The sequence below is a fragment of the Gordonia insulae genome (assembly GCF_003855095.1).
Lineage (GTDB): Bacteria > Actinomycetota > Actinomycetes > Mycobacteriales > Mycobacteriaceae > Gordonia > Gordonia insulae.
In genome coordinates, this window is sequence record NZ_CP033972.1 from 3,617,267 (window position 1) to 3,673,878 (window position 56,612).

Here is a 56,612-nt window from a genome sequence, read left to right on the forward strand (position 1 = left end):
GAACAGCGCGAGCGGGTTGCCGATGAACGAGTGGGTGTCGGCGATCTGGGAGATGGCGATCGCGAACAGGGAGAGCGCTGCGGCGTCGTTGACCAGACTCTCACCGGTGAGGATGGTCATCAGCCGCTTCGGCAGGCCGAGTTTACGGCCGATGGCGACCGCGGTCACCGCGTCCGGCGGCGCGACGATCGCCCCGAGCAGCAGCGCGAGGATGAACGTGAACTCCGGGATGACCAGTGACGCCACCCAGCCGACGGCGACGGCGGTGATCACCACCATCGCGACACCGAGGCCGAGGATCGGCTTCAGGTTCCGCAGAAAGTTCGGGAACGAGAAGCCCAGGGCCGCCGAGTACAGCAGTGGCGGCAGGACAACGGTCAGCAGGATGTGCGAATCGAGTTCGACTCGCGGCATACCGGGGATGAACGACACCGCGAGCGCGATCACGACGATGATCAGCGCGGGTTGCATCCCCCGGCGGTCGGCGACGGCGGTCACGATGATGGCACCGACGAGTACCAGGATGAGCAGTTCCATGCCGGGATTGTCCCAGGCAGTGGCGATTTCCGCTGACCGCCACAGCGGTCAGCGGAAACGGATCGACGTCATGCCTCCACAGAATCCGAGCGGGAGGCGGGCGTTGCCGGGGCCGACTTGGCGCCCAGGACGAACTTCCCGTTCTCGAACAGCAACGGGTAGAGCACCCCGCCGATGAGACCGCCGAGAAGTGGTGCGACCCAGAACACCCACAGCTGTCCCGGCGCACCGTTCCCGTTGAAGAAGGCGACAGCGGTCGACCGTGCAGGGTTCACCGACGTGTTGCTGATCGGGATCGAGATGAGGTGGATCAAGGTCAGCGTGAGGCCGATGGCCAACGGCCCGAAACCCTTGTTGGATCGCTCCTCGGTGGCGCCGAGGATCACGATCAGGAAGAACGCGGTGAGCAGGACCTCGGCGATGATCACCGCGGCCAGCGAGTAGTTGCCGGGCGAGTGTTCGCCGTAGCCGTTCGCGGCCATGTTTCCCTCGGCGACGAAACCTGGTTTGCCCTTGGCGATCACGAGAAGGATCAGGCCCGCCAGGAGCCCACCGACGACCTGGGAGATCCAGTAACCGGGCAGTTCCTTCCATGACAGACGGCCGCCGACGGCAGCGCCCAGGGTGATCGCCGGATTGAAGTGCGCCCCCGAGATGTGGCCGACAGCGTAGGCCATGGTGACCACGGTGAGGCCGAATGCGAGTGCCACACCGAGGAATCCGATACCTACCTGGAACGTGTTCTGCCCGTCGTCGGACTGGGCGATCTGCTTGGCCGCGAAAATCGCACTGCCGCAACCTCCGAACACCAGCCAGAAGGTGCCGAAGAACTCGGCGGCGAGTTTCGCCGCGGTGGATGGAGATGCCATGGAAGTTCCTTTCGTTCGATGCACAAAGGAATCCCCCGCGACACTACGGTAACCAAAATTATCTGAAGTGCGGTGAATTCTGTGAAAAATCCGCACAGCGATCAGAATGTCCTGACACGCGATTCACGCGGCGACGAAAGGGCCCCGATGGAATCCTCGTTCGTCAGCGTCGGTCTACCGGTCGCGCTGGCCGTGGTCATGTTCGGCCTCGGGCTCTCGCTCTCGGTCGCCGACTTCCGGCGTGTGGTGGCGACGCCGCGCGCAACGGTGATCATCCTCGGATGCCAGATGCTGCTGCTCCCCGCGGTCGCATTCGGACTGGCGATCGTGTTCGACCTGGAACCATTGCTCGCCGTCGGCCTGATGACCCTCGCGGCGTCCCCGGGTGGGTCGATGGCCAGCCTGATGAGTCATCTCTTCCGCGGCGACGTCGCGCTCAACATCACCCTGACCGCGGTTAACTCTGTGCTCGCTCTGATCACCCTGCCGATCGTGGTGAATCTGTCGCTGGCGTACTTCACCGACGCGTCGGACAACATCGGTGCGCAACCGGGGAAGCTGTTGCAGGTGTTCGCGGTGGTCCTCATCCCGGTCGCACTGGGCATGCTGGTCCGGGCACGTGCCGAGGGGGTCGCGACGCGCGCCGACCGGCCGGTTCGGATCGCATCGGTGGTGCTGGTCGTCGTCGTACTGCTCGGCACGCTGCTCAGCGAGGACCGCGTGATGGATTTCCTCGTGAAGGCCGGCGCGGTGACGTCGGTGTTCTGCGTGGTGTCCCTGGGTCTGGGCTATCTCATCCCGCGGCTCGCGGGTCTGGGACAGGCCCAGTCGATCGCCGGCGGCTTCGAGATCGGGCTGCACAATGCGACGTTGGCGCTCGCGGTCACCCTGACGGTGCTCGACAGCACTGAGATGTCGGTGGCGCCCGCGGTGTACGGCATCGCGATGTTCCCGTTGGCGGGGGCGTTCGGTGTGGTGGTCTCGCGGCTCGGGCGGGTGGGTGCCCGGTGAATCATCCCGGTTCTGGCCGCAGCTTCGGATTCCGGCACGGAGCAGGAACTGCGGCCAGACACCGGAACTGAAGCCAGAACGAGAAACCCCCGCCATCCGACGTGGTCGGTTGGCGGGGGTCTCGTGCGGTGCGCCCGTAGGGATTCGAACCCCAAACCTTCTGATCCGTAGTCAGATGCTCTATCCGTTGAGCTACGGGCGCGTGCTATTCAGTTGTGCCCCGCTGTGGGCGGGTCGGCGGAGGCGAGAGGATTTGAACCTCCGGTCCCGTTTTAGCGAGACAACTCATTAGCAGTGAGTCCCATTCGGCCGCTCTGGCACGCCTCCTAGCGGAGTCCTTTCGAACTGCCGAAGCGAAAGATTACACACGTCTGCGCACGCGAAGCAAACCAGCACCGTTTTGGCCGTTGGCCGGGCCCGGACCTACATTTGTCGGGTGACCCTGCGCATCCGCCCAGACCTCGACGACCTGCCCGTCTACGTGCCCGGCAAGACGTTTCCGGGCGCGGTGAAGCTGGCGAGCAACGAGGTGACCGAGGGCCCGTTGCCGAGCGTTCTGGAGGCGATCACCGCCGCGGCCGGGTCGGCCAACCGCTATCCCGACAACGGCATGGTGGAGCTCACCGCGGCGCTGTCGAAGAAGCTGGGCGTCACCGAGGACGAGATCCAGGTCGGCTGCGGTTCGGTGATCCTCTGCCAGAACCTGATCACCATCACCAGCGGCCCCGGCGACGAGGTGCTGTTCGGCTGGCGGTCGTTCGAGACGTATCCGCTCGCGACCCGGGTGACCGGCGCGACGCCGGTACAGATCCCACTGACCCCCGACCTCACCTACGACCTTCCGGCGATGGCCGCGGCGATCACCGAGCGCACGCGCCTGATCTTCGTCTGCAACCCGAACAACCCGACCGGCACGGTCGTCGAGGCCGACGCGCTTCGCGAGTTCCTCCGGGCGGTGCCGTCCGACGTCATCGTGGCCCTCGACGAGGCCTACTTCGAGTACCTGCGCCTGGGCCCGACGCAGGCCTACGACGCGGTCGAGCTGCACCGCGAGTTCCGCAACCTCGTCGTCCTGCGGACCTTCTCCAAGGCCTACGGCCTCGCCGGGCTGCGGGTGGGCTACGCGCTCGGCGATCCCGAGGTCATCACCGCCCTCGGCAAGGTGCATGTGCCGTTCTCGGTGAACAGCCTCGCCCAGCACGCCGCGGTGGCATGCCTCGACGCCGAGGACGAGCTGCTGGCCCGGACCGAGGCCGTCGTCGCCGAACGCATCCGGGTGACGCATCGGCTCCGCGAGCTCGGCTATCGCGTGCCGGATTCGCAGGCCAACTTCGTCTGGCTCGACCTGGGCGACGCGACCGTCGACTTCGCGCGGGACTGCGTGGCGGCCGGTGTGGTGGTCCGGCCGTTCGCCGGTGACGGCGCGCGGGTCACGGTCACCAACCCGGCCGAGGACGACGCGTTCCTCCGCTTCGCCGAGCAGTGGAGTGGGCGCGCCTGACGAGCGCCGCGCCCGTCTACAGGTCGCGTGAGATGGTCGGCCAGGCCGCCGGGAGATCCTGTTCCCAGTAGACCCAGTTGTGGGTCCCGATGAGGCGGAAGCCCTCGGTGAACGGGACGTTGTTGGCCCGCAGGGTCGCGGCGAACTCCAGCGAACAACGCCAGGCCCCGACCTCCAATGCCGACGCTGCCGCGGTCACGGCCGGACGCGGACCGTCCTTGGGGTCGTAGGGTGCGGTGAGGTCGAGGGGACCGACCGCCCCGGAGCCGGCGGCGAGGTAGATGTTCTTGCCGCGCAGCCTGTCGAGGTACCGGCTCGGATCGTGGGCATTCCAGTTGGCGGACCCGAACGGGCCCCACATGTTGGTGGCGTCGCCGCCGCTCTTGGCGACCGTGGTGCGCACGTAGCTCTCGTTGACCGGGCCGGACACCGGCGGGCACCCGCTCAGCGACGCGATCCCGGAGTACAGGTCGGGGTGCCGTGCCGCGAGCGCGAACGCCGACTGGCCACCCATCGAGAGGCCCACCACCGCATTGCGGCCGGTTCCGTCGAACCGGTCATCGACCAGCGGCGGCAGCTCCCTCGTGAGGAACGTCTCCCACTGCGGCTTGCCGATCTTCGGATCGCGCCGGGTCCAGTTCGTGTAGAAGCTGCCCGCGCCACCGGTCGGCAACACCACGTTGACGTTCTTGTCGGCGAAGAACTTTCCCGCCTTGCCTTTGGTGATCCAGTCGCTGACGTCTTCACCGGCGTCGGCGCCGTCGAGGAGATACACCGTCGATCGAGGTCCGCTGCTGTTGCGCGGGGTGAGGACGGAGACCTTGACCTTGCCACCCATCGACGGCGAGTTGACCCAGACGTCGGTTCGTTCCGGGCTCAGCCGAGCGGTCTTCGAGATCTTGGCGACCTTGGTGTCGGCGTGCGCCACCGTGGGCGCTCCCATCAGCGCGATCATCAGCGCGGCGACCACCGCCGCCCATCGACTCGAGTTCCGCATGTTCTCCCTCACTGCGCACGCCCGCGACTGCACCCGAACGCCGGTCTCGGCGTCGGTATCGGCATCGGACACGCGGCATCCCCCCGGCGCCGCCTCCCCTGACAGGATACTGATCGGTAATCGCCTTGCGGAACCCCGACGAGGCCATTCGTGCGTACATCCGGCAACAGTTCGGCGACATTCTCGAGAGGCGGATGCAGATGACACCGGTGGAGACAACCCGCGACACACCCGAAGACGCAGGTCACGGCGGTCTCGGCCCGGGCGGCTTCGCGTACGTCGCGCATGTCCCGGTCCGCTGGTCGGACATGGACGCCTTCGGCCACATCAATCATGCGCGCATGGTCACGTTGATGGAGGAGGCTCGGGTGGCGTGGCTGCTCTCGACCGGCGCCGGGAGCGAAGCGAGCGGGCCGAATGTCACTGGCGCCGGGAGCGAAGCGAGCGGGCCGAATCAGACCGGCGCCGGGAGCGAAGCGAGCGGGCCGAATTCGCCCGGCGCCGGGTATGCGCCGTTGATCAAGAGCGCGATGATCGTGCACGTCGAGATCCGCTACCAGCGACAGCTGCGCCACGACGACTCGCCGCTGCAGGTGGGCATGTGGATCAAGGGCAACCGGTCGGTCGACTTCACCATCGGCTACGAGGTCCGCGCCCGCGACGACGCGCCCGGCACGAAACCGGCGTGCGTCGCGAGCACACAGATGGCCGTCGTGGACATCGAGGCGCACACGCTGCGTCGGCTCACCGCGACGGAGAAGGAGTACCTCCGGGCGTGGTCGCGATGAGATATGCGGGGTCAGGACGGCTCGTACCGCGCCGGCAGCTCCCGCGGCACGGCCGGTGAGATGCGGGCGATGTTGCCCTGCAATACATCCCGATAGATTCGTAGCTGATCCTCGCCGCTGCGCACCTGTTCGGTGAGTCGCTTCGCATTGTCGACGGAGATCTCCCGATCTCCCGATCGGGCAATGAGCGCATCGATGCGGTCGTCGATGGTGGTGGCGCGGTTGTACTCGGCCAAGACCCGCAACTCGATGGCGGCCGACTCGACGACCGCGGCGACCTCACCGAGCGCCTGTACCCGATCGAGCAACTCCGTCCACACGGGTCGCAGCGTGGTCTCGCGGCGGTCGATGTGCTCGGCGAAGGACTGATCGAATCCGCCGTTGCGTTTCGCCCGGTCGAGATCGATACGCACCGCCCGCAGCGCGATCACGTCGGCCGCGATCTCCGCGAGCTCGGCGTGCAGGTTGACCTGGGTGCGCTGGATCTCGAAGTGATCCGACAACCACGCCGGGTTACGCACGATCCGGTCGTAGAAATGAGCGGCGACGAACAGCAACGTCTCGTATCCGTCGACGAAGGCAGCCGTTCCGGGCGTACCGACCGGCGCGGTGGGCGCGTCGCCACGCTCGGGCACCAGGATCTGGCTCGCCCACTCACCCGCCTGCGCGTGACCCGACTTCGCGGCGACCTGGCCGACCACCCCGGCCAGACGATCGAAGGCCGCGGTGCCTGCGCGGCGCATGTACCCAGTGGTGTTCACGTTCGGTGTCGGGGTGCACATGAGCCCCGCGAACAGGCGCTCACGTTCCTCGATCTCGAGATAGACGTTCTCGCGGCGCTCGCGCCGGATGGCGCGGGTCCCGCCCGCGAACACACCCTTCGCCGTGACGAGGGTCTTGCGGGCGTCGTCGCGGCGCCGGTACAGCCCGTTCAGCCGGTTGCGCATCACCGCGGCGACCACACTCGGCATCATCGGATTGCCCAGCTGATGTTCGGTCTGCCCGATGGCGCGATGCAGACGCCGGAGGTCGCCGAATCCGCCGGGCAACACCGGCACCGGCAGGCCCGTCGAGATGCGACGCACCAGGATCGAGCGACCGCCGGGCGTCAGGAAGCCGGCCGCGACGAGCACGGCCGCAGTGTCGGAGAGTTCGGGTCGTTCACCCGGCAGGCGCGACTGATCGCACCACGACCGGATCTCGTCACTGGTGGTGACGCCGGTCGGAAGCCCTGGACGCCGGATATCGGCCATCGGATAACCCTCGATTCCCCTGCCCGGACCTGCGGGAGGACACCTTCGATGCTACCTGCGCCCGCCGACCGCCCCGGGGTTCCGAGGACGCCGCTGCTTCATCTTCATCAGGCCCGCTCGCTCCGCTCCCGGCGCCAGCACATCAGGCCCGCTCGCTCCGCTCCCGGCGCCAGCACATCAGGCCCGCTCGCTCCGCTCCCGGCGCCAGAGCGGCCTGGTGACCCGGTGCAGCGCCCACGCCACCGGCACACTCACCGCCGTCGTGACGACGAAGGCGACCGGCGTCGATCCACCGAACACCCCGAAACCCAGTACGTCCATCACCACCTCGAGCACCACGACGTGTACGAGGAAGAACTCGTAGGAGATGTCACCGAGCCACACCATCGGTCGGCTACCGCACAGCCGCGCCCACCAGTCCGACTGCTCACGCATCGCCAGCGGCCCGATCAGCGCGACGGCGATCACCGCATAGAGCAGATGCTTGACGATGGTCGCGGACGCCGTCGTCGGCGTGATGGTCGGTTCACCTGCGATCGCCGCCCCGGACAGCAGGAAGGCTCCGGCCGCGACGGCTACCGAGATGGTCGCGTCCCAACGTCGGATCAACCGGGTACACACCGCGAGGAGCATGCCCGCGACGAACCAACCGAGGAAGGCCGGCGCCCACAGCCGTGCGGTCGGACTGATCCCGGTACTGCCCGCGACGATCACGGACCAGATCGGGGACACCGTCATCAGGGCGAGCAGTCCGACGACGAGCAGGTCGGGACGCCATCGCCGGCGACAGATCACCACCAGGACCCACGCGATCACCGGCAACAGGAGATAGAAGACCACCTCGGCGGCCAGACTCCACATCTGCGTCAGTCCCGAGTGCAGATGCCCGAACCCGTAGACCTGGGTGAGGGTCATGTTTCGGATGAACCCCGACCACCCGGCACCGGTCGGCGATGCATCGGGCGGTTCATAGACCAGATAGAGGGCGTACACCGCGATCACGGTGAGCCAGTAGGCCGGCAGGATGCGGCGCGCCCGGTGCCCGAGATAGCGGCTCACCGAGGGCATCGAGCGCTGCTCGGCGAGCGCGGCGATCCACGGCGAGAACAGCAGGTAACCGGAGAGGACGAAGAAGATCGCGACGCCGACCTCGAAGCGACTGAGCAGCCGCCCGACGTAATCATCCGTGTAGTGGCCGGTCCAGAATGCGGCGTGGGTGAGGCACACCGACAGCGCTGCGATGGTCCGGATTCCGGTGAGAGACGGGATCCGCGCGGCCATGCTGTGATCCTGCCATCGGCCCGCCGGTGGCAGGATGTGGGTATGTCCGAACGCATCCGGGGTCAGATCTGGCGCGACGGCCAGAAGATCGACGGGTTCGAGCTGGGTAAGGTCTCGGACTGCATCGAGGATGACCGTCTGCTGGTCTGGGCGGATCTGGAATGCCCCACCCACGAGACCATGACCCGCCTCGCCGACGAACTCGACCTCGATCCGTTCGCGGTGGAGGACACCACCGCGACGGCGGAGCGCGTGAAAACCATCAGCTACGCCCACCACACCTTTCTCATGGTGTACGCCGTCACGATGACGGACGACGGCGGGGCCCGCGACAGCGACCGCGCCGAACGCGGCGCACCTGCCCGACCAGCCGATCGAGCCAAAGCATTTGATCTGCATCGTATTTCGGTGTTCATCAAGAAGAACGCGCTGATCACGGTCCGGCTGTCCGAAGGTTTCGACATCGACCAGGTCACCGACCGGTGGGATGAGATCGGCGGCGAACAGTACGGAATCGGCGCATTGCTGCACGGACTGCTCGACGTCGTCGTCGACGGCCACTTCGACGCCGTCCAACGCCTCGACGATGCGATCGAGGACCTCGAGGGATCGCTGTTCGACGAGAAGGTGGCGTCGCGGACGCTGCAGCGCGAGACCTACGATCTGCGTAAGGATCTCGTGCTCCTACGCCGGGTCGTGCTGCCCATGCGGGAGGTCATCGGGAGCATCCAGCGACGCCGATTCGACAACGAGGCGCCGCCCGAACTCGACCCGCACTTCTCCGACCTCTACGACCACGCGATACGAGCCGCCGAGTGGACGGAGTCTCTGCGCGACATGATCACCACCGTGTTCGAGACGAACCTGTCGCTGGCCGACGCCCGACTCAACACGGTGATGAAGAAACTCACCGCCTGGGCGGCGATCATCGCGGTGCCGACCGCGATCACCGGCTTCTACGGTCAGAACGTGCCCTACCCCGGGTATGACCGCCTGCTCGGATTCATCACCAGCACCGTACTCATCGTCGCCCTGGTGATAGGTCTCTACGTCAGCTTCCGGCGCCGTGACTGGCTGTGAGACAACCGATTCACGGTGACTGTCGCGATCACGCGGGACGCGGGATCGCCGCCGCGTTGCTCTGACCGATCCAGTCCGGCACATCGCGCCGGACCTCGGATGAGGCGAGCACGGTGATCCGATTGTCGGCCAACGCCGTTCGCCAGGAGACGTCGCCGCGCCACACTTCGGTCAGGGTACGCAGGTCGGTGACCACGGTGGCGTCGACGTCGTAGCCGGGATGGAAGTCGCAGACCTCGGCATCACCGTCGCTGACCACCAGCCACCACGAGCCGGCCTTCCCGATGACGTCGCGGAAGGTGAACTCCACTAGGGTGCGCCGTCGGGGCCACCGGTCGATCGGGATGGTCCGGTGCATGTCCCACATCAGCAGATGCGGATCCAGATCGGCGTCGCCGAGCTCGCCGATCCATCGGGTACCCCACGCGCTCAACGCTGTCACGACCTCGGTGAGCTCCTCCCCCTTCTCGGTCAGCGTGTACACCGATCGCCCACCGACCTCGGCTCGCCGGATCACCCCGGCCCGCTCCAGCCCACGCAGTCGCTTGGTCAGCAGTGCCGGCGACATCTTCGGCACGCCGCGCCTCAACTCGTTGAAATGCCTACTGCCCAAGAGGAGTTCACGTACAACGAGTATCGTCCATCGTTCGTCGAGCAGCTCCATTGCCTTCGCCACCGGGCAGAACTGTCCATATGAGGTCATTGCGACCACCTCCGTCGACCGTGTTCAAGTACACACCCCGACGGCGACGATGACCAGTACAGATTCTGAACCGGGGGTGGTTCAGATCTTGATCTGGAGGACCGCGGCTCCCCGGCGGGATGCTGACCACGGCAGAAACCCCGACGGCGTCCTCCGATTCGACGTCGTATGAATGAATGAAGGAGTCCTCCATGTCGATCGACGACATCACCACCGACACCGCGGTGAAGGCGAAGCACCGCGCACTCTGGGCATCCGGCGACTACCCGGCGGTGGCCGACGTGATCGCCGCCCTGGGCCCTCGCCTCGTCGAGGCCACCGGTATCGACCGCGGCGACCGCGTCGTCGACATCGCCGCCGGCGCCGGCAATGTCGCCATCCCGGCGGCCCGGGCCGGCGCACATGTTGTCGCCACGGATCTCACCCCTGAGCTCCTGGAGATCGGCGAGCAGCGCGCAGGCGATCTCGGGATCGTCTGGCGCACCGCGGATGCCGAGGATCTGCCGTTCGACACCGGAACCTTTGACGTCGCGGTGTCGTGCGTGGGCGTCATGTTCGCGCCGCACCATCAGAGCTGCGCCGACGAACTCGTCCGCGTCTGCCGGCCGGGCGGCCGGATCGGTCTGATCAACTGGACGCCAACCGGATTCATCGGCGAACTGTTCGCCGCGATGAAGCCGTACGCACCCCCGCCACCGCCGCGTGAAGTGGGCCCGCTCGCTACGCTCCCGGCGCCCGGTACGCAACCCGGTGTGCGGTGGGGCGACGCCGACCATGTGCGGGCCCTGCTCGGGGATCGCGTCCGCGATCTCACCGCGACCACCGACTCCGTCCCGATCACCCGGTTCGCCGACGGCGCCGCGTTCCGCGACTTCTTCAAGGCCAGCTACGGGCCGACCATCGCGACGTTCAGGGCGATCGCCGACGAACCGGACAAGGTCGCCGCGCTCGACGGCGCGATGGCCGCGCTCGCCGACCGTCACCTCGACGCCGGCCGGATGAGCTGGGAATACCTACTGGTGACCGCCACCGTGGCCGACTGAGGGACCGCCCGTCGGGCATCGGCCCGGTCACCGCGCCGTTGCGGAACGGTCTCGCGATTGGCTTACCGAGAGGCAATTCGGACATACTTCTTCTGATACGGATGGGACAGAAGTGACGAATGTTTCTCGGGTAGGAGGTCAGTCGGTGGCTCGACGGGCACGTTTCCTCGGTGGGCTGACCGCGGCCGCCGTGGCCATCGGTGTCGCGGCGACCGGTTCACTGACCGCACCGCGCGCGGCGGCCGCACCCGACCCGACCAAGCCGTACGTGATGTCGACGGTGCCGTTCGACGGGCGGGAGCGGCTGAAGGTGTGGTCGCCTGCGATGGCTCGCGCGGTCACCGTCGATGTACAGCGGCCCGCCGGCACCGGGACGGGCTCCGACACCGCCGGTGCCCGTCCGACGCTCTACATGCTCGACGGCGCCGAGGCACACGACGAGGAGTCCGGCTGGTACGCCCTCACCGACCTCGCGACACTGGCCGCCGGCGAGAAACTCAACGTGGTGACGCCGGTCGGCGATGCACACAGTTACTACACCGACTGGCGTGCGGTCGATCCGGGCGTCGGCAAGAAGTACATGTACGAGACGTTCTTGACCAAGGAACTGCCCCCGCTGATCGACGACGAGTTGGGCGGCAACGGCCGCAACGCGATCGCCGGGGCGTCGATGGGTGGCGTGGCGGCGCTGACGCTCGCCGCCCGCGCGCCCGAACTCTATCGCGGGGTGGCCGGCTACAGCGACTGCGCCAACATCTCCAGCATCCCGAATCAGCTGCTCACCCAATGGGATGTCAGTCGCGGGGGCGGCGACGTCGCCAACATGTGGGGTCCGGTCGGCGATCCCGAGTGGGCCCGCCACGATCCGTACCTGATGGCGGACAAGCTGCGCGGCACAACGATCTACCTGTCGTCGGGCAACGGCGTGCCGGGTAAGTACAACAACCTGCTGGCCGACCCGATCGACGAGACCTTCCGGGGCATCATCGGCGAGATCGGCACGAGTTTCTGCACCGGCCAGATGACGACCCGACTCTCCGCGCTGGGGATTCCCTATACCGCGAACCTGCGCACCACCGGCACGCACAAGTGGGGGTACTGGAAGGACGAACTCGCGGTGTCCTGGCCGGTGCTCATGCGCTCACTCGGACTGCGCTGAGCGGCAAGAACTTTCACACCATCGGTACAATTCGGGGGATGAGCGCGATGATCGACACCCTCCCCGACCTGCTGACACAAGCCCGGCGGCTGATCGACCTCGGCGTCGGCCGGCTCGCGGGGGTTTCCGATGCAGAGCTTCTCGACGCGGCCGGACGAAGTGACGCCGTCGGAGGCGGGCTCCTCGTTCCGGGCCCCGAACTGATCGCGCCGTCGACGCTGGCGCCGTTGCTATCCCGGGCCGGCAAGCCGGGATTCGTCGTCGTGGACATGACCGACCTCGACGAGTTCGCGCCGATCACCGGAATCGACATGCCGGACAGCCCGTTCTACCTGCTCTCCGACATCGATCGCGGCGACGCGATGTCGAACTGGAGTCCCGACGAAGCACTGCCGGCGATCACCGGGGCCGGACGGACCCCGCTGACCATCGGCGAGGGCGTCGCGTGGCTACTTCAGCAACCGGACCGGCTCGAGCCGAACAAGTGCTTCATGACGATCGGTTCCCGGCTCACCAAGGCGAACGGGAAGCTCGACGCCCGCACGCCGGCGATCTGGATCTCCGGCGGCACCGGCCGGGACGGTCGGGAACGCAAGGGCGCACCGAAGGTCGGCTGGTGTTGGGCCGGCAACCGGCACACCTGGCTCGGATTCGCGTCCGCGGCCGGTCGGCACGCGCTGTAGACGTCTGCGGCGCTCAGGCGGCGAACGCCGCCTCACCGTCCGGATGCCGGGCGACGTGACGTCGCGCCATCACGAAACAACCCAGCGCCATCACCGCCGAGCACACCATGACGCACGCCATCGGGACCGCGGTGTCGTCACCCGCCAGGCCGCCGAGCGGTGAGACTGCGCCGCCGACGAGGAACATGAGCCCGCCGAGCACCGCGCTGCCGGCGCCTGCCGCGTCTCGGCTGTGCTCCATCGCGAGGGCGGCGCTGTTGCCCATGACGAAGCCGACCGCGGTCACACCGATGAAGAGCGGGATCACCAACAGCCACGGCACCGGTGACAATGCTGCACCGAGGACACCGACCGAGGCGGCGAGCAGTACCGGCAGGGCCACCCGGATCGTGGTCGCGGGGTGCACGCGCCTGCGGGACAGACGCGCCGCGATCAACCCTGCCACGGTCATGCCGAGAGCGTTCACCGCGAAACACAGGCCGTAGACGACCTCGGATGTGCCCAACACCCGCTGATAGACGAAGGAGGAGCTGGAGATGTAGGACATCAGGGCGCCGAAGGCGAAGGCCTGGGTGAACACGTAGGCGAGGAAGGCCGGGTGCCGGAAGCGGGTCAGCAGCTCGTGATGCCGCAGACGTGGCGCCCGCCGGTCCGTCGGCAACGTCTCCGGCACCGACGTCACGGCCAGGATCAACTGCAGGACAGTCGCGCCCAGGATGACAGCCAGCACCCAGCGCCAGGAGATGTGCCCGGCGAGCACGCCACCGATGACGGGTGCGATCACCGGCGCGAGGCTCTGGATGGTCATCATCAGCGTCATCGAGCGGGCCCCGGCGAACCCGCGGAGCAGGTCGGCGATGATGGCGCGCGCGATCACCATGCCCGCCGCTGCCGCCACCGCCTGCACGAACCGGGCCGCGATCAGGACCTCGATGTTCGGCGCAAGCACCACCACGACGCCGGCCAGTACGGCGGCCGCCGAGCCGATCAACAGCGGGTTACGGCGACCGAACCGATCCGACACCGGACCCCACAGCACCTGGCCGCCCGCGACGCCGACGAGGAACGCGGTGAGCGTCAACTGCACGTGCGTGGCGTCGGTGCGCAGGGACTGCTGCACCTCGAGGAACGACGGGAGGTAGAGATCGGTCGCGATCGGCGCCGTCGCCGACAGCAGCGCGAGCGCCAACAGCAGCCGCGGACCGAGACCTTCGCTGGTCGTGGTCGTCGTGGTCACCCGGGAAACGATAGTCAGGTGATCATGCGGGCGAACTATCGGACGTCCGTCGTCGGATCACACTCATCTGCCGAAACGTTGATCGTCGGCGGTGGGAATCGCGGGACACGCCCTGGAGTGTCCCGCGCTCACTGGTGTGCCCCGCTCCGCACGCCCACAGCCCGGGAGCGTTCGGCGTCGGCGGGGGCCGCGTCCGCGTAGCGCCGCCGTGCGATCCGCTTGCTCCCGTTCAACGCGTCGTTGAACCGGTCGATCGCCCACGCCGCCCGGACTCCGACGCGCCCCATGACCAGCCCAACGGCGCGACCGAACCGCGGCTCATCGGCCCACACGGCCCGCAGGTCGTCCGGCGTGGTGCCGGTCGCTATCCGGTCGGCGATGAGGGAGCCGATGTACGTGGCCTGCGCAAGTCCGTGACCGTTGCAGGCAAGCGAGTAGTAGACGTTCTCGCCAACCGTCCCGGCCACGGGCAGCCACGTCGAGGAGATGCCGATCCATCCGCCCCACGCCCGGTCGACGGCCACATCGGCCAGAGGCGGGAACCGGCGGTGGAACGCCTCGGCCAGCTCGGCCACCACGGACGGGTCCGGGCTGCGCTCTGGGAGCGGATAGTCGACGGCGCGCTCGATCCGGCGCACCCCGAACACGATGGTGTTGCGCGCGGTCACGCGGTAGTTCTCCATGATGTTGTGTTGGGTGACCAGGCCGGATCGACTGGTCCAGCCGAGTGCGGCGAGCCGTTCCGGGGCGATCGGCTCCGTCTCGACCTCGGTGACCCACATGGGCGAGGACAGTCGCTTCGGGGTGATGTCCCACTCGCCCGCGTGGGCGTTCGTGGCGAGTACGACGGTGCCGGCATGGACGACGCCGCGCGGGGTCGTGACGAGCACCCCGTCGTCGTCGCGGACGATGTCGGTCACCTTCGACTGCTCAAAGACCCGAACCGGCGAACCGAGCACCGCAGTACGGAGGCCGCGGAGGAATTTCCCCGGGTTCATGATGCCGCCGTGGACCTCCCGCATACCGCCGAGGAAGCCGTGGGGGATCCCCAGCTCACGGGCGTTCCCCTCCTGGACCTCGGCGCCGGCCCTGCGGAGGATCTTCGCGATCCGCCGTGTCCGGCCCAGCTGGCCGCGGGACACCGCTGCGAAGACGTTGCCGGTGGCCTCGTAGTCGCAGTCGATCCCCCGCCTCTCCATGAGGTCCTCCACGTGCGCCGCCGCGTTCTCGGTGAGGCGGATGATCGCCGGCATCCGTTTGCGGTACAACAGATTCAGGAGTTGGATGTCGCCGCCCGGCGCGCTGGCCAGCTGGCCCGCGTTGCGCGAGCCGGCGCCGTGCCCACAGAACGCGGCTTCGAGCAGGATCGTGTCCACGCCGTGCTCGGCGAGCCGCAGCGCCGTCGCCATCCCGGCGAGCCCACCGCCGATCACGGCGACGGAGCAGGTCAGGTTCTCCGTCAGCGGAGGACGTATGTCGACGGGCGGATCGATCCAGCCCGAGAATTCGGTGTAAACCGTGTTCGTCGTGGCGCTCATGCCTTCTCAGCCCCCTGGGCGACCGCTGCGCGAGCGCTACCCGCGCCGTCTGCGGCGCGGTTGTGCGCGTCGAAAACGACGTACGAGCGGTAGATCACGAGCATCGCCAGGCCCCAGGTGAACAGCGCGAGGATGTAGAACAGCGTGTGGTCGGCGTCATCACCGGGGATGTGCGCGAAGTCGTAGATCGACGCGACGACCACATTGAGCGCCGTCGCGAACCACACCCATCCGGCGTGTGCGTGCTCGCCGAGCGCCCACAGCCGCTGCCCGTAGTACACGAGGAAGGCACTCACGCCGAGCGCCATCACGAGGAAGAAGACCTTACCGGGCGTGCCGATCTCGGTGGCGAACTGCGACAGGAGGAACCCGAGCACCGCTGCCAGGGCGAAGGCGCCGACCTCGACGGCCTTCGTGGGCTTGTACCTGTGCGTGACCATGAGCAGGCCGAGCACGAGGATCACGGTGAAACCGATCGACCGGGAGAACGCGTCGAGGAAGAAAGCGACGTGGTACATCGGCGAGTCGGTACCGGCCTTCGTGATGCCGTAGATCAGGAAGTTCGAGCCCGACGTCGCCATGATGATCCACTCGAGGCCGATCAGCCAGTTCGAGTACTTCCTGATGAATGTGATGCCGCAGGTGAATCCGATGGCGATCATCCAGATGTCCGCTGCGGCGAAGAGCAAGTCGCGCATGGTGCCGTTCCTCCATGAGATGTGATCCGTGTCTCGTGACGCTTCTCACGGTGTCGCGACGAGCCCTCCGCGCGCTACCGCGAGGTGCACCATCCTCGGCTGACATTCGCGACACCTTGCACCAGTCGGTGCGATCGCAAGTGACCGAGCACGAGGTCGGTGTGCACAGTGCACTACCCCGTCGAAGAACTGGGAGCAGTGCGTTGTGGATCACACGACGGCTGAACCGGCAACGTCGTAGGCACACCAAGTGACCACCGACACATCGTCACCACCGAAAGGGCCCACGATGAAGACTCTCCCGCAGACCGACGACTTCGACATCGTCATCGTGGGTGCCGGCATCTCCGGCATCGGCGCCGCAAAGTACATCACCGAGGCGTTCCCCGGAAAGCGCGTGGTGATCCTCGAGGGCCGCACGAACATCGGCGGCACCTGGGACCTGTTCAAGTACCCGGGCATCCGGTCAGACAACGGCCTGCACACCTTCGGCTACGAGTTCAAGCCGTGGACCGACCCGGACGCCATCGCTGAGGCGCCGAAGATCGTCGACTACCTGCAGGAGACGCTCGACGAGTTCGACCTGAATCGGCTGGTGCGCTTCGAGCACAGCGTCGAGCACGCCTCGTGGTCGTCCGCCGAGGCCCGCTGGACCCTCGACGTCCACACCCCCGACGGCGACCGGCGCATCACCACGAACTGGATCTTCGCCGGCACCGGCTACTACCGCTACGACGAGGGATACACCCCGCCTTTCGAGGGCCGCGAGGACTTCAGGGGCGACATCATCCACCCCCAGCACTGGCCCGAGGACTACGACTACGCCGGAAAGAAGGTCGTCGTCATCGGCAGCGGCGCCACCGCGGTCACGCTGATCCCGTCGATGCTGAACCACGCGGGCGCCGCCGAGCACGTCACCATGCTGCAGCGCACGCCGACCTACGTCGTGCCGTGGCCCAAGGTCGACAGCTTCGCCCAGCTGCTCAGCCGACTGTTCGGCGAGAAGCGTGGCTACGCGATGACCCGGTTCACCAACATCTGGACCGACCTCGGCCAGGTCAAGTTCATGCGCGCATTCCCGAACCTCACGCGCAAGATCATCCGGCGCGTCAACGCCAAGGCCCTGCCTGAGGGCTACGACGTGGATACCCACTTCAACCCGCCGTACAACCCGTGGGACCAGCGCCTGTGCCTGTGCCCCGACGGCGACTTCTTCGAGGCGCTCAGCACCGGCGCCGCCTCCATCACCACCGACACGATCGACCGGTTCACCGCGTCCGGGATCGCGCTCGAATCGGGCGAACACCTCGACGCCGACCTCATCGTCACCGCGACCGGCCTGAACATGCGCATGCTCGGCGGTATCGACCTCGAGGTCGACGGCACCCCGATCCACCTCCCGGACACGGTCGCGTACCGCGGCGCATTGCTCTCTGGTATCCCCAACCTGGCCATCTCGATCGGTTACACCACGTCCGCATGGACGCTCAAGGTCGGGATTCTCGCCCGCTACTTCTGCGACTTGGTCAAGCACATGGACGTTTTCGGGTACGACAGCGTCCGCGTCGAAGCCGACCCGGGCATGGAGCGCCGGCCGATCGTCGACCTGAGTTCCGGCTACGCCCAGCGCGCGCGCGACGTCATCCCCAAGCAGGGCACGGGCCTGTTCCAGATGTCCATGTCGTATCAGCAGGACGCAAAGATCCTCCGCGGTCCGCTGCTCGACGATGCCCTGGTGTTCGGCTCGACGACGGACGACGCCGCACCGTCGACGGCGAAGGAGGCCGTCTGTGTCTGAGCACACCGAGGACAGGTTCGCCCCGCTGCCGGGCGGCACCCGCATCTGCTACCGGATGGACGGCGAGTACGGCGCGCCGCCAGTGCTTCTCATCGCCGGACTCGCCGAGGACCTGACGACCTGGTCGGACCGATTCGTGTCGGCGTTGACCGCCACGGGATTCCTGGTGATCCGCATGGACAACCGGGACTGCGGGCGGTCGACGTACGCGACGACGCCACCGCCGAATACGCTGCAGCAGCTGCTCGGCAAGGCCCGCCGCGACGCCTACACACTGGCGGACATGGCCGACGACGCGGCCCAACTGATCGAGCATCTCGGGCTCGGCCCCACACACGCTGTCGGGCGGTCGATGGGCGGCATGATCGCGCAGACCGTTGCCGCGCGATACCCCGAACAGACCGCGTCGCTGACGTCGCTGTACTCCACCACCGGGAATCCGAAGGTGGGACAGCCCGCGCCATCGACCATGGCACTCATCGCGAGCCCGCCCCCGCGAGACCGGGTGGGCGCCGTCCGAGCGCACCTCCGGATGACGGCCCACCTCGCCGGCACGGCGTACCCGGTCGACGAGGTCGAGGAGGCGGCACACGCCGTCACCACCTGGAACCGCACCGCCGGCGACGGTGACGCGGGGACCGCTCGACAGATCCAGGCGATCGCTGCCTCGGGCGACCGCACCGCCGAGCTGGCACGGATCACCGCACCCACCCTGGTGATCAACGGCGACCGCGATCTCATCGTCGCGCCGTCGGGCGGCGATGCGACGGCCGCCGCGATCCCCCACGCCCGCCACATCGTGATCCCGGGCATGGGACACCACCTGCCCGACGCGCTCGCCCTGCGCATCGCAGATCACGTCGTCGCCCACATCGAGAAGGTGGCGGTATGACAGCGCAACGCACCGTCGATGTCGTGGTGATCGGTGCCGGGATCTCCGGGCTGACGGCGGCGCGCCGGCTCACCCAGGCCGGACGTTCCGTGGCCGTGATCGAGGCCGGCGACCGCGTCGGCGGCCGCACGATGAACCTGCACGTGACCGACGGCGTGATCACCGAGGGCGGCGGCCAATGGGTCGGCCCCGGCCAGGACCGCGTCCTCGCATTGATCGACGAGCTGGGCCTGCGCACCTTCAAGACGTTCATCGACGGCAAGTCGATCTACCACCGGCGCGGTCGGTCGAGGCGCTACGACGGAACGATCCCGCCGATGAACCCCCTGGCCATCGCCGACTTCGCCCAGCTGCAACTGCGGCTCGAGCGGATGGCGAAATCGGTTCCTCTCGAGGCCCCGTGGACGGCGCGCCGGGCGCAGGAATGGGACGCGACGACGTTCGGCCGGTGGCTGGATGCGCACTCGTTCACCGCGGAGGCCAGGGAGATGTTCACGATGGCCTTCACCGTGACCAACGCCGAGGACCTGCACAGCACCTCACTGCTCGTCCAGCTCGCGCGGATCAAGGGTGGTGGCGGTATCGACCACGCCGTCAACATCACCGACGGTGCGCAGGAGTCGCGGGTGGTGGGCGGCACTGCGGCGATCGCCGACCGGATGGCGGCCGACCTCGGGCCGGCTGTGGTGCTCGACTCCCCCGTGTCCGACGTCCACCAGGACGCCGACGGGGTGCTCGTCCGCTCCGCCCGCGCCGACGTCCGGGCGGACCGCGTCATCGTCGCGATGTCGCCCGCGGACGCCGCCCGCATCCGGTTCACACCCGATCTCCCGACCCGGCGCAGCATGCTGCAGCGACGGTGGAGCACCGGCTCCGAGAACAAGCTGTTCGCGGTCTACGACCGCCCCTTCTGGCGCGAACAGGGGCTCAACGGCCAGGCCGTCACCGACCTACCGGTCGCGAACTACGTCGTCGACAACTCCCCTCCCGACGCGAGCGTCGGCATCCTGCTGACCTTCCACGGCACGGCCGGCGCCGGCTGTGGCCAGCACTGGTCCGACGCGATCCTCGACGATCCCGCGGCGCGCCACGACGCCTTCCTCGCCGACCTGACCACCCTTTTCGGGCCCGAGGCCGCGAAACCGGCAGCGTACCTGGAGAAGGACTGGACGCACGAGCAGTGGATCAGCGGCTGCGTCGGTTCCCGCGCGCCCGGATCGCTGACCCAGTACACCGACGCCGACCGCCGGCCGACGGGCCGGATTCATTGGGCCGGCACGGAGACGGCGATCCTGAACCAGGGCTACATCGACGGTGCCGTCAGCGCCGCGGAGCGCGCCGCCTCGGAGGCTTTCACCGCGGCGGGCACCCGGGCGAGCGGGAGCGTGCTCTCATGACGCAACAGCGCGAAGTGCAGTCACCCGAGGTCGGCACCGGTCTGAACCGAACCCTCGGTGTCCCGCAGATCGTCTTCATGGTCGTAGCGTTCGCCGCGCCACTGACGGTGTTCGCCGGGCTGATCCCCCTCATGCTCGGCACCGGAAACGGTATCGGGACGCCCGTCGACTTCATGATCGTCGGGATCGTGCTGGTGCTGTTCACGGTCGGCTACTCCGCGATGACACCCGAGGTCCGGAACGCCGGTGCCTTCTACTCGTACGTCCAGCGCGGCCTGGGCACCGCCATCGGCCTCGGCGCCGCTGCGCTTGCCCTCGTGACCTACGCCGTCCTGATCGTCTCCGTGACGGGCTATCTCGGTGCCGCCGCCCGCAACGTGCTCACCACGTTCACCGACGTGTCGGTGCCGTGGTGGATCCTCTCCGCCGCCGGGCTCGCGGCGATCGGCTACCTGGGCTACCGCAACGTCGAGGTGAGCGCCCGCGTCCTCGGTGTGCTGTTGGTCGCGGAGATCGGGGTCGTCGCGCTGGTCGACCTCGCGATCGTGCTCCGCGGTGGCGCCGAGGGATTGTCGGCCCAGCCGCTGTCCTGGGGCGCGTTCACCAGCGGGGCGACCGGAACCGGGATCATGTTCGCGGTCTTCGGATTCGTCGGCTTCGAGGCGACCGCGGTGTTCCGGTCCGAGGCCAAGGACCCCGACCGCACGGTCCCGCGCGCCACCTACATCGCGGTGATCCTCATCGCCGTGATCTACGCCTTCTCGTCGTGGGCGATGATCAACGGACTCGGGATGTCCCGCGCCGCCGAGGTCGCCGCTGCGGACCCCGAGGGGCTCGCGCCCGCGCTCGCAACGCGCTACGTCTCGCAGGTCGCCCACGACGGGGTGCAGGTGCTCCTGGTCACCAGCTTCTTCGCGTGCATCCTCACCGCGCACAACGTGGTCGCGCGGTACCTGTTCGCCCTCGGCCGGCAGGACGCCCTGCCCCGGCGTCTGGGCCACGTGCACCCCGCGCACGGGTCGCCGCACGTCGCTTCGCTGGTCACCTCCGCGGTGATCAGCGTGCTCGTCGCGGTCACCGCGATCGCCGGGCTCGACCCGGTCACGCAGGTCTACGCATGGTTCGGGGGCGCCGGGACGCTCGGTCTGATCACGCTGCTGGCGCTCACCTCGGCCGCGATCGTCGTGCATTTCCTCCGGGAGCGGACGACGGGCCTGTGGCGCGGCACAGTCGCCCCTGTCCTCGCACTCGCGGCGCTCGGGGCGATCCTCGTGCTGGTCGTGAGCAACTTCGGCGTGCTCATCGGCTCGGGCACCCTCGCCGACGTCTTCCTCGCCGTGCTGGTCGCCGCGTTCGTCGCCGGCCTCGCGTGGGCGCTCGTTCTGCGCCGCAACCGGCCGGACGCGTACGCGACCCTCGAATGACACCGGCCGCAACGCCGTCCTTCCTCTCCCCCTTCTCCTTCTTCCCTTCCCCCACAACCGATCAGGACACGCCATGGAAACCACCACCCCACCTCCGGCCCCGCTCGCGGGCGACGCCGTCGTCATCGACGACGATGCGACGCCGATCGTCCGGCTGCTCGGCAGGACCCTGCGGGACTCGTTCCGGACCGGACACGCTGTCGACAGCCTCGAACACCTGTCGGGCTCCGTCGCCGTCCGGTCGCACAACACCCCGCAGGCCGCCACTGTCGTCCTGCGTGACGGTGCCGCGACCGTCACCGGAGGGACCGCGGGACGCACGGACGCCGCGCTCATCCTCGACCTCGACGACCGACTTGCGGCAGTCGCGACCGACGGTGATCCCCTGCTGGCCGGAGCGGTGCGCCAGGCGCTGTGCCCGCCGCTGCCGTCGTGGCGCGACGCGGCCGCGCGGTTCTGGGACCTCACCCGCGGAATCCGTGGCATACCCGACGTCCTGGTCGCGGTGGCACTGGGCCCGGACGGCCCCGAGGAGGCCAGGTTCGGCACCGGCGCGGACACCTACCGCATCGTCGGCACCCCGGATCTGCTCGCGGGCGTCTTCACCGGCGCCGACTACCTCCTCTCCGCCCTGGAGCGCGGTCTTCGCGTCCAGGGAACGCTCTCGCAGCTGTCCGTCACGACCGCAGCCTCCTGGAAGGTTCGATTCGATGTCTGATCTCGCCGCCCCTGAACGGGACACGCAGACCAAAGCCGTGCGGCTCGAGGCCACCAACCACGACGGCAGCTTCATGGGCAAGAACGTCACGCCGGCGAAGTTCGCGTCGGGCAGGGAATCCGGCTTCGCGTTCGCCGACGTCCTGTTCGCCATCGACATGGGTACCGACATCGTGTTCGGCGACGCCTACCCCGATTGGCGCGGCAACCTCTACGACATCTCGATGATCCCCGACATGAGCACGCTGGTCCGGTGGAAGTCCGGCGTCGACTCCGTGATCGGCGACTTCTGGCTCAAAGACGGACGCCCCGTGCCGATCTGCCCACGCAACATGGTCCGCCGGCTGATCGATCGGCTCGCGGCCCTCGGCTACACCGCCACCGTCGCGGTGGAGATCGAGACGACGCTGTTCGAGGAGTCGATCCAAGAGGCCAGGGCCCGCGGTTACCGCGACCTCACGCCGCTGGGCGGCAACTCCGGATCCACCTACTGCCTCGCCCGATCCACCGACTGGATCGACTACATGGAGGCCGTCACCGACCGCCTGGACGAGCTCGGCATCGTCTGGGAGGCGTGGACCGACGAGGCCGCACCCGGCCAGACCGAGCTCAACATCGCTCCCACCGAGCCTCTGGCACTCGCCGACGCGTGGGTGCGGACCAAGCAGGTGATGCGCGAGATCGCGTGCGAGCAGGGCCGGTCGGTCACCTTCATGGCCAAGCCCACGGCCGGTTTCGGGCAGGGCGCGCACATCAACCTGTCGCTGCAGCGCGACGGCGCGAATCAGTTCTACAACCCTGACGGCCCGTCCGAGGTGATGCTGCAGGCGGTGGGCGGACTCATGGCGACGATGGCCGGCAACACCCTGCTCGCGCTGCCGCAGATCACCTCGTACCGCAGGCTCGTCGACGTGTCCGGGCCGCCGACAACCATCTCGTGGGGCGTCAACAACAAGACCGCGGCACTGCGTGCCATCGCTGGTCACCCGAAGTACTCCCGGCTCGAGTACCGCGTGCCCGGATCGGACGTGAATCCGTACTACGCGCTGGCCGGCATCCTCGCGGGTGTCGTCGCGGGCATCGAGCGGAAGATCCAGGCCCCGCCGCAGGTAGACGACATGGCGTGGTGCCTGCCCGACGACTGCGGCGTCGAGCGCATCCCCGACTCCATCACCAAGGCGATCGCAGCGCTCGACTGCGACGAAATCCTCCGCGAGTACCTCGGCGACGAATTCGTGGACTTCTGGACGGCGTCGCGGCGCTGGGAGTGGATGGAGTTCCACACCAAGGGCGGCGATCCGTACGCCGAACTCTCCGAGTGGGAGTCGCGTCGATACTTCGAGTTCTCATGAACCGCCGGCCACTCATCGGGATCACCGGCCGCCGTTTCGAACTGAGCCTGATCGCCGGGTCCGACCCCCGCTACGGAAAGGCGTGCATGGACTCGTTCATGTCCGCGTTCGCGACCCGGATCGCGCAGGCCGGCGGCCTGCCGGTGCACCTGCCCTACGACGCCGACCCCGACGACGCCTGCGAGTGGCTGTCGGGCGTGGTGATCACCGGCGGGCAGGACGTGCATCCCGTTCGTTGGGGCGGCGACACGACGGTCGTCCGTGACGTGGACCCACGCACCGACCCCAACGCCCACGATCCGGAACGTGACGAGTACGAATTCGCCCTCACCCGTGCGGCCGTCGACCGCGGGATTCCGCTGGTCGGCGTGTGCCGGGGACTGCAGGTGCTCAACACCGCACTCGGCGGGACGCTGATCGCGGACCTTCCGCCGGGACCGATCCCCCATCTGTCCCCGCAAGCCGCCCCCACCGACGGCGACGCCGTCCACATCGTGCGGTTCGAGCCCGGCTCGACGGCCGCGCGCGTGTTCGGCCCCAGCATGACAACGAATTCGTGGCACCACCAGGCGGTCGACCGTTGCGGCGACGGCCTGATCGTCACCGGCCGGACGTCCGACGGTGTCATCGAAGCGGTGGAGGCGCCCGGGGCACCGATCCTCGGGGTGCAGTGGCACCCCGAGTGGATGGACAGCGACGACCCGGCGATGAGCTGGATCGTCGACGAATCGCAGAGCCGACAGGAGGCCTGGCAGTGACCACACCTCATATCGACGAGACCGCTCGGCGGGTCGCCGTCGACCCGAGTGAGCTCGGCGACGCCCCGCGGATCGGCACCGTCACGGGACTTCTGGCCGACGGTGCCGCCCGCACGCCGGGCGCAGAGCTGTTGCGGTTCGGCGACGAATCGTGGACCTACGAGCAGGCGGACGCGGCGTCGTCGGGGCTCGCGCACCTGCTGATCTCGGACCACGGCATCGCCCCGGGTGACCGGGTCGCGATCATGCTGCCGAACGTCGTGGGCTGGCCACTCACCTGGTTCGCCGTGCTCAAGGCCGGCGTGGTTGCCGTGCCCGTCAACTCCACCTACCGCGCGGTCGACCTGCGGTTCGTGCTGGAAGACTCCGGTGCCCGCGTGATCGTGACCGACGCCGACCATCTGCCGCTGGTGCGCGAGGTGATCGCGGGCGATTCCGCGTTGGCCGGCGTCGGCGTCGTCGACATCGCCGAGACCACCACCACCGAGCACCCGTCCACCGCCCCGGACGTGGACGTCCGCCCGGACACCCTCGCGAACCTGCAGTACACGTCGGGGACCACCGGTTTTCCGAAGGCGTGCATGCTGACCCACGACTACTGGACCCGGATCGGCTGGACCTGCGCCGGAGCGGCCGGCCTCGGTCCCGACGACGTGCTGCTGACAGCCCAACCCTTCTCGTACATGGACCCGCAGTGGAACACCGTGCTGGCGTTGACGACCGGCGCTCCGTTGGTGGTACTGCCGAAGTTCTCGGCGTCCGGCTTCATGCGCGACGTGCGCCGCCACGGCGCGACCTTCTGCTACGTGCTCGGCTCGATGCCCACTCTGCTGTTCAAGCAGCCGCCCGGCACCGACGATCGCGTGAATCGCCTGCGCGGCGTGTTCTGCTCCGCCATTCCCACGGCGCTGCACGCCGCGCTGGAGGAACGCTGGGGCGCGCCCTGGCGCGAGGTGTACGGGATGACGGAGAGCGGGATCGACCTGTTCAGCCCGTTCGACGACGCCGCTGCCGTCGGCAGCGGAACCCTCGGGCATCCCGTACCCAGCAAGCAGGTCCGGATCGTCGACGCCGACGGCGCCAAGGTCCCGACCGGGACACCGGGCGAGCTGACCGTGGCCGGTGCGCCGATGATGCTCGGCTACTGGAACCGCCCCGAGGAGACCGCACGGTCCCTGCGCGACAGCCGCCTGCACACCGGTGACGTCGCCGTCGAGGACGAGCACGGTGGGATCCGCCTCGTCGGCCGGCTCAAGGACATGGTGCGGCGCGGCGGGGAGAACGTTGCCGCCGCCGAGGTCGAGGCCGCACTCGAGCGCGACGACGCCGTCGTCGCGACCGCCGTGGTCGCCGAACCCGACGACGTTCTCGGCGAGGAGGTCAAGGCCTTCGTACAGCTCGCCGCGGGTGTCGTCGCCGACCGCGGGACGGCCGAGGCGATCATCGGCCGCGTCGCCGAAGGCCTTGCCCGCTTCAAGGTGCCGCGCTACGTCGAATTCGTGTCGGACTTCCCCCGCACCCCGTCCGAGCGGGTGTCCAAACCCGCACTGAAGGCCCGTGCCGCGCACGCCCCCGGCACCGTGTACGACCTGCGCGCGCCGGCACCGTCGACCAAGGAGAACCCCGTGAACAAGACCGACCAGGCGACCGAGCGCGTACTCGTGGAGGTGACCCGGGATGTCGCCGTCATCACGCTGCGCCGGCCCGACAAGCTGAACGCGCTGACCGCGCCGATGCGCAGACGCCTGTCCGCGCTGATCCGCGAGTACGGCACAGGCGACAAGGCCAGGGGCATCGTGCTCACCGGGACCGGACGCGCATTCAGCGCGGGCGAGGACCTGGCCGCCGCGCCCACGTCCTTCGAGGAGATGCGCGAGAGCTTCGAGAGCTTCCACGACGTGACCCGCGCCGTGATCGAGACCCGGGTCCCGGTGATCGCGGCGATCAACGGGATCGCCGTGGGCGGTGCGTCGGAGATCACGCTGTGCTGCGACGCACGCCTGGGCACGCCGCGGACGGAGTTCTACCAGCCCGAGAACGGGCGCGGCCTGACCATCTCCAACGCGTCGAGCATCTTGTTGCCCCGCCTCGTCCGGGGCCACGCGATGCGCATGGTCCTGGCATCCGAGCGTCTGGTAGCCGACGAGGCGCTGAGGATCGGCCTGCTCGACGAGATCGTCGCACCGGAGGCGCTGCTCGACCGCGCCATCGACACCGTCCACGCGTGGACCCCCGAGGACGTCAACAACACCGCCCTGCACCTGGAACTGCTGCGGCCGTCGATCGAGGAGATCGAGCGTGCCTTCGAGCGCGAGGACGCGGCGGCTGACGAGTCGTGGAACAGCGGCGCGCTCACCGCCGGTGTCCAGGGCTTCTGGGACGCACGCACATCCGCGACCGCGAACGGAGCGAAACGATGATCATCACCCGCGCTGCCGTGCTCACCGAGGTGGGCCGGCCCCTGCACCTGACCGACATCCACGTCGACGATCCCGAGCCGCACGAGGTGCGGGTCGCCGTCACCCATGTGGGGCTCTGCCACAGCGACCTGCACTATATGACCGGCACCGTCGAATCCGAGATGCCGGTCGTCGTCGGGCACGAAGTGGCGGGCGTCGTCGAGTCGGTCGGCTCTGCCGTCACCGACCTCGAGCCCGGCGACCGCGTGACCGGCGCGCTGACCCCGTCGTGCGGGCAGTGCGCGAACTGCAACGCGGGCCGCTCCACCCAGTGCCGGCGGCAGGCGGAGATCCGGCGCCGCCCTCGGCCCGCGTACTCGCTGCCTGACGGGACGCCCGTCGCCCGCCTCGGCGACGTCGGCGCGTTCTCCGAGCACATCCTGCTTCGCGCGAACGCCGCGGTGATGCTGCCCGACGACGTACCGACCCGCGTCGGTTGCCTGCTCTCCTGCTGCATCGTGACCGGCGTCGGCGCTGTGTTCCGCGGGGCGCAGGTGCGCCCGGGTTCCACCGTCGCTGTGATCGGCTGCGGCGGAGTCGGATCGGCCATCATCCAGGGCGCGCGGCTGGCCGGCGCGACCGCCATCGTGGGTATCGACCTCGACGACGCCCGCCTCAAGGCCGCCCACCAGTACGGCGCCACGCACACCGTGAACGGCGCGGGCGACGTGCCCGCGGAGATCGTCGAACTGCTCGGCGACGGTGTGGATTTCGCGTTCGAGGCCGTCGGCTCCGCGCGCACCGCCGCGACCGCCCTGGCTGTGGTGCGGCCGACCGGCACTGCCTGCCTCGTGGGTATCGCGCCCGACGGCACCGACGTTTCCGTCCCCGCCTCCGACTTCTTCTTCAGCGAGAAGCGCCTGATCGGCTCCTACATGGGCTCCGGCCAGGCACGTGAGGACATCGGGCAATTCGCCCGCCTCTACCAGCAGGGCCGCCTCCTCCTCGACGAGATGGTCACGGACGTCATCGGATTCGAGGCGATCGACGAGGGCTTCGAGGCCATGCAATCGGGCGACGTGACGCGGATCGTCGTCGCCATGCCCACCCGCCCCGAGACCGAGGAGACGACCCCGTGACCACCGAAACCACCACCATCCTCGCCCAACCCCGCAACCACATCGCCGGCGAATGGGTCGACTGCGAGGCGCTCGACACCTGGAACGCCGACCCGAACACCGGCGAGCCAGTCCACCGCACGGTGACCACCGTCGCGGCCGACTTGGAGCGGGCGTTGGATCTCGCGCAGCGCGTCTACGATGCGACGGACTTCACCGCCGACGACTTCCGGATCGAACGCGCCGAGGCGCTGGAGCGGGCCGCGGCGAACGTCGAGCAGCGGATCGAGGAGATCGCCCGCGTCGACGCGTTCACCAGCGGCACGGCGATCGGTGCCACCCGCAAGGTCGCGGCGTTCCTTCCGCACCGCCTGCGCGGCGCGGCCGCCGAGGCGCGCACCATCGCCCGCGTCAGCCCACTCACCGCGGGCGGGCGCGACGTCCGACTGCACCGCATCCCGTGGGGCCCCGCAGCGATCCTCACCCCGTGGAACGGCCCCAGCTTCATCCCGGCGGCCAAGGTCGCGAGCGCCATCGCATCCGGCTGCCCCGTCCTCCTCAAGCCCTCCGAGCACGCACCCGCGAGCGCGCAGGTCATCGCCGAGTGCTTCGTCGACGCCGGCCTGCCCGACGGTGCGCTTCAAGTGGTGCACGGAACCGGCCAGATCGGCGCCGCCCTCACCGGCGACCGTCGTGTCCAGGTCGTGTCGTTCACCGGCGGCCCGGGGGCGGGCAGGGCGATCGCCCGCGCGGCTGCGGAGGACTTCAAGGTCCTGCAGCTCGAACTGGGCGGCAACAACCCCGTGATCGTGCTCGACGACGCCGACCTCGACGTGACCGCCGACGGGATCCTCACGGGCATGACGAATCTCAACGGCCAGTGGTGTGAGGGGCCGGGCAAGGTGCTCGCGCCGCAGCACCTGGTGCAGCCGCTCCGCGAGGCGCTGCGCGAACGCATCGCGAGGCTGCGGATCGGGCACTCGCTCGACGAGGCCACCGACATCGGCCCGATCTCCAACGAGCCGCACCACCACACGCTGCGGCAGCGGATCGACGGTCTCCGCGCGCTCGGAGCCGAGATCGACCAGCCGGGCGAGCTGCCCTCCCTCACCGGGTTCTTCCTGTCCCCCACTATCGCAACCGGATCCGACCCCGATCGCACGACGGCGGAGCTGTTCGGGCCGGTCGTCTCGCTGCACGGCGTGGACTCCGAGGCGGAGGCGCTGCGGGCGGCGAACGCGCACGCCTCGGGCCTGGACGCATACGTCTTCGGCACCGACACCGACCGTGCGATCGCCGTCGGTGCCCGGGTGAAGTCCGGCGAGGTGCGCGTCAACGGCGCGAAGGTCGCCGACCTCGGAGACGAGTCCGCGCAGAGCTTCTGGGGCCAATCCGGGATCGGCGGGCACGGTCCCGCCGAGTCGATCCGGGTGTTCTGCGGAGACCGGGTGGTCGGGGTCGATTCGCCCGACCTGCCGATGTAAGGCGAGGAGACCAGCCGCGATTGGCGGCGACGACTTCACGACCGACCCCGCGTCAACCGGTCGGGGGACGCGACAGCGGTCAGTCGCGTAGCTGCACGAGCATGAGCGCCGCGACGACGCTCGCGGCGTTCTCGGCGAGCGGCGCCGGGAGGAGCTGGTCGGCCCGCGCAAGCCTCCGCTCGACGGTGTTCCGGTGCGTGAACAGACGCTCGGCGGCGGCGGAACCGTTGAACCGCTCCTGCACGTAGACAAGCACCGTTTCGCGCAGCGCGGGATCGGCGGTGACCAAGTCACCCAGTGTGTCGGCGACGAATTGATCGGCCTGCGCCATGTCGGCGGTGAGCACGGACAGGAGTGCGACGTCCTCGTAGCGGACGACCTGCCGGGTCGACCCCACACGGGCAAGCATGCGCTGCGCGGACGCGGCGTCGAGATGGCTGCGGCGGAAACCTTCGAGGTCCTGGCCGTGGCGACCGAAGGCGACGTGGATGCCAGGGGTGTCCGCGACGATCTGTTCGGCGACCTCCACCGGTGGGACCACGTGCGCCGGGACCCACACCCACAGGGCGGTGGTGCTCGCATTGAGTGTGAGCCGACGCAACGCGCCGCACACCCGCATCACCGCCTCCGCGGCGGCGTCGAGGTCGGCCGCCTCCTCCGCCGAGTCGCTCCAGACGATCGCGGCCACATGGTCACCCGTGAGTACGTAGCCGAGCCGCGATTCGGCCCGGGCGCGCCCGATCGGCGCACCCTCGAGCAGTAGCTGGACCGTGGCGTGCCGCTCGGCGTTCGCGCCCTTCGCGAGATCTGCGCGTTCCTGCTCCACGAACTCGTCGAGCGCGGCGATCGAATCGTCGATGAACGTGGCCATCGACCGCTCGGAGACCTTCATCAGGTCCCTGAGTTCGTCGAGGTCGCTCGTCGCGGCAAAGCACCCGTCGACCCACATCGACCACGCCCCGTGCTGGGCGCCACGCCAGGAACCCAGGTCGTGCAGATCGAGCCCGCGGCGCACCACGTCGCGCGCGAACTGCAGGATCTCGGGATCCATGCTCGGCGGGACCCTCGTTCCCGGGGCCTGGATGTTCGCAGACAACCAGTGCAGCATGTTGGTCCGGTTCATCCGGCGGTCGGCCGCGACGAGCTGTGGGTCCTCCAGCACGGCGCGGTAGTCCGCCGACTGGTGTGCGGAGGCGGTCACCTCTTCGGCGGCCGTGTCGGCCGCCGCGAGCATGTGCTCGGCGACCTCGCGGATCAGCGTGGCGGTACGCATGTTCGGGCGCGGCCAGGACGACTCCATCGTCGCACTGTAGCGCTGCGTCGGTCCGGCCAGTTGCATCGCGGACCACGAGGCGCTCCGCCAGATTGTCGTGGTCCGGGTGCCCGGCGCCTCATGTTCGGCTCGCACCCGCCGCACGACGGAACCCCTCCCATCTGCGGAAGCGGAGGGATTTGAACCCCCGGTGGTTTTACCCACGCTCGCTTTCAAGGCGAGTGCATTCGGCCGCTCTGCCACGCTTCCCTGCCGAAGAGGCTACTGGAGCGAATCGGGCAGACTCGCATCGACCTTGCCGAACACGGCGTCGAGAGTGCGCAGCTCATCGTCCTCGAGATGGTCGAACACGTGCCTGCGGACGCGGGACACGTGATTGGCCGTCGCGGCGAGCACCACGCCCCGGCCGCCGTCGGTCAGCCGGACCAGACGCGTACGCCCATCGGTGGCTTCGGTGACCTGCTCGACGTGGCCGAGGGCGACCAGTCGGGCGACCTGACGGCTGATCCCGCTGCGCGACACCATGCCCTCCTGCGCGAGATCCGACATGCGCTGTGGTCCGTCACGCGCGATGGAGATCATCGTCCGGTACTCGGCGTAACTGATGCCGTCTTCGGCGACGAGCCGTTCGTCGAGATGGTGGAACAACCGCATGGAGCCGACCAACATGGTCAGCCAGACGCGCAGTTCGTCCTCCGACAAGCCCTCGGGTACGGGCAACGTCCTCCCCTGTCTCCCCGACCCGATCGTGTGTGCCCCCGAACCCGACTGCCGTCAACCCTATGCGGTCGATCCGCTGCGGTCACTCATCCCGATGGGCGGCGCTTGTGACAGCATCGGGAGGGTGCGCGCCATCGCCGGATCCGACCAGCTGTCCGTAGTCACCCTCCCCGATCCCGATCCCGGTCCGACCGAGGTCGTCATCGATGTCGTCGCGGCGGGGGTGAATCGCGCCGATCTCCTGCAGCGTCGGGGCCTGTATCCACCCCCACCGGGCGCGGTCGACACCCTCGGCCTCGAGGTGTCGGGCCGCATCTCCGCACTCGGCGCGCACGTCGCCGGCTGGTCGATCGGTGACGAGGTCTGCGCCCTGCTCGCGGGTGGCGGATACGCCGAGAAGGTGGCCGTCCCCGCCGTCCAGGTGCTGCCCAAGCCGGCCGACGTCGACCTGGTCTCGGCCGCCGCCCTGCCGGAGGTCGCGTGCACCGTCGCGTCGAACGTGTACGACACGGCCCACCTCGAGAGCCACGAACTTCTTCTCGTACACGGTGGTTCGAGCGGTATCGGCACGCACGCCATCCAGGTCGCGCATGCGCTGGGATCGCGTGTGGCGGTCACGGCGCGGACCCCGGCCAAGCTCGCACGCTGCCGCGAACTCGGCGCCGACGTTCTCATCAACTACTCGAAGGACGACTTCGTGGAGGTGATCCGCGAGAGCGGTGGAGCCGCCGTGATCCTCGACATCATGGGTGCGGCCTACCTGGAGCGCAACATCAAGGCGCTGCGAACCGGCGGCCGCCTCGTGGTCATCGGAATGCAGGGCGGGGTGAAGGCCGAGCTCAACATCGGCGCGCTGATGGCCAAACGCGCGTCGGTGTCCGGCACCACCCTGCGGTCGCGCCCCGTCGAGGGTGCGGGGTCGAAGGCCGAGGTCGTCGCCACGACTCGGCGGATCACCTGGCCACTGCTCGACGCCGGCAAGGTGCGACCGATCGTCGACTCGACGTTCCCACTGGCCGACGCCGACGCCGCGCACGCCCGGCTCGACAGCGGCGACGCGATCGGCAAGGTCCTGCTCACGCTGGACTGAGGACCACCGGGTGCGGGGTGTCACCGGTCGGTCCCGATGCCCCGCTGCGCCAGACCCGCACCGATCTTGCGGAACACCTCGCCCAGCGTCTCGAATTCGTCGGTGGTCACCTGCTCGATCACCAGTCGGCGGATGAGCGCGTCGCGGACCCGGACGTGGTCGTCGAGTACGTCTCGACCGCCGTCGGTGATCCGCACGAAGCGGTGCCGCCCATCGGTGCCGCGCTCCACGCGCTCGACGATTCCGTCGTCGATGAGCCGGGCGATCTGTCGTGAGACGGTGCTGACGGTCATATGGACGGTGGCGGCGAGTTCACTGATCCCGAGTTCGGATCGTCGGCCGAGCGCTTCCAGCACCCGCAGGTCGGCCTGCGACATCCCGTGCGCCGACATCGCGGCGTTGATCTCTGCGAGCAGGCCCCAGCCGCCGTGGGTGAAGCTGCGCCAGACCTCGCGTTCGGTGGGCGTGAGCGGCCGGTCGGACTCTCGGGGACCAACGCCCATCAGCTTTCCGGGGCCGATTCGACAATATTCATTGACGTAAACCTAATGGCCACGATGCCGAATTGCGAGTCGTGTGGCGAGGTTCTCAGTCAGTTGACCCACTTCGGGTCAACCCAGGGAGCCCAGCGCCCTGACGAGATGATCCACCTCATAGGGGGTGGAGTACGGCCCGAGCCCGATGGTGACCGCTCCGCCGAAATCGCCTGCGCCCATCCGGGCCAGGGCTCGGCTGGGCGGATCGGCGAGTGCGCAGATCCCGTTGTCGGCGAGACGACGCACGACCTTGTCCGCGCTGACGCCGTCGAAGGTGAAGCTGACGGCCGGTATCCGGTCGTCGACGGTACCGACGAGGTTCACCTGGTTGAGGTGCTGCAACGTCGTGGTCAGGTAGAAGGTCAGTCGCTGCAGATACTCGTAGACGCCGTCGAGTGCGGTGACGAGCCGAGGCCGCCGTTTCCCGATGGCCGCGTCGTCGAGCGACGCGAGGTGCTCGACGGAGGCGACCAGGCCCGCGAGCAGCGCCCCCTGGTGCGGTTCGGGTTCCAGTCGCGCCGGCCCCTCGGCTCGCGGGTCCATCGACAGCGGGCGCAACCGATCCAGGCCGGCGGTGCTGCGGAACGCCATCGCGGCCATCCGCGGGCCACCCCACCGTTCCGCGGAGACGACCAGGACATCCGCCCCGAGCTCGCCGATGTCGATCGGCAGGTAGGGCGCGGCGCTCGTCGCGTCGACCACCAGCAGCGCGCCGGCCGACTTCGCCTGCTCCGCGATCGCCCCGACGTCGGTGATCGCCCCGATCGTCGACGACGCCAGCGTCACCGCGACAACCGCGGTGCGCTCATCGATGAGGTCCTTGTACTGCCACGTCGGCAACGCGCCCGTCTCGACGTCGACCTCGGCCCAGCGGATACGGGCGCCATGGCGGTCGGCGACACGCAGCCACGGCACGATGTTCGGCTCGTCGTCCTGCCGGCTCAGCACGACGTTGGCGCCCAGCCAGGTCAACGCCGGCAAGGCCTCCGCGAGCCCGTTGACCAGTGCCGAGCGCGACGGACCGAGGACCACGGTCCCCGGCTCCGCCGCCAACAGGTCGGCGACCGCGCGACGCGCCCGGTCGACGGTCTCCGCCGACGCGATCGCGGCCGGATACACCCCGCCCGGAGCCGCCGCGAGCTGCCGAAACCCCTTCGAGACCGCCGACGCGACCGAGTCCGGAATCTGCATCCCGGCCTGCGGGTCGAAGTGGATCCAGCCGTCACCGAGCGAGGGAAACAATCCACGCACATGTGCGACGTCGAAGGCCATAGGTCACACGATAGACATGGGGTATCCCCACCACCCGAGCGCGGCCTTCGGCACAATGGGTGCCATGACATCTGGACCCTTTCCGGGCAACGACCCACTCTCGAGCGGACCCGGCGGCGGTGCAGGCGAGGGTTCCGACCGCGTGATCGTCGTCGGCGGTCAGGGCGCCGACGACAAGGACGGCGACGGTCACAGCGTCGCGGACATGGTCGAACAGCCCGCCAAGGTGATGCGGATCGGCACGATGATCAAGCAGCTCCTCGAGGAGGTCCGGGCCGCTCCGCTCGACGACGCCAGCCGCAACCGGCTCCGCGAGATCCACGAGTCGTCGATCCGTGAACTCGAGGACGGGCTCGCGCCGGAACTCCGCGACGAACTCGAACGTCTCGCGCTGCCGTTCACCGACGACACCACTCCCTCGGACGCCGAGCTGCGCATCGCGCAGGCACAGCTCGTGGGGTGGCTCGAAGGGCTGTTCCACGGCATCCAGACGGCGTTGTTCGCCCAGCAGATGGCCGCCAGGTCCCAGCTCGAGCAGATGCGTCAGGGCGCGTTGCCGCCCGGCGTCGTGACCGGCGGCGGACCGCAGGGACCCAGCACGGGGCAATACCTCTGATGCCCCGCTTGTATGCTGAGTCCCCGTGTCATCGGTAGTCAGCGACGAGGTACCCCCAGCACCTGCGGTGTCCGATTCGCGCACGCTTCGTCGCGCGATCAAGGATCTGCGCGACGGCCTGGCCGATTCCGAGCTCTGGCTGCACCTCGGCTGGCAGGACATCAAGCAGCGCTATCGCCGATCGGTTCTGGGTCCGCTGTGGATCACCATCGCCACGGGCGTCACCGCGGTGGCCATGGGCCTGCTCTACGGCGAGCTGTTCGGCATGGACATCAAGGTGTTCCTGCCGTACGTGGCGCTCGGCTTCATCTTCTGGAACTTCATCCAGAGTTCGATCCTCGACGGCGCCGAGATCTTCTCCAAGAACGAGGGCCTGATCAAGCAGTTGCCGGCCCCGGTGAGCGTGCACGTGTACCGCGTGGTGTGGCGACAGCTGATCATCTTCGCGCACAACGTGGTGATCATCGTGGTGATCTTCCTGATCTTCCCGCCGCCGCTGAACTGGACCGTCCTGCTGGTGATCCCGGCCATCTCGCTGTACGTCCTGAACTCGCTCTGGGTCGCCATCGTGTTCGGCATCCTGTCGACCCGCTTCCGCGACATCGGTCAGCTGCTGACCACCGTCGTGCAGTTGGTGTTCTTCATGACGCCGATCATCTGGACCACCCAGAGCCTGGGCAAGACGACCGGAGAGACGTCATCGCGGCTGAAGATCGTGGAGCTCAACCCGATGTTCCACTACCTGGAGATCGCCCGTGGCCCCCTGCTGGGGCAGTCGGTCGAGTTCTACCACTGGGCGATCGTGCTGGGATGCACCGCATTCGGCTGGCTGATGGCGATGGTCGTGATGCGCAACTATCGGGCCCGCGTGGCGTACTGGGTGTAGGACGGGCACAACATGGCAACTGAGAACGCGGTTCGCGTCGACACCTGGGATGCGTGTGTCGACTTCCCCATCTTCGACGCGAAGACCCGGTCATTGAAGAAGTCGGTCATCGGCGCCGCCGGCGGCGTGATCGGCTCGACGGCGTCGAACGTCGTCGTGGTCGAGGCGCTGAAGAACATCAACCTGCATCTCCAGCACGGGGATCGGGTCGGTCTGGTCGGACACAACGGCGCCGGCAAGTCGACCCTGCTGCGCCTGCTGTCGGGAATCTACGAACCCACCCGCGGATCGTGCCGGGTGCGCGGCCGGGTGGCGCCGGTGTTCGATCTCGGCGTCGGCATGGACCCCGAGATCTCCGGCTACGAGAACATCATCATCCGCGGCATGTTCCTCGGCATGAGCCGCAAGGAGATGCTGAAGAAGATCGACGACATCGCGGAGTTCACCGAGCTCGGCGACTACCTCCAGATGCCGCTGCGCACCTACTCCACCGGCATGCGCGTGCGCGTCGCGCTCGGCGTGGTGACCAGCATCGACCCGGAGATCCTCATCCTCGACGAGGGCATCGGGGCCGTCGATGCCGACTTCATGAAGAAGGCGCGCGTGCGACTGCAAGCGCTGGTCGAGCGCTCCGGAATCCTGGTGTTCGCCAGTCACTCCAACGAGTTCCTCGCGCAGTTGTGCGATCGCGCGCTCTGGATCGACCACGGCGAGATCCGGATGGAGGGCGGTATCGAGGAGGTCGTCGGCGCCTACGAGGGTCCCGGCGCCGCCGCACACGTCCGCAAGGTGCTCGCCGGCCTGGAGAACCCGAGCACAGCCGAGGACACCAACCGATGAGCGAACGGGTGATCGCGGTGGTGGTCACCCACCGACGGGTGGAGCTGCTGGCCGGATCACTGGCGGTGATCGCCACGCAGGACCGCCCCGTCGATCATCTGATCGTCGTGGACAACGCCGACGAGGCCGAGGTCGCCGAACTGGTTGCCGGACAACCCGTTCCGACCACCTATCTGGGGTCGCAGCGGAATCTGGGCGGCGCGGGCGGGTTCGCGCTGGGCATGCTGCACGCGCTGACCCTGGGGGCCGACTGGATCTGGTGCGCCGACGACGACGGCCGCCCCGACGGCCCGACCGTACTCAGCACCCTGCTCGACTGTGCGGCACGCCATCAGCTCGACGAGGTGTCGCCGGTCGTCGCGAACATCGACGACCCGGACACGCTCGCCTTCCCGCTGCGCCGCGGCATGGTGTGGCGGCGCAAGCGATCCGAACTGTTCGCCGACGGCGCCGGCAACGGGCCGACCGGCGGCGCCCAGGAGGACGACTTCCTCCCCGGTATCGCCTCGCTGTTCAACGGCGCCCTGTTCTCCGCGAAGGCGATCGACGAGGTCGGTGTCCCCGATCTGCGGCTGTTCTTCCGCGGCGACGAGGTGGAGATCCATCGACGACTCCAGCGATCCGACCTCGCCTTCGGCACGTGCCTGACCGCGGGCTACCTGCACCCGGACGGCTCCGAGGAGTTCCGGCCGATCCTGGGTGGCCGCATGCACACCCAGTATCCGGACAATCCGACCAAGCGCTACTTCACCTACCGCAATCGCGGCTACCTGATGAGCCAACCCGGCATGCGTAAGCTGATCCCCCAGGAGTACGCCCGGTTCGGCTGGTACTTCCTTGTCCAGCAACGCGATCCGAAGGGGTTCGCGGAGTGGATGCGACTACGCCGACTGGGCCGTCGGGAGCGGTTCACCCGCCCGTAGGCCGGCACAGACGACGGGGAACGTCGCGAATTCCGATACGTTCGACGTCATCCGTGAGCGCGCCTCGGTGGTTTCATGCCCAGCGCGGTGACCGCCCCCAGTACGGCGACACCGCCGAGGACGAACCACGCCGCCTGAAAGGCGCTGTGCGCGGCCACATATCCGACCGGTGCGCCGACGATCGCGACGAGCAGGCTGACGCCCAGCGCCATCCCGATCTGCCGGCTCATGTTGACCACGGCACTGCCCGTCGCGGACTGGTGTGCCGGCAGGTCGGCGGTCGCCGACGACAGGATCGACGGAAGAGCGAGGCCGACACCGATACCGCCGATCAGCCAGCCCGGCAGGATCTCGGTCGCGTAGTCGGGGGTCGCGTCCACCGACAGCGCGATGATCACGCCGCCTAGTCCGAACAGCAGGCAGCCCGCGGACACGATGGCGCCCACCGGGATACGGGCGCTCAGTCGGTGCGCCACGGCGGCGAAGATCGGCACCATCAGCGGCCCCGTCGAGACCGCGAAACCGGTCTTGATCGCCGAGTATCCCCAGACCTGCTGTAGCCACAGGATGTTCGCGAGCAGTGCCCCGGCGAACGGGATCGCGAAGAGCACCGCGGTGACGTTGGAGAAGGAGAACGCGCGCACCCGCAGCAACGCGGGATCGATGACCGGCTCGGGATGTCGCGCCGAGCTGACGATGAACGCGGCCAGCGCGGCGACCGCGACGATCCATGCGCCGATGATCCGTCCGTCCGACCAGCCCCATTCGGGTCCCTGCACGAGCCCGAACGTCAACGCGCCGATCGAGATCGCGAGCAATGCGGCGCCGACGAGGTCCGGCAGTCCGGTCACCGTGTCGTTGCGTGACCGGGTCAGCACGAGGGCCCCCGCGACCAGCGCGGCGATACCGACGGGGACGTTCACCAGGAAGACCCAGCGCCACGAGGCCTCGACGAGGAGACCGCCGACCGCGGGTCCCAACGCCGCGGCGAGGGCACCGGTGGCCGCCCAGATCCGGACCGAGCGGGCGCGCACTTCGGGCGGCATGGTCGAGACGACCAACCCGAGGCTGGCCGGGGTGAGGATCGCGGCGCCGACGGCCTGCACGCATCGGAACGCCACCAGCCACCAGACCCCGTCCGCCGCGGCACACGCGACGCTGGCGGCGGTGAAGATCGCCAACCCGAGCAGGAACCCGCCCTTGCGGCCGTACCGGTCGACGATTCGCCCCGCGGGCACCAGCAATGCGGCGTAGATGATCGTGTAGGCATTCAGCACCCACGACAGTTCGGAGAGACCGACGCCGCCGAAGTCGTGGCCGATGTCATCGAAGGCCACATTCACGATGAAGACGTCGAGGCTCGCCATGAACGCGGCCAGCGACAGGATCAGCAGCACCACGCCCGGACGGCCTGCCGCTTTCTGCGCGGGCACGTCCTCAATGAGTTGTTTCACGCAACTGATGTAATCAGACTTGAGTTGCTTGACGCAACTCACTAGTGTGGGCGTCATGCGCCGCGCAACCTTCACCGAGATGAACTGCTCAGTGGCCCAGTCCCTCGAGATCGTCGGGGAATGGTGGACGCTGCTGATCGTTCGCGACGCCCTGCTCGGCGTGACCCGCTTCGACGAGTTCTCGACCCGACTGGGCATCGCGCGCAATGTCCTCACCCAGCGTCTCGACACCCTCGTCGAGCACGGAGTGCTGGCCAAAGAGCCCTACCAGGACAAGCCGGTGCGCTACGACTACCGGCTCACCGACAAGGGCCGGGACCTGTGGACGGTGATCGCCGCCCTGCGCCAGTGGGGTGACAAATGGGCGGCCGAGGACGGGGCGCCGGTGATCACCACACATCGGACGTGCGGCCACACGATGACCGTCGAGCCGGTGTGCTCGGAGTGCGGCGAGCCGCTCACGCGTGGATCACTGCGGGTGCACCCGGGTCCGGGTGCACGTGGCAACCCACTACCCCGGCACCACTGAATCCCCCGTGCCCGGAACCTCCGGCGCACATCGTTTTCGACGATAGGAATCCCCATGCTCATCGACGGCCACAACATCCTCGTCACCGGCGCCTCCAGCGGCCTGGGTGTCGAGTTCGTCACCCAGGCGCTGCACCGCGGCGCCGCGAAGGTCTACGCCGCGGCCCGACGCGACATCACCCACCCCGATCCGCGGGTGATCGCCCTGCACCTCGACGTCACCGACGCCGACAGCATCGCCGCAGCCGCGGCGGCCGCGCCCGATGTCGACGTCCTGATCAACAACGCCGGCCGCCATGGCGCCACGTCGCTGCTGACGTCGCCGATGGCGGAGATCCGGGATGTGTTCGACACCAATGTCTTCGGCGTTCTGGAGATGACACGCGCCTTTGCACCCGCCCTGGCGGCGCGGGGCGGCGGCGCCGTGATCGACATCGCGTCGGCGCTCAGCTGGATCGCGACACCGGGTGCCTACTCATCCTCGAAGGCGGCGCTCTGGGGCCTGACCAACAGCCTGCGGGCGGAATTGGCGGGTCAGGGCACGCAGGTCCTCGGCGCCCACCTGTCCTATGCGGCGACGCCAATGACCGATGGTCTGACAGATGCGCCGAAGCTGGCCCCCGAGACGGTCATCAAGCAGATCCTCGACGACCTCGAGCGCGGTGCGGACGAGTCCATCGTCGACGACATCACCGCCGCCGTCCGTGCCTCGTTGGCGACCACCACGACGGCCGCGCTGACCGCCTGAACCGCACCGCCTCCCGGCGCAGGACCGAGTAGACGCAGGACCCAGCAGACGCAGGGCTTAAACGCAGGGCTCAGTAGCTGAATCGCCGGACCGAGTCCGGGTGGATGACGAGGCACACCTGATCCTCGGCCAGGATCTCCGCGAGGTCGCGCGCCCGGTCGGGGTCACCGAGATCCCAATAGCGGTCGGCGAGGCGCGCGGCCAGGCCGTGGGCGCCGTCGGCCGCCACGGTGACCCGACCGGATACCGAGACCCAGCGCTCACGTTCGCCGACCGGTGCGGCGACGACGATCGACGCGCGGGGGTCGCTGCGCAGTCGTCGGATCTTCACCGAGTCGGGTCCGGTGAACAGTTGGATGACGCCATCGTCGGTCGCCTCGAACCAGACCGGTCGAGGCTGCGCCGGAACCGGTCCGGACGCCACGGACAGGAATCCGTGCAAGGGTCGGCGCAAGAACTCGAGATCGTCGGCAGTGAGTGAACCGTTGTCTGTGCTCATGGTCCGGGGAACGCGCCGTGCAACCGGACAATTCCGGCGAGCCCGCCCGTACCCCTCCCGCCGGGAATTAGAACGTGTTCTACTCTTGGTGAAGATCGTCACACGTCCCGAGGAGCACGATGCGCTTCACCTATGCCGAGGCAATGACCGACCCGAGCTTCTACCCGCCGCTCGCGCAAGCGGCTGAACAGGCCGGATACGCCGGATTCACCATCCCCGACTCGCTGGCCTATCCCGAGGAGTCGGACGCCACCTACCCGTACACACCGGACGGCAACCGCGAGTTCCTCGACGGCAAGGCGTTCATCGAGACGTTCATCCAGGCCGCCGCGCTCGGTGCGGTGACCTCGACCATCCGGTTCACCCCCTTCGTCGTGAAGCTCCCGGTCCGCCCGCCCGCACTGGTCGCCAAGCAGGCGAGCTCCGTGGCCTACCTGACCAACAACCGGTTCGCGATGGGCGTCGGGACCAGCCCGTGGCCCGAGGACTACGACTTCATGGGCGTCGACTTCAAGCGCCGCGGCAAGCGGATGGACGAGTGCATGGACATCATCCGCGGACTCACCACGGGTGAGTACTTCGAGTTCCACGGCGAGTTCTACGACATCCCGAAGATCAAGATGACGCCCGCCCCGACCGAGCCGATCCCGATGCTCGTCGGCGGCCACGCCGACCTCGCGCTGCGCCGGGCGGTCATCCGTGGAGACGGCTGGATGCACGGCGGCGGTCCGGCGGAGGAACTCGACGCGCTGCTCGACAAGATCGCCGAGATCCGCAAAGCCGAGGGAAAGACCAACGACCCGTTCGAGATCCACGTGATCTCGACCGACGCCTACACGGTCGACGGATGCAAACGCCTGGAGGACAAGGGCATCACCGACGTCATCGTCGGGTTCCGGTTGCCCTACATCAAGGGACCGGACACCGAACCCCTGGACAAGAAGATCCAACATCTGAACTGGTACGCGGAGAACATCATCGCCAAGGTCAACGGCTGACTCACCGCCCGGGTCGGCTCGACGACGCCGGCGACCTCATCGTCCGAGGTGTCGCAGGGCCGCACGGGCGGCGTGATGGCCGCACATCCCGTGCACCCCACCGCCCGGCGGGGTCGCGGACGAGCACAGGAAGACACCGGGGATTCCGGTGTCATAGGGGTTCGGCGACAGTCCGGGCCGCGCGATCAGATGGCGCAGATCGTTGCGTCCACCACCGATGTCACCGCCCACCTGGTTGGCGTTCGCGAGTTCCAGGTCGGCCGGTGACGTGCTCACCACGTCGATGATCCGGTCCCGGAAGCCGGGCGCGAAGCGTTCGATCTGCGCGGTGACGGCTGCCGTCGCGTCGCCGGTGTACCCGTGCGGCACATGGGCATACGCCCACAGGGGTTTGAGCGAGCCGACGGCTCGCGATGGGTCGGCGAGCCATTGCTGCCCGACGAGGGTGAAGGGCCGGCCGGGCATCACCCCGGCGACGACGTCGGCCTCGGCGGCGGCGATCTCGGCGAATGTCCCACCGAGATGTACCGTGCCCGCGCGGCTGCAGCCGGGGTGCGTCCAGCCGACCTCTCCGTCGATGAGGTAGTCGACCTTGAATGCCGCGGGCCCGTGTCGATACCGGTCGTACCGTCGGGACGCACGCGCCGGCAACCTGTTCCCGAGAATTCGCGATGCCGCACCGGGCATCACGTCGAGCATCACGACGTCCGCATCGCCGATCTCGTCGATGTCGGTGATCGTCTGACCGACGGTGATGCTGCCACCCGCGTCGATCAGCGCGGACGCCAGCGCGGACGTGATCGCCGACGACCCGCCCTCGGCGACCGGCCACCCGTACCTGTGCCCGGCCGCGAGCAGGATCAGACCCGCCGCCGCCGACCCGGGCCGATCCAGCCGGGTGAAGGCGTGCGCGGCGACGCCACCGAACAGGGCTCGGGCGGCGTCGGAGCGGAACACGCGGGCGACACCGGTCGCCGGATACAGCGCCCGATGCCCGAACTCCGCCAACCGGACCGGATGTCGTGGCCACGCCAGCAGCGGGCCGAGAAGGTCTTCGGCGAGGTCGTCGAAGTCCGCGGCGACACCGCCGATCATGTCGCGCCAGACCGATTCGTCGACGTCGAGGCCGGCCGCGGTGTCGGAGACCGAGCGGCGCAGCAGCGCGGCCCCGCCCCCGTCGAGAGGATGCGCGCAATCGATCTCCGGCCACCGCCAGCGCAGTCCGTGCTCGTCGAGCTTCAGTGCGCGCAACGCCGGTGACCCGGCCCCGAGGGGATGGAACGCGGAACAGTGGTCGTGCCGGGTCCCCCGGCCGAACAGGTCGCTGGTCCGGGTGCCGCCACCGATCTCGTCCGCGGCCTCGATGACGCGCACGTCGCATCCGGCGCGGGCCAGCATGACCGCCGCGGTCAGGCCGTTGGGCCCGCTGCCCACGACGACCGCGGTGGTCATACGTCAGCGAATCCGGAAGATGACGAGGCGTTGCACCACGAAGTTGATCACCGTCGCGGTGCCTTGGGCGATGACGTAGGCGCCGAAGCTGTAGATCAGCGTCTCCGGCCACATGTGCGAGAACACGGTGTAGAGGCCGACGTTGACGAAGAACGTGACACCGTAGAGGGCGGCGACGGCGATGAATCGCATCGCGCTCGGCTCGGCCTCGAACGTCCAGCGCCGGTTGAGCAGATACGCGGTGGTGGTGCCCAGGATGAAGCCGAAGGACTTGGCGATCCAGAACGGCGTCCCGACGACGTATTGGAGCAGGATCGTGAGGCCGAAATCGAGGACGCCGGACCCGGCGCCGGTGATGGCGAACCGGATGATCTGGGTCTTGAGGTCGACGTTCGTCGATGCCTCGCCGTCGTTGAACGGCAGCTCCAGCGGCGTCGGGGCGTGGCGGGTCGTGAAATCCTCGTGGCGCGGGTGTTCCTCGCCGGCGCCGGACTCGGGTCGAGACACGCCCCAAACCCTAGTCGAGACGTCGATCGGGCGAGGTGTGGGTCTAGAACTCCTCTTCGACGTCGGAGTCGCGCGCCGCCTTCTCACCGCGGTCCAGATTCACGAGCGCGGCCAGGTCGTCGGCATCGAACTCGAAGTCGAACAGGTCGGCATTCTCGAGCTGACGTCCGGCATGCGATGACTTCGGGACGACGCTGATCCCGTGCTGCACCGCCCAGCGCAGCGCGATCTGTGTGGGCGACTTGCCGTACTTGCGGGCTAGGCGGATCACCGAGGCCTCCCCGAGCATCCCCTCCTTGCGGCCGGTGGGATGCCAGGCCTGCGCATGGATTCCCTTGTCCTCCATGAACTCCCGCAACTCCGACCGGGCCAGTGCCGGCGAGCACTGGATCTGGTTGAGCGCAGGCCAGCGACCCGTCTCGTCGTAGAGCATCTGCAGGTGATGTTGCTTGAAGTTCGAGACACCGGCCGTCCGGATGAAACCCTCGTCGGCAAGGGTGAGCAACGCCTTCCAGGACTCGACGGTGCGGCCGAGACTCGGACACGGCCAGTGGATCAGATAGACGTCGATGTGGTCGACACCGAGTCGGCGCGCACTGTCCTTGGCGGCGTTGATCGCCTCGTCGAAGCCCTGATCGCCGCCACCGAGTTTGGTCTGCACCACCACGTCGTCCCGTGGCACGCCGGATTCCCGCAGTCCGAGACCCACACTGCGCTCGTTGCTGTACCGCGTCGCCGTGTCGAGCATGCGGTAGCCCGCACGCAGTGCGCCCGAGACCGCCGAGACACTCGGTCGCCCCAGCATGTCAAAGGTGCCCAGGCCGACCATCGGAATCGAGAATCCGTTGTTCAGCTTCACTGACGGAATGTCCACCATCCAAGGATAGGTGCAACACGACATCTCGGCGTGCCGGTCGAGTGGGTGATCTACGGTGAGAGATCATGAAATCTCGACGGGCTCCGCGCCGTTTCACCGCTGTCCTCGCGTCCCTGCTCGTCGGGAGTGCGGTTGCCCTCACCGTGAGTCCCGCGCATGCCGACGACCTCGCCGCCACCCCTGCACCGAACTGGTCGGGCCTCGACGTCGCGGACTATTCCGGGCCGATCCCCACCGACGCCGGCCGTCTGATGGCGCAGGTGCCACTCGCCGCGTCGGTGACACTGCCCGATGCCGGGCGCGCCTTTCGGATCCAGTTCGCGACCCCCGACCAGCACGGCCGGATGGCGTCGAGCACCGCAGCCGTCTTCCTGCCGAAGGGGTCCGCCCCGGCCGGTGGATGGCCGGTGATCGCCTGGGCGCACGGCACCACCGGACTCGGCGATGCCTGCACACCGTCGGCTCAACCGCGCAGCGACCGTGACGCCGCCTACCTCGGCCACTGGCTGCGGCAGGGTTATGCGATCGTCGCGACCGACTATGTCGGGCTGGGCACGCCAGGTCTGATGAGCTACCTCAACGGGGAGTCGGAGGCGCACTCGATCGTCGACTCGGTGAAGGCCGCCCGGCAGACGGGCCTCCCGCTCAGCCGTCGATGGGCGATCGTCGGTCAGTCACAGGGAGCGGGCGCCGCCCTCAACGGTGCGCGACGGGCGACCGAGTTGTCGCGGGGATCGGGCCTCGACTATCGGGGCGTCGTCGCGACCGGCACGCCGGCCAACATCGAGCAGATCGTCGCGCTCGGCGGTCCCGACTTCCCACCGGTCCGCCTGCCGGCGGGGTTGAACACCTACGTCACCTACATCCTCGCCGGCTTCATCGATGCACGCCCGGATCTCCGTCCGCAGTCGGTGCTGACCCCGCTCGGCGCGCAGCTGATCGAGAAGGCCCGGCATCTCTGCTATCCCGAGATGGCGTCGGTGATGACCGGCCGGGACCTGCGCACCCTGTTCCGTGCACCGATGAGCAGCATCCCGGGCGTGCGCTCGGCGCTGGCCGAGTACATGGGCACGCCGTACTCGGGGTATGACCGTCCGATCTTCCTCGGGCAGGGGCTGCTGGACACGGATGTGCCCGCGCCGTCGACACTTTCGCTGTATGCACAGATGCGCGCAAACGGTCAGCCCGTCGAGGTGCACGTCTACCCCACCAAGGACCATTCCGGCACGGTGCTCGCTTCCATGCCCGACTCGACCCCCTTCCTCCGCCGCATCATGAGGTGATCCCGACATGACCGCAGCACACCAGTTCGACGACATCATCATCGGTGCCGGACACAACGGGTTGACCGCCGCCGCCTATCTGGCGGGCGCGGGCCGTTCGGTGCTGGTGGTGGAGAAGGCCGATCACGTCGGCGGTGCCGCGGTGTCGGCGATGCCGTTTCCCGGCCTGCCCGCCCGGCTGTCGCGGTACTCGTATCTGGTCTCGCTGCTGCCGCGCCAGATCATCACCGACCTCGACCTCGACATCCGACTCATCCGTCGGCGCTACTCGTCCTACACCCCGTTGCCCAACGATCCGACCACCGGAATCCTGGTCGACAACGGCGACCTGGACGCGACCGCCGAGTCATTCCGTCGCGCAACCGGTTCCGACACGGTGTTCACCGCGTGGCAGTCGTTCTACACCCGGCTGGGCACCGTCGCCGAGCGGGTGTTCCCGACGATGCTCGAACCGCTGCGGTCGGCCGCGGAGATGAACGAACTGGTCATCGGCACCGATACAAGCAATGCCGAACTGTGGGAGGCGCTGACCACCCGACCGCTCGGCGAGCTGCTCGATCAGTACTTCGACGACGACGTGGTGCGCGGGATCGTCGCCACCGACGGCCTGATCGGCACGTTCGCCGACCTCGACGACGAGGCCATGCGGCAGAACATCTGCTTCCTCTATCACGTGATCGGGGGCGGCACCGGCGACTGGGATGTGCCGCTCGGCGGGATGGGGGCGGTGTCGGGCGCGCTCTACCAGGCTGCTGTCGCGGCGGGCGCCGAGATCCGAACCGGGGTGCGCGTTGTCGGGATCGATCCGGACGACGGCACGGTCGAGCTCAGCGACGGGTCCGTGCGTGGTTCGATGCTGTACGCGGCGTGCGCGCCTCAGGTCGTCAACTCGCTGCTCGATGACCCGATCGACACCGAATCCGGCACGCAGGGAGCGCAGCTCAAGATCAATCTGCTCCTCGAGCGACTCCCGCGCCTGCGTGACACCACGGTGTCACCGGAGGCCGCCTTCGCCGGCACCTTCCACATCAACGAGAGCATCAGCCAGCTGCACGATGCGTGGCGGCAGGCTGCCCGCGGTCAGGTACCCGAGCTCCCGCCGTGTGAGATCTATTGCCACACCTTGTCCGATCGGTCGATCCTGGGGCCCGAGCTCGACGGCCGCCACACCCTCACCCTGTTCGGCTTGCACACCCCACCCGAGGTGTTCGACGCGCCCGGAGCCGTCGAGCATGCGGTCGGTGCGACTCTGGCGTCACTGAACTCCGTACTGGCCGAGCCGATTCAGTCCGTCATCGCGCACGACGTGACCGGCAGTCCGTGCATCGAGGTGAAGACGCCGCAGGACCTCGAGGAGACCCTCGGACTCCCGGGCGGCAACATCTTCCACCGGAGCCTGCAGTGGCCGTGGGCGGAAAGCGAGCGCGAGATCGGCACGTGGGGTGTCGAGACGCGTCATCCACGGCTGCTGCTGTGTGGTGCGGGCGCGCGGCGCGGCGGTGGGGTCAGCGGCATCCCGGGCCGGAACGCGGCCGCCAAGGTCCTGCAGAGCTAGACGCTCACATCCGCGCGATCACGCACTCGCTGCGCGCGACAGCGACTCCCCATCGGTTCGTGGCCCGAGTTCGTCGAGGCGGCGGGCAACCACCGCGGCGATGTCCGCGGCCGTTTGCGGATCCAGACCCTGGTGATCGCCGAGGGCGTCGCGCAGGCGAAGGAAGTAGTCGCGCTCGGACAGTCCGAACTCGATCATGATGTCGGACGGATCGCCGCCACCGTAGCGGTACCACCGCTGCGCAAAGGCCACCACGTCGGCAGCCTCCTGAGGTTGTGATGTCATGACATACATAATGCCCGAGGCCGGTGAACAACAGATTGCAGATGGCGCACCCTGTCTGTGACTGCTGCGGTGCCGCGATCCGGGTCCACGCATCGGGCAGGATACGAACCATGGCTGACCGCGACGACCACCTTTCTCCGGCCACGGGACTCGAGGAGGTCGAGGCCCGCCGATACCTGACCACGGATGCGGGCCGCCCCGACCGCGTCACCCGGCGACACGCGGCCGGCAGGCGGACCGCACGCGAGAACATCGCCGACCTCGTCGACGACGGATCACTCATCGAATACGGGCAGTTCGTTACCGCGGCACAGGAGCAACGCAGCGAGTTGGTCGACCTGGTCACGCAGACCCCGGCGGACGGACTGATCGGCGGTACCGCGACCGTCGACGGTCTCGCCTGCGCGGTGATGTCCTATGACTGGATGGTGCAGGCCGGCACTCAGGGCATGCGTGGCCATCACAAGACCGACCGGTTGATCGACGTCGCCACCCGACTTCGGCTGCCCTCGGTGTTCTTCACCGAGGGCGGGGGTGGGCGACCGGGGGACACGGACTACCCGGTGGTCTCGGCCCTCGACGTCGGGTCATTCCGCATGTGGGGCGCCCTGGGAGAGGTGGCACCCCGCATCGCGATCGTCTCGGGTCGGTGCTTCGCGGGCAATGCGGTGCTGGCCGGCTCGGCGGACCTGCGGATCGCCACCCCCGACACCAACCTCGGCATGGCCGGACCTGCGATGATCGCCGGCGGCGGCCTGGGCCAGGTCAGCGCCGACGAGATCGGGCCGGCCACCGAGCAGGCCGAGAACGGCGTCATCGACGTGCTGGTCGACGACGAGGCAGAGGCGGTGGCCGTCGCCCGTCAACTCCTCGGGTTGATCAACCCGGCCGTCACCGAAACCCCCGAGGCGAGCGACCAGACGCTGTTGCGCGACCTCATGCCCGCCAACGACCGCGAGGCCTTTGACGTGCGGCCGCTCGCCGAGACGATCCTCGACGTCGGATCGGTCATCTGGCTCCGCGAGCACTGGGCGCCCGAATTGGTCACGGCCCTGGCCAGGATCGACGGCTTGCCCGTCGGTGTGATCGCCAACCAGTCGTCGCATCTCGCCGGTGCGTTGACCTCCGACGCCGCCACCAAGGCAGCCGACTTCCTGGACCTGTGCCAGCGATGGGGTATCCCGATCCTCAGCCTCGTCGACACCCCCGGCTTCATGGTCGGGCCGGAGGCCGAACGAACAGGCCTGGTGCGCACCGCATCACGGATGGTCAACGTCGGCGCCCGCTTCACCGGGCCGCTCATCGGCGTCGTCCTACGCCGCGGCTACGGACTCGGCGCCCAGGCCATGCTCGGCGGCGACACCCACCGGCCGATCCTCACCGTCGCCTGGCCACAAGCCCACCTCGGCCCGATGGGACTCGAAGGCGCCGTCCGGTTGTCGATGGCGAAGCAACTCGCCGCACTCCCCGAGGACGAACGCGAAGAACTCGTCCGCACCAGTACCGACGCGATGCGCGAACACGCCAAAGCGCTCAACGTGGCACGGGTGTTCGAGATCGACGACGTCATCGATCCGGCGGACACGCGACGGGTGGTGGTGGGGATGTTGCGGCGGGCGGGTAGTCGCGCCTGAGATACCTCGGTGATCGCAGTTGTGGCGATCATCACGACCTTCCTCGCCGGCATGGTGGCGGCGCTCCCTCTCCCCCGGCGTGCTCGCGATTTTCATGCTGTACTTCGCTCTGTACAGCCGACACCGGCTCGTCGCGAACTCTCCCAACGAGGAGTTCGCAGCACTGGCCGAGGCCGAGGAGGATCTGCGATGAGATACACCCAGTCGATCTCGGGAACCACCTACGAGTTCGACGGGCTCGTCGACCTCATGGCCAAGGCGACCCGTTGCGCTCCGGCGACGAACTCGCCGGGTGCGCGGCACACTCCGACGCCGAACGTGCAGCTGCGGCATGGCAACTCGCCGACCTCCCGCTGACGACGTTTCTCGACGATCAGGTCGTGCCGTACGAGTCAGACGAAGTGACCCGGCTCATCATCGACTCCCACGACCGGATGGCGTTCCAGGCGATCTCGCATCCGACGGTCGGAGGCCTGCGCGACTGGCTCCTGGCCGTATCCGCGCGGGAGGACAGCGCTGCTCAGATCGCGCAGTCGCACCGGGTCTGACCCCGGAGATGGTTGCCGCGACGTCGAAGATCATGCGAAACCAGGACCTCATCCTCGTGGCGTCCGCGCCGACGGTGACCGCATCGTTCCGGACCACCATCGGGCTGCCCGGTCGGATCACCACGCGTCTGCAACTCAATCACCCCACCGACGATCCGCGCGGCATCGCGGCAGCGACCCTCGACGGACTGCTGATGGGCTGTGGCGATGCGGTGATCGGCATCAACCCGGCCACCGACTCGCCTCATGCCACGTCGGATCTGTTCTACCTGCTCGACGACATCCGGCAACGCTTCGAGATCCCGATGCAGTCGTGCGTCCTCTCCCACGTCACCACCACGGTCGAGCTCATCGAGAAGGGTGTGCCGGTCGATCTCGTGTTCCAGTCGATCGCCGGCACCGAGGGCGCGAACAGCAGCTTCGGAATCGACATCTCGATCCTGCGCGAGGCCAACGAGGCCGGCCGCTCCCTGAAGCGCGGCACGGTCGGCGACAACGTCATGTATCTCGAGACCGGGCAGGGATCCGCTCTGTCGGCCGGCGCGCACATCGGGACCGGCGGCAAACCTGTCGACCAGCAGACCCTCGAGACCCGCGCTTACGCGGTCGCCCGGGTGCTCGAGCCGCTGCTCGTCAACACCGTCGTCGGGTTCATCGGGCCCGAGTACCTCTATGACGGCAAACAGATCATCCGCGCAGGTCTCGAAGATCATTTCTGCGGCAAGATCCTCGGACTCCCCATGGGCGTGGACGTCTGCTACACCAACCATGCCGAGGCCGACCAAGACGACATGGACACCTTGCTGACCCTGCTCGGCGTCGCCGGAGCCGCTTTCGTCATCGCGGTTCCCGGAGCCGACGACGTGATGCTCGGATACCAGAGCCTCTCGTTCCACGACGCCCTGTATGTTCGCCAGGCACTTGGCCTTCGGCCTGCACCCGAGTTCGAGGAATGGCTCGCCGGACTCGGCATGGCGGATGCGCAGGGGCGGATCCTCCCCGTCGACGTCGCGAGCTCGCAACTCCGATCGCTGACTGTCGCGCGATGAGCACCACACCGGAGCCCGCCGACGACCTGTGGGCCGACCTCCGACTCACCACCCGGGCGCGAATAGGCCTCGGACGCGCAGGCAATTCGCTGCCCTCGCAGCGGGTGCTCGAGTTCAAAGCAGCCCACTCCGCAGCGCGCGATGCCGTGCACGATCCCCTCGACATCGACGACCTGACAACCCAACTCGGAGACCTCGACGTCGACGATGCGCTCCACGTGCAGAGTCGAGCCGGCTCCCGCAGCGAGTACCTCCGTCGCCCCGATCTCGGACGACAGCCCGCCGACGTGTCCCATCTCCCGGAGACGGGCGCCGACATCGCGATCGTTCTCGCCGATGGGCTCTCGCCCAGGGCACTCACCGATCACGGCCGTGGGCTGCTCGAGGCACTCGTGACGGCGCTCGGTACGCGCTTCACGCTCGCACCACCGGTCATCGCCACCCAGGCGCGCGTCGCCCTGGGCGATCACATCGGCGAAGCCCTCGGCGTCCAGACGCTGATCGTGATCATCGGCGAACGGCCGGGCCTGTCCGTTGCCGACAGCCTCGGCATCTACCTCACTCACCTCCCTCGCCCCGGCCGCAGCGATGCCGATCGCAACTGCATCTCCAATATCCATCCACCCGACGGGCTCGACTACGCCACTGCCGCAAGGATCGCGGCCGCACTCGTCGACGGCGCGCGCAAGCTCGGTCGCTCCGGCGTTGCGCTCAAGGACACCTCACGAGCACAGCTCACCGAGAGCGAGGCTGCCGTGTTGGAGCAGTCGTAGAACGGCCACTCACCGTTCCGGGAGCGAGAGGAAATCGCGGAGCCACACGTCGACCTCACCCATGGTGTCTGTGTCGACGACACCGATCACGTCATGCAACCGTTCGCGCGTGACCGTACGGGGTTGCTCGGTCATCGCGAATGTCGGACGGGATGGCGTGAAAGCCGTTCCGCGCAAGCGGATGTGATTCGGCCAGCCCCGGTCCGTCGTCGTCGCGGGCAGGATGATCGCCAGCGAATCCGCCTGTTCGAGATACAGATTGCTCGCAATCACCAGCGCCGGACGCCTGCCGGACTGCTCGCGTCCTCGCACGGGATCCAACTCGGCCCAGACGACCATGCCGCGCCGAAGGTCAGCCGACATCGTCGCCCGAGCTCACTGCAGTATCCCAGTCGCCGAACTCATCCCAGTACTGGTCGTCGGCGCCCCGGATAGCCCGGCCGAACTCCTCCATCCGTTGCCGCCGTTCATATCCGTCGAGCAACTTCTCGATGAGACCGGCCGCGGTCACGCCATGGGCTTCGGCGTCGCGGTTGATGCGGTCCCGGAGTTCGACGGGCACTTTGATCGTTGTCGTCGCCACCGAATCAGTCTACCTGGGGGTATACCTAGTAGTCTACCTTTCCCACACGGGCACCTTGGGCCGCGCCGCTCCCGCCATCTACCTGACCATTGACGAACGTGACATTAGGTGATGTCATAAATCGGTAGCCTCATTCGTCCTCGACAGCCGCTCGATCGTCGACGACGCACAACTTTCTGGGAGACGCTCATACATGTCCGTAGGCACTGACCCACACCCGATCTCAGATACCGGAGCCGTCGAGAGTTTCTGCGACACCGGCCCCGACGAGGTGTCGGACCGGTTGCTGCGATCGGCCGCGCGCTCCTCACGCAACGCGGTGGTCGAGATCGACTGGAACGCACCCCTCGATCCGACGAAGTACGGCTGCAGCCCGGAGTGGTCGACACTGTTCGGCACCGCCTACTGGAACGAGATGACCGAGGAACAACGGATCTCGCTGACCCGGCACGAGTTCGCGTCGATCATGAGCATCGGGATCTGGTTCGAGATGATGCTGCAAGAGTTGGTCTTTCGCGATCAGTACCTGGCCGACTATCACCGGCCGGAGTTCCAGTTCGCCATGACCGAGGTCGCCGACGAATGTCGCCACTCGCTGATGTTCGCCCTGGCGACGAAGAAGATGGTCGGCACCTGCTATCAGCCGCATCCCCGCCTGGGGCGATTCGCGAAACTGTTCAAGAGCACCGCCAGAAACGAGGTCGCCTACGCCGGCATTCTTGTGGCCGAGGAGATCCTCGATGTCTTCCAGCGTGGATGCATGCGCGACGAGCGGGTTCTGCCATTCATCCGCACGGTGAACGAGATCCACGTCCTCGAGGAGTCCCGTCACATGCGTTTCGCGCGTGAGGAGGTCAGGCAGCGGATGCAGGGAGTCGGGTGGCTGCGCAGGCAGTGGAGCGCGCTGCGTCGCCATCGCGTCGTCGTACATCGTGTTGAGCCTTGTGCGACCTCGCGCCTACGCCGACGCGGGCCTGGACTACCACCGGGCTGTCGCCGAGATGCGTGCGAATCATCATTTCCAATCGATGGTGCGCAGCGGCTGCGCTCACCTGATGCAATTTCTTGACGAAGTGGGCCTACTCACTCCGGCAGCGGCACGCATCTATCGGAAAGTGCACATGCTCTAGGCACCGACTCATCGGCGCTCGGTCAACGACACTTCCACCTCGTCGCCGACTCCCTTCCCGATCTGCGACAACAATGCCGCCGTGATCGGAAGCTTGTGCCGGCCGTCGCCGAGCGCCATGAACGAGCTCTCGAACGGGCTGCCGTCGATGGTGCCGGTGACCTTCACCAAACCGCGTGTCCCGAAATGCGCCGCGGTCCAGTCAGTGACCACATAGGTCCATCCACCGGCCGCCGGGCTCTTCTCCACGACGGCGGTGAACGTCTTGTCCAGTGGGGTGCTCATGACGACCTCCTCGATGTCTGAGTGTCCCTCAGACCGACCACGCGACCACCAGGAATTCATCGGTAGCGAATCGCGCGGTGCCCGGCGTCTGATCGTGACGGCATCACCGATATCGCCAGCCTCGTCGCCGGAGCTCGCACGCTCAGTCGAACTCGTGAACACGATGACGTATGAATCGGCCTTTCCACTACCGAGGTGCTGGAGGGTATATCGGGCGCGAATCACGCGCGTCAAGCCTGACCACTTCATCCAGTGCCGTGCAGATCTCGCGGGACGCTCAGACAGGGGGCGGCCACGCGACGATCGCCACCTTCACCGTCGAACGCCCGCGGCATGGCGCCTGCGGGTAGTCGCACGCCCAGGCGGAGTCGTCCGGCCTCCCTCGGGCACGACGTTTTCCGGATATCGGCGGGGGCCGTCACGCTCGTCACCAGCAGTGATGTTGCCAGAGCGCACCCCTGGGCCGATGCGCTGAGTGGATTGACCACGTGTGTGGTCGCCCTCACACTAGTCATAAGGAAGCCTTACTGTTCTTGGCCGCGAACAGCGGTCTCGGATTGAATCAGATCAAGGAGATCTCAATGACGCGCACACTCCCTCCCGGTATCAGCGAGGAACAGTTCGACACCGCACTGCAGCGGTTCCGTGACGTGGTCGGGGACAAGTGGGTGCTGTCGGAAGCGACCGAACTCGAGAGCTTTCGCGACCCGTATCCGGTTGGTGCCGAAGAAGCGTTCATCCCCTCGGCGGTCATCTCTCCCGAGACGACCGAACAGGTACAGGACATCGTCCGTATCGCCAACGAGTACGGGATTCCGTTGTCCCCGGTCTCCACCGGCCGCAACAATGGCTACGGCGGCGCATCCCCGCGTCTGTCGGGCTCGATCATCGTCAAGACCGGCGAGCGCATGAACAAGATCCTCGAGGTCAACTCGAAGTACGCGTACGCACTTCTCGAGCCGGGCGTGTCGTACTTCGACCTCTACGAGCACCTGCAGGCCAACAACCCCGACCTGATGCTGGATTGTCCAGACCTTGGCTGGGGCTCCGTCGTCGGCAACGCGCTCGATCGCGGGGTCGGTTACACACCCTACGGAGATCACTTCATGTGGCAGACCGGCATGGAGGTCGTTCTGCCGCAAGGGGATGTCTTGCGAACAGGCATGGGCGCCCTGCCAGGCAGCGACACGTGGCAACTGTTCCCCTACGGCTTCGGCCCGAGCCCCGACGGCATGTTCACCCAGTCCAACCTCGGCATCGTAACCAAGATGGGTATCGGTCTGATGCCCAAGCCGCCCGCATCGATGTCGTTCGTGATCACCTTCGACAAGGAGGAGGATCTCGAGCAGATCGTTGACATCATGCTGCCGTTGCGTATCAATATGGCTCCGCTGCAGAATGTCCCGGTTTTGCGCAACATCTTCATGGACGCGGCTGCGGTCTCGAAGCGCGACGAGTGGTTCGCGGGGGACGGCCCGATGCCGGCGGACGCGATCGACAAGATGAAGAAGGAACTGAACCTCGGGTACTGGAACCTGTACGCGACGCTGTACGGGCCGCCGCCGATGATCGACATGTACTACTCGATGATCAAGGAGGCCTTCGGCCAGGTCCCTGGCGCCCAGTTCTTTACGCACGAAGAACGTCACGATCGCGGTGGCCACGTTCTCGCCGACCGTCACAAGATCAACAACGGCATCCCGAGTCTGGACGAACTGCAGTTGCTGGACTGGGTCCCCAATGGCGGTCACATCTGCTTCTCGCCAGTGTCGGCGCCCGATGGCAAAGAGGCGATGAAGCAGTTCGAGATGGTGCGGGCACGTGCCAACGAGTACAACAAGGACTACGCCGCGCAGTTCATCGTCGGCCTCCGCGAGATGCATCACGTGTGTCTGTTCGTCTACGACACCAGCGATCCGGACATTCGTCAGCAGGCCCTCGACATGACTCGCGTACTCGTGCGGGAAGCGGCCGAATCCGGATATGGCGAGTATCGGACCCACAACGCCTTGATGGACGACGTGATGGCGACGTTCAACTGGGGTGACGGTGCACTTCTGAAGTTCCACGAGAAGATCAAGGACGCCCTCGACCCCAACGGCATCTTGGCGCCGGGTAAGTCGGGCGTGTGGCCCGAACGCTTCCGCGGCGGCAACCACTAGCCACCCTTGTTCAGACGGTGACAACATGTCCTGCAATGACTCCCGGGTCGGCGGCGCACGCCGCCGACCCGGGCTCCACCCCTCAGTGAGCCGGATCTCCCAACGCGTTACGACATGCGGACAGATAGTCGCGGAAAGCATTTCTCTGGCGCGGACTCAAGCCGTCCACCATCGTGCGCTCGAGTTCATCGACTCTCGCGTCGTACTCTCGCAGCATCACCCGAGCGTCATCGGTGAGGCTGGTCAGCATCCGACGACGATCAGCTGGGTCCACACGGCGTTGTACGAGCCCGCGCCGCTCGAGAGTCGTGATCATCTCCCCCATGGTTTGGGCGGTGACGAAAGAATTACGCGCGAGCTCTGCCGAGGAGAGGCCGTCGCGGCGGCGCA

The 56,612-nt window shown here is 67.9% G+C and carries 53 protein-coding genes, 3 tRNA genes and 3 pseudogenes (2 of these 59 running past the window's edge); 33 read left to right on the top strand and 26 right to left on the bottom strand.

Going from position 1 to position 56,612, the window contains the following annotated elements:
• Both D7316_RS16485 and aqpZ read right to left on the bottom strand, forming a co-directional pair.
• Positions 1-537, bottom strand: the beginning of a protein-coding gene (locus tag D7316_RS16485) for a cation:proton antiporter (protein ID WP_124709212.1). Its footprint begins 1,161 nt before the window's first position; 537 of the gene's 1,698 nt are visible here — the first part of the coding sequence; it begins with the start codon at positions 535-537; its stop codon lies off the left edge, out of view.
• A 68-nt stretch (positions 538-605) separates the two neighbouring features.
• Positions 606-1,406, bottom strand: coding sequence for an aquaporin Z (gene aqpZ, locus D7316_RS16490; RefSeq protein ID WP_124709213.1), 801 nt, complete (start codon positions 1,404-1,406; stop codon positions 606-608).
• Positions 1,407-1,553: 147 nt separating this feature from the next.
• Here aqpZ and D7316_RS16495 point away from each other — a divergent pair, with 147 nt between their 5' ends.
• Positions 1,554-2,417: a bile acid:sodium symporter family protein gene (locus tag D7316_RS16495; protein ID WP_124709214.1), complete on the top strand. Its 864-nt coding sequence runs from the start codon at positions 1,554-1,556 to the stop codon at positions 2,415-2,417.
• A gap of 129 nt (positions 2,418-2,546) precedes the next feature.
• Here the strand turns inward: D7316_RS16495 and D7316_RS16500 are convergent.
• Together D7316_RS16500 and D7316_RS16505 are read right to left on the bottom strand one after the other, a co-directional pair.
• A tRNA-Arg gene (locus tag D7316_RS16500) sits at positions 2,547-2,619 on the bottom strand.
• Between the two features lie 36 nt (positions 2,620-2,655).
• Positions 2,656-2,744, bottom strand: a tRNA-Ser gene (locus D7316_RS16505).
• A 109-nt stretch (positions 2,745-2,853) separates the two neighbouring features.
• Here D7316_RS16505 and hisC point away from each other — a divergent pair.
• The gene (hisC, locus tag D7316_RS16510) at positions 2,854-3,918 is read left to right on the top strand and encodes a histidinol-phosphate transaminase (protein WP_124709215.1); all 1,065 of its coding nucleotides are present in this window, start codon (positions 2,854-2,856) and stop codon (positions 3,916-3,918) included.
• Positions 3,919-3,934: 16 nt separating this feature from the next.
• On the opposite strand, the gene D7316_RS16515 is transcribed toward hisC, so the two are convergent.
• Positions 3,935-4,873, bottom strand: a complete 939-nt coding sequence (locus tag D7316_RS16515) for an alpha/beta hydrolase (protein WP_232017192.1) — start codon at positions 4,871-4,873, stop codon at positions 3,935-3,937.
• 242 nt (positions 4,874-5,115) lie between these two features.
• Here D7316_RS16515 and D7316_RS16520 point away from each other — a divergent pair, with 242 nt between their 5' ends.
• A complete protein-coding gene (locus tag D7316_RS16520; protein ID WP_197718251.1) occupies positions 5,116-5,703 on the top strand; it encodes an acyl-CoA thioesterase in 588 nt (195 codons plus the stop codon).
• Positions 5,704-5,714: 11 nt separating this feature from the next.
• Here the strand turns inward: D7316_RS16520 and D7316_RS16525 are convergent, their stop codons facing one another.
• Together D7316_RS16525 and D7316_RS16530 are read right to left on the bottom strand one after the other, a co-directional pair.
• Entirely contained in the window at positions 5,715-6,956 is a 1,242-nt protein-coding gene (locus tag D7316_RS16525; protein WP_124709216.1) for a hypothetical protein, read from the bottom strand.
• Between the two features lie 177 nt (positions 6,957-7,133).
• The gene (locus D7316_RS16530) at positions 7,134-8,237 is read right to left on the bottom strand and encodes an acyltransferase family protein (protein ID WP_124709217.1); all 1,104 of its coding nucleotides are present in this window, start codon (positions 8,235-8,237) and stop codon (positions 7,134-7,136) included.
• A gap of 42 nt (positions 8,238-8,279) precedes the next feature.
• Between D7316_RS16530 and D7316_RS16535 the strand changes: the two genes are divergently transcribed.
• Positions 8,280-9,317 (top strand): magnesium transporter CorA family protein, encoded by a 1,038-nt coding sequence (locus tag D7316_RS16535; RefSeq protein ID WP_124709218.1) that lies wholly within the window; start codon positions 8,280-8,282, stop codon positions 9,315-9,317.
• A 28-nt stretch (positions 9,318-9,345) separates the two neighbouring features.
• Here the strand turns inward: D7316_RS16535 and D7316_RS16540 are convergent, their stop codons facing one another.
• A complete protein-coding gene (locus D7316_RS16540; RefSeq protein ID WP_124709219.1) occupies positions 9,346-10,020 on the bottom strand; it encodes a winged helix-turn-helix transcriptional regulator in 675 nt (224 codons plus the stop codon).
• Positions 10,021-10,211: 191 nt separating this feature from the next.
• Between D7316_RS16540 and D7316_RS16545 the strand changes: the two genes are divergently transcribed.
• The 3 genes from D7316_RS16545 to D7316_RS16555 all read left to right on the top strand — a co-directional run bounded on the left by D7316_RS16545 (position 10,212) and on the right by D7316_RS16555 (position 12,905).
• Entirely contained in the window at positions 10,212-11,063 is an 852-nt protein-coding gene (locus tag D7316_RS16545; protein ID WP_124709220.1) for a class I SAM-dependent methyltransferase, read from the top strand.
• Between the two features lie 145 nt (positions 11,064-11,208).
• On the top strand, positions 11,209-12,222 hold the full coding sequence (locus tag D7316_RS16550) for an alpha/beta hydrolase (RefSeq protein ID WP_232016936.1): 1,014 nt from the start codon (positions 11,209-11,211) through the stop codon (positions 12,220-12,222).
• A 38-nt stretch (positions 12,223-12,260) separates the two neighbouring features.
• On the top strand, positions 12,261-12,905 hold the full coding sequence (locus D7316_RS16555; RefSeq protein WP_124709221.1) for a DUF5701 family protein: 645 nt from the start codon (positions 12,261-12,263) through the stop codon (positions 12,903-12,905).
• A gap of 13 nt (positions 12,906-12,918) precedes the next feature.
• Here the strand turns inward: D7316_RS16555 and D7316_RS16560 are convergent, their stop codons facing one another.
• From D7316_RS16560 to D7316_RS16570, 3 genes are all read right to left on the bottom strand, one after another.
• The gene (locus tag D7316_RS16560) at positions 12,919-14,142 is read right to left on the bottom strand and encodes a multidrug effflux MFS transporter (protein WP_164473805.1); all 1,224 of its coding nucleotides are present in this window, start codon (positions 14,140-14,142) and stop codon (positions 12,919-12,921) included.
• 128 nt (positions 14,143-14,270) lie between these two features.
• Complete coding sequence (locus D7316_RS16565) at positions 14,271-15,680, bottom strand: NAD(P)/FAD-dependent oxidoreductase (RefSeq protein ID WP_124709223.1); 1,410 nt, start codon at positions 15,678-15,680, stop codon at positions 14,271-14,273.
• Complete coding sequence (locus D7316_RS16570; RefSeq protein WP_124709224.1) at positions 15,677-16,378, bottom strand: transporter; 702 nt, start codon at positions 16,376-16,378, stop codon at positions 15,677-15,679. The genes D7316_RS16565 and D7316_RS16570 overlap by 4 nt, the downstream gene beginning before the upstream one ends.
• Positions 16,379-16,667: 289 nt before the next feature.
• On the opposite strand from D7316_RS16570, the gene D7316_RS16575 reads away from it, so the two are divergent.
• The 10 genes from D7316_RS16575 (at position 16,668) to D7316_RS16620 (ending at position 29,717) form a co-directional block, all read left to right on the top strand.
• Complete coding sequence (locus D7316_RS16575) at positions 16,668-18,176, top strand: flavin-containing monooxygenase (protein ID WP_124709225.1); 1,509 nt, start codon at positions 16,668-16,670, stop codon at positions 18,174-18,176.
• Positions 18,169-19,068, top strand: a complete 900-nt coding sequence (locus tag D7316_RS16580; protein WP_124709226.1) for an alpha/beta fold hydrolase — start codon at positions 18,169-18,171, stop codon at positions 19,066-19,068. The genes D7316_RS16575 and D7316_RS16580 overlap by 8 nt, the downstream gene beginning before the upstream one ends.
• Positions 19,065-20,465: a flavin monoamine oxidase family protein gene (locus D7316_RS16585; RefSeq protein ID WP_124709227.1), complete on the top strand. Its 1,401-nt coding sequence runs from the start codon at positions 19,065-19,067 to the stop codon at positions 20,463-20,465. Before D7316_RS16580 ends, D7316_RS16585 begins: the two co-directional genes overlap by 4 nt.
• A complete protein-coding gene (locus D7316_RS16590) occupies positions 20,462-21,889 on the top strand; it encodes an APC family permease (protein ID WP_124709228.1) in 1,428 nt (475 codons plus the stop codon). The genes D7316_RS16585 and D7316_RS16590 overlap by 4 nt, the downstream gene beginning before the upstream one ends.
• Positions 21,890-21,962: 73 nt before the next feature.
• Complete coding sequence (locus D7316_RS16595; protein WP_124709229.1) at positions 21,963-22,607, top strand: hypothetical protein; 645 nt, start codon at positions 21,963-21,965, stop codon at positions 22,605-22,607.
• Complete coding sequence (locus D7316_RS16600; protein ID WP_124709230.1) at positions 22,600-23,958, top strand: glutamine synthetase family protein; 1,359 nt, start codon at positions 22,600-22,602, stop codon at positions 23,956-23,958. The genes D7316_RS16595 and D7316_RS16600 overlap by 8 nt, the downstream gene beginning before the upstream one ends.
• Entirely contained in the window at positions 23,955-24,716 is a 762-nt protein-coding gene (locus D7316_RS16605) for a gamma-glutamyl-gamma-aminobutyrate hydrolase family protein (protein WP_124709231.1), read from the top strand. Before D7316_RS16600 ends, D7316_RS16605 begins: the two co-directional genes overlap by 4 nt.
• The gene (locus D7316_RS16610) at positions 24,713-27,136 is read left to right on the top strand and encodes an AMP-binding protein (RefSeq protein WP_124709232.1); all 2,424 of its coding nucleotides are present in this window, start codon (positions 24,713-24,715) and stop codon (positions 27,134-27,136) included. The genes D7316_RS16605 and D7316_RS16610 overlap by 4 nt, the downstream gene beginning before the upstream one ends.
• On the top strand, positions 27,133-28,254 hold the full coding sequence (locus D7316_RS16615; RefSeq protein ID WP_124709233.1) for a Zn-dependent alcohol dehydrogenase: 1,122 nt from the start codon (positions 27,133-27,135) through the stop codon (positions 28,252-28,254). The genes D7316_RS16610 and D7316_RS16615 overlap by 4 nt, the downstream gene beginning before the upstream one ends.
• A complete protein-coding gene (locus tag D7316_RS16620; protein WP_124709234.1) occupies positions 28,251-29,717 on the top strand; it encodes an aldehyde dehydrogenase family protein in 1,467 nt (488 codons plus the stop codon). Before D7316_RS16615 ends, D7316_RS16620 begins: the two co-directional genes overlap by 4 nt.
• Before the next feature lie 79 nt (positions 29,718-29,796).
• Here D7316_RS16620 and D7316_RS16625 read toward each other — a convergent pair whose 3' ends face one another.
• From D7316_RS16625 to D7316_RS16635, 3 genes are all read right to left on the bottom strand, one after another.
• Positions 29,797-31,017, bottom strand: a complete 1,221-nt coding sequence (locus D7316_RS16625) for a PucR family transcriptional regulator (RefSeq protein WP_124709235.1) — start codon at positions 31,015-31,017, stop codon at positions 29,797-29,799.
• 137 nt (positions 31,018-31,154) lie between these two features.
• A tRNA-Ser gene (locus tag D7316_RS16630) sits at positions 31,155-31,239 on the bottom strand.
• 12 nt (positions 31,240-31,251) lie between these two features.
• On the bottom strand, positions 31,252-31,710 hold the full coding sequence (locus D7316_RS16635; protein WP_124709236.1) for a MarR family winged helix-turn-helix transcriptional regulator: 459 nt from the start codon (positions 31,708-31,710) through the stop codon (positions 31,252-31,254).
• A gap of 124 nt (positions 31,711-31,834) precedes the next feature.
• Between D7316_RS16635 and D7316_RS16640 the strand changes: the two genes are divergently transcribed.
• A complete protein-coding gene (locus tag D7316_RS16640) occupies positions 31,835-32,800 on the top strand; it encodes an NAD(P)H-quinone oxidoreductase (RefSeq protein WP_197718252.1) in 966 nt (321 codons plus the stop codon).
• Positions 32,801-32,820: 20 nt separating this feature from the next.
• Here D7316_RS16640 and D7316_RS16645 read toward each other — a convergent pair whose 3' ends face one another.
• Positions 32,821-33,303 (bottom strand): MarR family winged helix-turn-helix transcriptional regulator, encoded by a 483-nt coding sequence (locus D7316_RS16645; protein WP_124709238.1) that lies wholly within the window; start codon positions 33,301-33,303, stop codon positions 32,821-32,823.
• Positions 33,304-33,411: 108 nt separating this feature from the next.
• A complete protein-coding gene (locus tag D7316_RS16650) occupies positions 33,412-34,608 on the bottom strand; it encodes a cysteine desulfurase-like protein (protein WP_124709239.1) in 1,197 nt (398 codons plus the stop codon).
• A gap of 64 nt (positions 34,609-34,672) precedes the next feature.
• Here D7316_RS16650 and D7316_RS16655 point away from each other — a divergent pair, with 64 nt between their 5' ends.
• Genes D7316_RS16655 through glfT1 form a run of 4 tightly spaced genes read left to right on the top strand, consistent with a single transcriptional unit; the run spans position 34,673 to position 37,873 of the window.
• Complete coding sequence (locus tag D7316_RS16655) at positions 34,673-35,224, top strand: bacterial proteasome activator family protein (RefSeq protein WP_124709240.1); 552 nt, start codon at positions 34,673-34,675, stop codon at positions 35,222-35,224.
• Between the two features lie 25 nt (positions 35,225-35,249).
• Positions 35,250-36,110: a galactan export ABC transporter permease subunit Wzm/RfbD gene (wzm, locus tag D7316_RS16660; protein ID WP_124709241.1), complete on the top strand. Its 861-nt coding sequence runs from the start codon at positions 35,250-35,252 to the stop codon at positions 36,108-36,110.
• 12 nt (positions 36,111-36,122) lie between these two features.
• On the top strand, positions 36,123-36,950 hold the full coding sequence (wzt, locus tag D7316_RS16665; RefSeq protein ID WP_124709242.1) for a galactan export ABC transporter ATP-binding subunit Wzt/RfbE: 828 nt from the start codon (positions 36,123-36,125) through the stop codon (positions 36,948-36,950).
• The gene (gene glfT1 / locus D7316_RS16670; protein ID WP_124709243.1) at positions 36,947-37,873 is read left to right on the top strand and encodes a galactofuranosyltransferase GlfT1; all 927 of its coding nucleotides are present in this window, start codon (positions 36,947-36,949) and stop codon (positions 37,871-37,873) included. The genes wzt and glfT1 overlap by 4 nt, the downstream gene beginning before the upstream one ends.
• 47 nt (positions 37,874-37,920) lie before the next feature.
• Here the strand turns inward: glfT1 and D7316_RS16675 are convergent, their stop codons facing one another.
• Positions 37,921-39,327: a DHA2 family efflux MFS transporter permease subunit gene (locus tag D7316_RS16675; RefSeq protein WP_232016937.1), complete on the bottom strand. Its 1,407-nt coding sequence runs from the start codon at positions 39,325-39,327 to the stop codon at positions 37,921-37,923.
• A gap of 55 nt (positions 39,328-39,382) precedes the next feature.
• On the opposite strand from D7316_RS16675, the gene D7316_RS16680 reads away from it, so the two are divergent.
• Together D7316_RS16680 and D7316_RS16685 are read left to right on the top strand one after the other, a co-directional pair.
• Entirely contained in the window at positions 39,383-39,856 is a 474-nt protein-coding gene (locus tag D7316_RS16680) for a winged helix-turn-helix transcriptional regulator (protein ID WP_124709245.1), read from the top strand.
• Positions 39,857-39,910: 54 nt separating this feature from the next.
• Positions 39,911-40,603, top strand: coding sequence for an SDR family oxidoreductase (locus D7316_RS16685; protein WP_124709246.1), 693 nt, complete (start codon positions 39,911-39,913; stop codon positions 40,601-40,603).
• 70 nt (positions 40,604-40,673) lie between these two features.
• Here the strand turns inward: D7316_RS16685 and D7316_RS16690 are convergent, their stop codons facing one another.
• A complete protein-coding gene (locus D7316_RS16690; RefSeq protein ID WP_124709247.1) occupies positions 40,674-41,102 on the bottom strand; it encodes a pyridoxamine 5'-phosphate oxidase family protein in 429 nt (142 codons plus the stop codon).
• 119 nt (positions 41,103-41,221) lie between these two features.
• Between D7316_RS16690 and D7316_RS16695 the strand changes: the two genes are divergently transcribed.
• Positions 41,222-42,100: a TIGR03619 family F420-dependent LLM class oxidoreductase gene (locus D7316_RS16695; protein WP_124709248.1), complete on the top strand. Its 879-nt coding sequence runs from the start codon at positions 41,222-41,224 to the stop codon at positions 42,098-42,100.
• A 36-nt stretch (positions 42,101-42,136) separates the two neighbouring features.
• On the opposite strand, the gene D7316_RS16700 is transcribed toward D7316_RS16695, so the two are convergent.
• From D7316_RS16700 to D7316_RS16710, 3 genes are read right to left on the bottom strand one after another with little or no spacing between them, the layout of a single operon-like run.
• The gene (locus D7316_RS16700; protein WP_124709249.1) at positions 42,137-43,552 is read right to left on the bottom strand and encodes a phytoene desaturase family protein; all 1,416 of its coding nucleotides are present in this window, start codon (positions 43,550-43,552) and stop codon (positions 42,137-42,139) included.
• A gap of 3 nt (positions 43,553-43,555) precedes the next feature.
• Positions 43,556-44,059, bottom strand: a complete 504-nt coding sequence (locus D7316_RS16705) for a GtrA family protein (protein WP_124709250.1) — start codon at positions 44,057-44,059, stop codon at positions 43,556-43,558.
• 43 nt (positions 44,060-44,102) lie between these two features.
• Entirely contained in the window at positions 44,103-44,933 is an 831-nt protein-coding gene (locus D7316_RS16710; protein ID WP_124709251.1) for an aldo/keto reductase, read from the bottom strand.
• A 68-nt stretch (positions 44,934-45,001) separates the two neighbouring features.
• On the opposite strand from D7316_RS16710, the gene D7316_RS16715 reads away from it, so the two are divergent.
• Complete coding sequence (locus D7316_RS16715) at positions 45,002-46,219, top strand: alpha/beta hydrolase family protein (RefSeq protein WP_124709252.1); 1,218 nt, start codon at positions 45,002-45,004, stop codon at positions 46,217-46,219.
• A 7-nt stretch (positions 46,220-46,226) separates the two neighbouring features.
• Positions 46,227-47,774: a phytoene desaturase family protein gene (locus D7316_RS16720; protein ID WP_124709253.1), complete on the top strand. Its 1,548-nt coding sequence runs from the start codon at positions 46,227-46,229 to the stop codon at positions 47,772-47,774.
• Between the two features lie 18 nt (positions 47,775-47,792).
• Here D7316_RS16720 and D7316_RS16725 read toward each other — a convergent pair whose 3' ends face one another.
• Positions 47,793-48,059 carry a hypothetical protein gene (locus D7316_RS16725; RefSeq protein WP_124709254.1) on the bottom strand — a complete coding sequence of 89 codons (267 nt, stop codon included), beginning with the start codon at positions 48,057-48,059 and terminating at the stop codon, positions 47,793-47,795.
• Between the two features lie 110 nt (positions 48,060-48,169).
• Here D7316_RS16725 and D7316_RS16730 point away from each other — a divergent pair, with 110 nt between their 5' ends.
• The 4 genes and pseudogenes from D7316_RS16730 (at position 48,170) to eutC (ending at position 52,063) form a co-directional block, all read left to right on the top strand.
• A complete protein-coding gene (locus tag D7316_RS16730; RefSeq protein WP_124709255.1) occupies positions 48,170-49,693 on the top strand; it encodes an acyl-CoA carboxylase subunit beta in 1,524 nt (507 codons plus the stop codon).
• 9 nt (positions 49,694-49,702) lie between these two features.
• Positions 49,703-49,886: pseudogene (locus D7316_RS16735) on the top strand (ethanolamine permease); the annotation flags it as partial.
• Positions 49,883-51,290, top strand: a pseudogene (locus D7316_RS16740) (ethanolamine ammonia-lyase subunit EutB). The pseudogenes D7316_RS16735 and D7316_RS16740, both read left to right, overlap by 4 nt.
• Complete coding sequence (eutC, locus tag D7316_RS16745) at positions 51,287-52,063, top strand: ethanolamine ammonia-lyase subunit EutC (RefSeq protein ID WP_124709256.1); 777 nt, start codon at positions 51,287-51,289, stop codon at positions 52,061-52,063. The pseudogene D7316_RS16740 and the gene eutC overlap by 4 nt, the downstream one beginning before the upstream one ends.
• A 9-nt stretch (positions 52,064-52,072) precedes the next feature.
• On the opposite strand, the gene D7316_RS16750 is transcribed toward eutC, so the two are convergent.
• Positions 52,073-52,426: a type II toxin-antitoxin system PemK/MazF family toxin gene (locus D7316_RS16750; protein ID WP_124709257.1), complete on the bottom strand. Its 354-nt coding sequence runs from the start codon at positions 52,424-52,426 to the stop codon at positions 52,073-52,075.
• Positions 52,416-52,646 (bottom strand): toxin-antitoxin system protein, encoded by a 231-nt coding sequence (locus D7316_RS16755; RefSeq protein ID WP_124709258.1) that lies wholly within the window; start codon positions 52,644-52,646, stop codon positions 52,416-52,418. The genes D7316_RS16750 and D7316_RS16755 overlap by 11 nt, the downstream gene beginning before the upstream one ends.
• Before the next feature lie 193 nt (positions 52,647-52,839).
• On the opposite strand from D7316_RS16755, the pseudogene D7316_RS16760 reads away from it, so the two are divergent.
• Positions 52,840-53,776 (top strand): annotated as a pseudogene (locus D7316_RS16760) (AurF N-oxygenase family protein).
• 8 nt (positions 53,777-53,784) lie between these two features.
• Here the strand turns inward: D7316_RS16760 and D7316_RS16765 are convergent.
• Positions 53,785-54,060, bottom strand: a complete 276-nt coding sequence (locus tag D7316_RS16765; protein WP_124709259.1) for a DUF1905 domain-containing protein — start codon at positions 54,058-54,060, stop codon at positions 53,785-53,787.
• A gap of 581 nt (positions 54,061-54,641) precedes the next feature.
• On the opposite strand from D7316_RS16765, the gene D7316_RS16770 reads away from it, so the two are divergent.
• Positions 54,642-56,222 (top strand): FAD-binding oxidoreductase, encoded by a 1,581-nt coding sequence (locus D7316_RS16770; protein ID WP_124709260.1) that lies wholly within the window; start codon positions 54,642-54,644, stop codon positions 56,220-56,222.
• An 82-nt stretch (positions 56,223-56,304) separates the two neighbouring features.
• Here D7316_RS16770 and D7316_RS16775 read toward each other — a convergent pair whose 3' ends face one another.
• A protein-coding gene (locus D7316_RS16775; protein WP_124709261.1) for a MarR family winged helix-turn-helix transcriptional regulator crosses the window boundary here: on the bottom strand, positions 56,305-56,612 show its 3' portion. It continues 181 nt past the right edge of the window; only the last 308 of its 489 coding nucleotides appear in the window; the start codon falls outside the window, past its right edge; its stop codon occupies positions 56,305-56,307.

Bases quoted from the DNA above. Each gene is read 5' to 3' on its own strand.
- D7316_RS16750 (WP_124709257.1), bottom strand. From the start codon at position 52,426: ATGTCGGCTGACCTTCGGCGCGGCATGGTCGTCTGGGCCGAGTTGGAT.
- eutC (WP_124709256.1), top strand. From the start codon at position 51,287: ATGAGCACCACACCGGAGCCCGCCGACGACCTGTGGGCCGACCTCCGA.
- D7316_RS16565 (WP_124709223.1), bottom strand. From the start codon at position 15,680: ATGAGCGCCACGACGAACACGGTTTACACCGAATTCTCGGGCTGGATC.
- D7316_RS16590 (WP_124709228.1), top strand. From the start codon at position 20,462: ATGACGCAACAGCGCGAAGTGCAGTCACCCGAGGTCGGCACCGGTCTG.
- D7316_RS16525 (WP_124709216.1), bottom strand. From the start codon at position 6,956: ATGGCCGATATCCGGCGTCCAGGGCTTCCGACCGGCGTCACCACCAGT.
- D7316_RS16765 (WP_124709259.1), bottom strand. From the start codon at position 54,060: ATGAGCACCCCACTGGACAAGACGTTCACCGCCGTCGTGGAGAAGAGC.
- D7316_RS16600 (WP_124709230.1), top strand. From the start codon at position 22,600: ATGTCTGATCTCGCCGCCCCTGAACGGGACACGCAGACCAAAGCCGTG.
- D7316_RS16495 (WP_124709214.1), top strand. From the start codon at position 1,554: ATGGAATCCTCGTTCGTCAGCGTCGGTCTACCGGTCGCGCTGGCCGTG.
- D7316_RS16520 (WP_197718251.1), top strand. From the start codon at position 5,116: ATGACACCGGTGGAGACAACCCGCGACACACCCGAAGACGCAGGTCAC.
- D7316_RS16540 (WP_124709219.1), bottom strand. From the start codon at position 10,020: ATGACCTCATATGGACAGTTCTGCCCGGTGGCGAAGGCAATGGAGCTG.
- glfT1 (WP_124709243.1), top strand. From the start codon at position 36,947: ATGAGCGAACGGGTGATCGCGGTGGTGGTCACCCACCGACGGGTGGAG.
- D7316_RS16625 (WP_124709235.1), bottom strand. From the start codon at position 31,017: ATGGAGTCGTCCTGGCCGCGCCCGAACATGCGTACCGCCACGCTGATC.
- wzt (WP_124709242.1), top strand. From the start codon at position 36,123: ATGGCAACTGAGAACGCGGTTCGCGTCGACACCTGGGATGCGTGTGTC.
- D7316_RS16575 (WP_124709225.1), top strand. From the start codon at position 16,668: ATGAAGACTCTCCCGCAGACCGACGACTTCGACATCGTCATCGTGGGT.
- D7316_RS16585 (WP_124709227.1), top strand. From the start codon at position 19,065: ATGACAGCGCAACGCACCGTCGATGTCGTGGTGATCGGTGCCGGGATC.
- D7316_RS16725 (WP_124709254.1), bottom strand. From the start codon at position 48,059: ATGACATCACAACCTCAGGAGGCTGCCGACGTGGTGGCCTTTGCGCAG.
- D7316_RS16535 (WP_124709218.1), top strand. From the start codon at position 8,280: ATGTCCGAACGCATCCGGGGTCAGATCTGGCGCGACGGCCAGAAGATC.
- D7316_RS16570 (WP_124709224.1), bottom strand. From the start codon at position 16,378: ATGCGCGACTTGCTCTTCGCCGCAGCGGACATCTGGATGATCGCCATC.
- D7316_RS16545 (WP_124709220.1), top strand. From the start codon at position 10,212: ATGTCGATCGACGACATCACCACCGACACCGCGGTGAAGGCGAAGCAC.
- D7316_RS16530 (WP_124709217.1), bottom strand. From the start codon at position 8,237: ATGGCCGCGCGGATCCCGTCTCTCACCGGAATCCGGACCATCGCAGCG.
- aqpZ (WP_124709213.1), bottom strand. From the start codon at position 1,406: ATGGCATCTCCATCCACCGCGGCGAAACTCGCCGCCGAGTTCTTCGGC.
- D7316_RS16700 (WP_124709249.1), bottom strand. From the start codon at position 43,552: ATGACCACCGCGGTCGTCGTGGGCAGCGGGCCCAACGGCCTGACCGCG.
- D7316_RS16650 (WP_124709239.1), bottom strand. From the start codon at position 34,608: ATGGCCTTCGACGTCGCACATGTGCGTGGATTGTTTCCCTCGCTCGGT.
- D7316_RS16770 (WP_124709260.1), top strand. From the start codon at position 54,642: ATGACGCGCACACTCCCTCCCGGTATCAGCGAGGAACAGTTCGACACC.
- D7316_RS16655 (WP_124709240.1), top strand. From the start codon at position 34,673: ATGACATCTGGACCCTTTCCGGGCAACGACCCACTCTCGAGCGGACCC.
- D7316_RS16615 (WP_124709233.1), top strand. From the start codon at position 27,133: ATGATCATCACCCGCGCTGCCGTGCTCACCGAGGTGGGCCGGCCCCTG.
- D7316_RS16680 (WP_124709245.1), top strand. From the start codon at position 39,383: ATGCGCCGCGCAACCTTCACCGAGATGAACTGCTCAGTGGCCCAGTCC.
- D7316_RS16695 (WP_124709248.1), top strand. From the start codon at position 41,222: ATGCGCTTCACCTATGCCGAGGCAATGACCGACCCGAGCTTCTACCCG.
- D7316_RS16555 (WP_124709221.1), top strand. From the start codon at position 12,261: ATGAGCGCGATGATCGACACCCTCCCCGACCTGCTGACACAAGCCCGG.
- D7316_RS16605 (WP_124709231.1), top strand. From the start codon at position 23,955: ATGAACCGCCGGCCACTCATCGGGATCACCGGCCGCCGTTTCGAACTG.
- D7316_RS16515 (WP_232017192.1), bottom strand. From the start codon at position 4,873: ATGATCGCGCTGATGGGAGCGCCCACGGTGGCGCACGCCGACACCAAG.
- D7316_RS16690 (WP_124709247.1), bottom strand. From the start codon at position 41,102: ATGAGCACAGACAACGGTTCACTCACTGCCGACGATCTCGAGTTCTTG.
- D7316_RS16685 (WP_124709246.1), top strand. From the start codon at position 39,911: ATGCTCATCGACGGCCACAACATCCTCGTCACCGGCGCCTCCAGCGGC.
- D7316_RS16645 (WP_124709238.1), bottom strand. From the start codon at position 33,303: ATGGGCGTTGGTCCCCGAGAGTCCGACCGGCCGCTCACGCCCACCGAA.
- D7316_RS16715 (WP_124709252.1), top strand. From the start codon at position 45,002: ATGAAATCTCGACGGGCTCCGCGCCGTTTCACCGCTGTCCTCGCGTCC.
- D7316_RS16730 (WP_124709255.1), top strand. From the start codon at position 48,170: ATGGCTGACCGCGACGACCACCTTTCTCCGGCCACGGGACTCGAGGAG.
- D7316_RS16720 (WP_124709253.1), top strand. From the start codon at position 46,227: ATGACCGCAGCACACCAGTTCGACGACATCATCATCGGTGCCGGACAC.
- D7316_RS16595 (WP_124709229.1), top strand. From the start codon at position 21,963: ATGGAAACCACCACCCCACCTCCGGCCCCGCTCGCGGGCGACGCCGTC.